Source organism: Streptomyces sp. NPDC058274 (assembly GCF_042881375.1).
Taxonomy (GTDB): domain Bacteria; phylum Actinomycetota; class Actinomycetes; order Streptomycetales; family Streptomycetaceae; genus Streptomyces.
Map to the genome: position 1 here is coordinate 1 of NZ_JBHVXW010000013.1, position 56,927 is coordinate 56,927.

Annotated in this window: 48 protein-coding genes, 2 pseudogenes and 1 riboswitch (1 of these 51 running past the window's edge); of the genes and pseudogenes, 25 read left to right on the plus strand and 25 right to left on the minus strand. The window is 71.1% G+C overall.

From position 1 onward, the window contains the following. Positions 1-50: 50 nt before the first annotated feature. Both ACFVYF_RS23875 and ACFVYF_RS23880 read right to left on the minus strand, forming a co-directional pair. Positions 51-1,491: pseudogene (locus ACFVYF_RS23875) on the minus strand (NAD-dependent succinate-semialdehyde dehydrogenase). 67 nt (positions 1,492-1,558) lie between these two features. Continuing rightward, a complete protein-coding gene (locus ACFVYF_RS23880) occupies positions 1,559-2,818 on the minus strand; it encodes an aspartate aminotransferase family protein (protein ID WP_389458357.1) in 1,260 nt (419 codons plus the stop codon). Between the two features lie 238 nt (positions 2,819-3,056). Between ACFVYF_RS23880 and ACFVYF_RS23885 the strand changes: the two genes are divergently transcribed. The 5 genes from ACFVYF_RS23885 to ACFVYF_RS23905 all read left to right on the plus strand — a co-directional run bounded on the left by ACFVYF_RS23885 (position 3,057) and on the right by ACFVYF_RS23905 (position 8,979). After that, on the plus strand, positions 3,057-4,730 hold the full coding sequence (locus tag ACFVYF_RS23885) for a PucR family transcriptional regulator (RefSeq protein ID WP_389458359.1): 1,674 nt from the start codon (positions 3,057-3,059) through the stop codon (positions 4,728-4,730). Positions 4,731-4,861: 131 nt separating this feature from the next. Next, positions 4,862-5,776, plus strand: coding sequence for an SDR family oxidoreductase (locus ACFVYF_RS23890; protein ID WP_389458361.1), 915 nt, complete (start codon positions 4,862-4,864; stop codon positions 5,774-5,776). Between the two features lie 213 nt (positions 5,777-5,989). Then, a complete protein-coding gene (locus tag ACFVYF_RS23895; RefSeq protein ID WP_389458363.1) occupies positions 5,990-7,279 on the plus strand; it encodes an MFS transporter in 1,290 nt (429 codons plus the stop codon). A 656-nt stretch (positions 7,280-7,935) separates the two neighbouring features. Continuing rightward, a complete protein-coding gene (locus tag ACFVYF_RS23900) occupies positions 7,936-8,631 on the plus strand; it encodes a L,D-transpeptidase family protein (protein WP_389458365.1) in 696 nt (231 codons plus the stop codon). Positions 8,632-8,793: 162 nt separating this feature from the next. Next, a complete protein-coding gene (locus ACFVYF_RS23905) occupies positions 8,794-8,979 on the plus strand; it encodes a hypothetical protein (protein WP_389458367.1) in 186 nt (61 codons plus the stop codon). Between the two features lie 159 nt (positions 8,980-9,138). Here the strand turns inward: ACFVYF_RS23905 and ACFVYF_RS23910 are convergent, their stop codons facing one another. The 3 genes from ACFVYF_RS23910 to ACFVYF_RS23920 form a co-directional block, all read right to left on the minus strand. Next, positions 9,139-10,503 (minus strand): S1 family peptidase, encoded by a 1,365-nt coding sequence (locus ACFVYF_RS23910; protein WP_389458369.1) that lies wholly within the window; start codon positions 10,501-10,503, stop codon positions 9,139-9,141. Between the two features lie 91 nt (positions 10,504-10,594). Then, positions 10,595-11,119 (minus strand): GNAT family N-acetyltransferase, encoded by a 525-nt coding sequence (locus ACFVYF_RS23915; protein ID WP_389458371.1) that lies wholly within the window; start codon positions 11,117-11,119, stop codon positions 10,595-10,597. Positions 11,120-11,168: 49 nt separating this feature from the next. Then, positions 11,169-11,999 (minus strand): SAM-dependent methyltransferase, encoded by an 831-nt coding sequence (locus ACFVYF_RS23920; RefSeq protein WP_389458374.1) that lies wholly within the window; start codon positions 11,997-11,999, stop codon positions 11,169-11,171. Between the two features lie 343 nt (positions 12,000-12,342). Between ACFVYF_RS23920 and ACFVYF_RS23925 the strand changes: the two genes are divergently transcribed. After that, entirely contained in the window at positions 12,343-12,969 is a 627-nt protein-coding gene (locus ACFVYF_RS23925) for an HAD family acid phosphatase (protein WP_389458376.1), read from the plus strand. Positions 12,970-13,021: 52 nt separating this feature from the next. Further along, entirely contained in the window at positions 13,022-13,408 is a 387-nt protein-coding gene (locus tag ACFVYF_RS23930; RefSeq protein WP_389458378.1) for a PPOX class F420-dependent oxidoreductase, read from the plus strand. 53 nt (positions 13,409-13,461) lie between these two features. Here ACFVYF_RS23930 and ACFVYF_RS23935 read toward each other — a convergent pair whose 3' ends face one another. Then, a complete protein-coding gene (locus ACFVYF_RS23935) occupies positions 13,462-15,507 on the minus strand; it encodes a SpoIIE family protein phosphatase (RefSeq protein WP_389458380.1) in 2,046 nt (681 codons plus the stop codon). A gap of 456 nt (positions 15,508-15,963) precedes the next feature. On the opposite strand from ACFVYF_RS23935, the gene ACFVYF_RS23940 reads away from it, so the two are divergent. Continuing rightward, positions 15,964-16,716, plus strand: coding sequence for a response regulator transcription factor (locus tag ACFVYF_RS23940; protein ID WP_389458382.1), 753 nt, complete (start codon positions 15,964-15,966; stop codon positions 16,714-16,716). Between the two features lie 22 nt (positions 16,717-16,738). On the opposite strand, the gene ACFVYF_RS23945 is transcribed toward ACFVYF_RS23940, so the two are convergent. The 10 genes from ACFVYF_RS23945 to ACFVYF_RS23990 form a co-directional block, all read right to left on the minus strand. After that, entirely contained in the window at positions 16,739-17,812 is a 1,074-nt protein-coding gene (locus ACFVYF_RS23945; RefSeq protein ID WP_389458384.1) for a prolyl oligopeptidase family serine peptidase, read from the minus strand. Between the two features lie 46 nt (positions 17,813-17,858). Next, on the minus strand, positions 17,859-18,734 hold the full coding sequence (locus ACFVYF_RS23950) for an amidohydrolase family protein (RefSeq protein WP_389458386.1): 876 nt from the start codon (positions 18,732-18,734) through the stop codon (positions 17,859-17,861). Positions 18,735-18,759: 25 nt separating this feature from the next. Beyond that, the gene (locus tag ACFVYF_RS23955) at positions 18,760-19,557 is read right to left on the minus strand and encodes an HpcH/HpaI aldolase/citrate lyase family protein (RefSeq protein WP_389458388.1); all 798 of its coding nucleotides are present in this window, start codon (positions 19,555-19,557) and stop codon (positions 18,760-18,762) included. 19 nt (positions 19,558-19,576) lie between these two features. Further along, the gene (locus ACFVYF_RS23960) at positions 19,577-20,782 is read right to left on the minus strand and encodes a DUF5624 domain-containing protein (RefSeq protein ID WP_389458390.1); all 1,206 of its coding nucleotides are present in this window, start codon (positions 20,780-20,782) and stop codon (positions 19,577-19,579) included. Positions 20,783-20,856: 74 nt separating this feature from the next. Next, entirely contained in the window at positions 20,857-21,957 is a 1,101-nt protein-coding gene (locus ACFVYF_RS23965) for a hypothetical protein (protein ID WP_389458392.1), read from the minus strand. A 15-nt stretch (positions 21,958-21,972) separates the two neighbouring features. Next, entirely contained in the window at positions 21,973-22,734 is a 762-nt protein-coding gene (locus tag ACFVYF_RS23970) for an ABC transporter ATP-binding protein (protein WP_389458394.1), read from the minus strand. After that, positions 22,731-24,611 (minus strand): ATP-binding cassette domain-containing protein, encoded by a 1,881-nt coding sequence (locus tag ACFVYF_RS23975; RefSeq protein WP_389458396.1) that lies wholly within the window; start codon positions 24,609-24,611, stop codon positions 22,731-22,733. Before ACFVYF_RS23975 ends, ACFVYF_RS23970 begins: the two co-directional genes overlap by 4 nt. Continuing rightward, positions 24,608-25,492, minus strand: coding sequence for a branched-chain amino acid ABC transporter permease (locus tag ACFVYF_RS23980; protein WP_389458398.1), 885 nt, complete (start codon positions 25,490-25,492; stop codon positions 24,608-24,610). The genes ACFVYF_RS23975 and ACFVYF_RS23980 overlap by 4 nt, the downstream gene beginning before the upstream one ends. Beyond that, positions 25,489-26,724 carry an amino acid ABC transporter substrate-binding protein gene (locus ACFVYF_RS23985; RefSeq protein WP_389458400.1) on the minus strand — a complete coding sequence of 412 codons (1,236 nt, stop codon included), beginning with the start codon at positions 26,722-26,724 and terminating at the stop codon, positions 25,489-25,491. Before ACFVYF_RS23985 ends, ACFVYF_RS23980 begins: the two co-directional genes overlap by 4 nt. Before the next feature lie 542 nt (positions 26,725-27,266). Next, positions 27,267-27,905 (minus strand): GntR family transcriptional regulator, encoded by a 639-nt coding sequence (locus tag ACFVYF_RS23990; RefSeq protein ID WP_389458402.1) that lies wholly within the window; start codon positions 27,903-27,905, stop codon positions 27,267-27,269. Between the two features lie 434 nt (positions 27,906-28,339). Here ACFVYF_RS23990 and ACFVYF_RS23995 point away from each other — a divergent pair, with 434 nt between their 5' ends. The 9 genes from ACFVYF_RS23995 (at position 28,340) to ACFVYF_RS24035 (ending at position 39,732) form a co-directional block, all read left to right on the plus strand. Then, positions 28,340-28,600 carry a hypothetical protein gene (locus tag ACFVYF_RS23995; RefSeq protein ID WP_389458404.1) on the plus strand — a complete coding sequence of 87 codons (261 nt, stop codon included), beginning with the start codon at positions 28,340-28,342 and terminating at the stop codon, positions 28,598-28,600. Between the two features lie 87 nt (positions 28,601-28,687). Further along, positions 28,688-29,245 carry a hypothetical protein gene (locus tag ACFVYF_RS24000; protein ID WP_389458406.1) on the plus strand — a complete coding sequence of 186 codons (558 nt, stop codon included), beginning with the start codon at positions 28,688-28,690 and terminating at the stop codon, positions 29,243-29,245. A 439-nt stretch (positions 29,246-29,684) separates the two neighbouring features. Continuing rightward, positions 29,685-30,776, plus strand: coding sequence for a substrate-binding domain-containing protein (locus ACFVYF_RS24005; RefSeq protein WP_389458408.1), 1,092 nt, complete (start codon positions 29,685-29,687; stop codon positions 30,774-30,776). Positions 30,777-30,891: 115 nt separating this feature from the next. Then, positions 30,892-32,199, plus strand: a complete 1,308-nt coding sequence (locus ACFVYF_RS24010) for an ABC transporter substrate-binding protein (protein WP_389458410.1) — start codon at positions 30,892-30,894, stop codon at positions 32,197-32,199. 258 nt (positions 32,200-32,457) lie between these two features. Next, positions 32,458-33,279 carry a carbohydrate ABC transporter permease gene (locus ACFVYF_RS24015; protein ID WP_389458681.1) on the plus strand — a complete coding sequence of 274 codons (822 nt, stop codon included), beginning with the start codon at positions 32,458-32,460 and terminating at the stop codon, positions 33,277-33,279. Continuing rightward, positions 33,276-34,196, plus strand: coding sequence for a carbohydrate ABC transporter permease (locus ACFVYF_RS24020; protein WP_389458411.1), 921 nt, complete (start codon positions 33,276-33,278; stop codon positions 34,194-34,196). The genes ACFVYF_RS24015 and ACFVYF_RS24020 overlap by 4 nt, the downstream gene beginning before the upstream one ends. A gap of 2 nt (positions 34,197-34,198) precedes the next feature. Beyond that, on the plus strand, positions 34,199-35,254 hold the full coding sequence (locus tag ACFVYF_RS24025) for a hydroxyacid dehydrogenase (protein WP_389458413.1): 1,056 nt from the start codon (positions 34,199-34,201) through the stop codon (positions 35,252-35,254). Positions 35,255-35,266: 12 nt separating this feature from the next. After that, the gene (locus ACFVYF_RS24030) at positions 35,267-38,173 is read left to right on the plus strand and encodes a glycoside hydrolase family 2 TIM barrel-domain containing protein (protein WP_389458414.1); all 2,907 of its coding nucleotides are present in this window, start codon (positions 35,267-35,269) and stop codon (positions 38,171-38,173) included. A gap of 23 nt (positions 38,174-38,196) precedes the next feature. Beyond that, positions 38,197-39,732: an HAD-IA family hydrolase gene (locus ACFVYF_RS24035; protein ID WP_389458416.1), complete on the plus strand. Its 1,536-nt coding sequence runs from the start codon at positions 38,197-38,199 to the stop codon at positions 39,730-39,732. Positions 39,733-39,772: 40 nt separating this feature from the next. Here the strand turns inward: ACFVYF_RS24035 and ACFVYF_RS24040 are convergent, their stop codons facing one another. Then, positions 39,773-42,220 carry a polysaccharide lyase 8 family protein gene (locus ACFVYF_RS24040; RefSeq protein WP_389458418.1) on the minus strand — a complete coding sequence of 816 codons (2,448 nt, stop codon included), beginning with the start codon at positions 42,218-42,220 and terminating at the stop codon, positions 39,773-39,775. A 182-nt stretch (positions 42,221-42,402) separates the two neighbouring features. Between ACFVYF_RS24040 and ACFVYF_RS24045 the strand changes: the two genes are divergently transcribed. Together ACFVYF_RS24045 and ACFVYF_RS24050 are read left to right on the plus strand one after the other, a co-directional pair. Next, entirely contained in the window at positions 42,403-43,221 is an 819-nt protein-coding gene (locus ACFVYF_RS24045) for a peptidoglycan-binding protein (protein WP_389458420.1), read from the plus strand. A 93-nt stretch (positions 43,222-43,314) separates the two neighbouring features. Next, entirely contained in the window at positions 43,315-44,283 is a 969-nt protein-coding gene (locus ACFVYF_RS24050) for an aldo/keto reductase (RefSeq protein WP_389458422.1), read from the plus strand. Between the two features lie 141 nt (positions 44,284-44,424). On the opposite strand, the gene ACFVYF_RS24055 is transcribed toward ACFVYF_RS24050, so the two are convergent. Continuing rightward, complete coding sequence (locus tag ACFVYF_RS24055; protein WP_389458424.1) at positions 44,425-45,099, minus strand: nucleoside/nucleotide kinase family protein; 675 nt, start codon at positions 45,097-45,099, stop codon at positions 44,425-44,427. Between the two features lie 84 nt (positions 45,100-45,183). Between ACFVYF_RS24055 and ACFVYF_RS24060 the strand changes: the two are divergent. The 4 genes and pseudogenes from ACFVYF_RS24060 to ACFVYF_RS24075 form a co-directional block, all read left to right on the plus strand. Then, positions 45,184-45,372: pseudogene (locus tag ACFVYF_RS24060) on the plus strand (YybH family protein); the annotation flags it as partial. A gap of 149 nt (positions 45,373-45,521) precedes the next feature. Further along, a complete protein-coding gene (locus ACFVYF_RS24065) occupies positions 45,522-46,259 on the plus strand; it encodes a beta-phosphoglucomutase family hydrolase (protein ID WP_389458426.1) in 738 nt (245 codons plus the stop codon). Next, positions 46,256-48,622 (plus strand): glycoside hydrolase family 65 protein, encoded by a 2,367-nt coding sequence (locus ACFVYF_RS24070; RefSeq protein WP_389458428.1) that lies wholly within the window; start codon positions 46,256-46,258, stop codon positions 48,620-48,622. Before ACFVYF_RS24065 ends, ACFVYF_RS24070 begins: the two co-directional genes overlap by 4 nt. Before the next feature lie 23 nt (positions 48,623-48,645). After that, positions 48,646-49,182 (plus strand): adenylate kinase, encoded by a 537-nt coding sequence (locus ACFVYF_RS24075; RefSeq protein WP_389458430.1) that lies wholly within the window; start codon positions 48,646-48,648, stop codon positions 49,180-49,182. A 110-nt stretch (positions 49,183-49,292) separates the two neighbouring features. Here the strand turns inward: ACFVYF_RS24075 and ACFVYF_RS24080 are convergent, their stop codons facing one another. The 7 genes from ACFVYF_RS24080 to ACFVYF_RS24110 form a co-directional block, all read right to left on the minus strand. Next, positions 49,293-50,579 carry a serine hydrolase domain-containing protein gene (locus tag ACFVYF_RS24080; protein WP_389458432.1) on the minus strand — a complete coding sequence of 429 codons (1,287 nt, stop codon included), beginning with the start codon at positions 50,577-50,579 and terminating at the stop codon, positions 49,293-49,295. Between the two features lie 203 nt (positions 50,580-50,782). Then, positions 50,783-52,204: a CAP domain-containing protein gene (locus ACFVYF_RS24085; protein WP_389458433.1), complete on the minus strand. Its 1,422-nt coding sequence runs from the start codon at positions 52,202-52,204 to the stop codon at positions 50,783-50,785. A gap of 78 nt (positions 52,205-52,282) precedes the next feature. Beyond that, positions 52,283-52,588 carry a DUF1232 domain-containing protein gene (locus tag ACFVYF_RS24090; protein WP_389458435.1) on the minus strand — a complete coding sequence of 102 codons (306 nt, stop codon included), beginning with the start codon at positions 52,586-52,588 and terminating at the stop codon, positions 52,283-52,285. A 9-nt stretch (positions 52,589-52,597) separates the two neighbouring features. Further along, positions 52,598-53,551 carry an MBL fold metallo-hydrolase gene (locus tag ACFVYF_RS24095; RefSeq protein ID WP_389458436.1) on the minus strand — a complete coding sequence of 318 codons (954 nt, stop codon included), beginning with the start codon at positions 53,549-53,551 and terminating at the stop codon, positions 52,598-52,600. A gap of 12 nt (positions 53,552-53,563) precedes the next feature. After that, positions 53,564-53,630, minus strand: a riboswitch (guanidine-III (ykkC-III) riboswitch). Between the two features lie 42 nt (positions 53,631-53,672). After that, on the minus strand, positions 53,673-54,239 hold the full coding sequence (locus tag ACFVYF_RS24100; protein WP_389458438.1) for an antibiotic biosynthesis monooxygenase: 567 nt from the start codon (positions 54,237-54,239) through the stop codon (positions 53,673-53,675). Positions 54,240-54,304: 65 nt separating this feature from the next. Next, a complete protein-coding gene (locus tag ACFVYF_RS24105; RefSeq protein WP_389458440.1) occupies positions 54,305-54,694 on the minus strand; it encodes a hypothetical protein in 390 nt (129 codons plus the stop codon). A gap of 393 nt (positions 54,695-55,087) precedes the next feature. Further along, the gene (locus ACFVYF_RS24110; RefSeq protein ID WP_389458441.1) at positions 55,088-56,011 is read right to left on the minus strand and encodes a MurR/RpiR family transcriptional regulator; all 924 of its coding nucleotides are present in this window, start codon (positions 56,009-56,011) and stop codon (positions 55,088-55,090) included. Positions 56,012-56,182: 171 nt separating this feature from the next. On the opposite strand from ACFVYF_RS24110, the gene ACFVYF_RS24115 reads away from it, so the two are divergent. Beyond that, a complete protein-coding gene (locus ACFVYF_RS24115; protein WP_389458443.1) occupies positions 56,183-56,605 on the plus strand; it encodes a hypothetical protein in 423 nt (140 codons plus the stop codon). Beyond that, positions 56,602-56,927 carry the 5' portion of a DUF1206 domain-containing protein gene (locus ACFVYF_RS24120; RefSeq protein WP_389458445.1) on the plus strand. Its footprint extends 508 nt past the window's final position, so the window shows 326 of its 834 coding nt (coding positions 1-326); it begins with the start codon at positions 56,602-56,604; the stop codon falls past the right edge of the window. Before ACFVYF_RS24115 ends, ACFVYF_RS24120 begins: the two co-directional genes overlap by 4 nt.

The following is a 56,927-nucleotide window of genomic DNA, read 5'->3' on the forward strand; positions in this document are numbered from 1 at the left end:
CCGGTCAGCAGGCCGGGCGGCCGTCGCCGCCACGAGGGCGGACGGATGCCTCAACGCACCGGCACCGCAAGGTACTTGTACTCCAGGAACTCATCGATCCCGACCCGGCCGCCCTCCCGTCCGAGCCCGGACTGCTTGACGCCGCCGAACGGCGCCGCGGGGTTGGAGACCAGCCCGGTGTTGACCCCGACCATGCCCACCTCCAGCCGCTCGCTGACGCGCAGGGCACGGTCAAGGCCCTCGGTGAAGACATAGCCGACCAGGCCCCACGGGGTGTCGTTGGCCCGGCGCACGGCCTCGTCCTCCTCGTCGAAGACCAGGATGGCGGCCACCGGGCCGAAGATCTCCGTCTCCATCAGACGGCTGCCGGGATCCACCTCCGCCAGCACCGTCGGCGGATAGAAGTGCCCCGGACCGTCCGGCGCGGTGCCGCCGACCAGGACCCGGGCGCCCCGCCCCACGGCGTCGGCCACCAGGTCCGCGACCTTGGCGCGGCCCGCGTCGTCGATCAGCGGCCCGACGTCCACGCCCTGTGCGGTTCCCGGCCCGACGACCAGGGCTCCCATCCGCTCGGCGAGCCGCCGCCCGAAGTCCTGCGCCACCGAACGGTGGACGAAGAAACGGTTGGCGGCGGTGCAGGCCTCGCCCATGTTGCGCATCTTGGCCGTCATCGCCCCCTCGACGGCCGCGTCCAGATCGGCGTCGTCGAAGACCAGGAACGGCGCGTTGCCGCCCAGCTCCATCGAGGTGCGGACGACCGTGTCGGCGCACTGCGCGAGCAGCAGCCGCCCGACCTGCGTGGAGCCGGTGAACGACAGTTTGCGGATCCGCCCGCCGCGCAGCAGCGGCTCGACGACCTCACCGGCCCGGGAGGTGCTGACGACGTTCAGCACTCCGTCCGGCAGCCCCGCCTCCCGCAGGATCCCGGCCAGCGCGAGGCTCGACAGCGGGGTCTGCGGCGCCGGTTTGAGCACCATCGTGCAGCCCGCGGCGATCGCCGGGCCGATCTTGCGGGCGCCCATCGCCAGCGGGAAGTTCCAGGGGGTGACGAGCAGACACGGTCCGACCGGACGACGCATCAGCAGCATCCGGTTGCGGCCGTCCGGCAGGATGCCGAAACCGCCGTCGATGCGGACAGCCTCCTCCGAGAACCAGCGGAAGAACTCGGCCGCGTACGCCACTTCGCCCCCCCGCCTCCGCCAGCGGCTTGCCCATCTCCGACGTCATCAGCAGGGCCAGCTCTTCGGAGCGGGACACGACGAGCTCGTAGGCGCGGCGCAGGATCTCACTGCGTGCGCGGGGTGCCGTGCGCGCCCACTCGTCCTGTGCCTCGACGGCCGCGTCCTCGGCGAGACGGGCGTCCTTGGGGCCGGCGTCCGCGACCCGGCCGATGACCGCGCCGGTCGCCGGGTCCTCCACGGCGAAGGTGCCGCCGTCGAGTGCGTCCCGCCAACTGCCGCCGATGAACAGCTGCTTTGGTACGTCGTTCAGAATGCTCACGGGATCCTCCTGGCCGGTGGTCACGGCGTCCTCCTCGCCGGTCGGGGGCGGTCGTCCGTCATCGGGTTCCGGTCCCGGCTGCCACGGCGGCGGTCCAGGCCCGCAGCCCCTCGTCCACCGACGTCTCGTCGATCACCAGCGCGGGGATCATCCGCACCACCTGGTTCCAGGCCCCGCACAGCAGCAGGAGCAACCCCTCGTCCACGGCGGCCCGTTGGACGCGCGCGGCGGTCCCGGCATCGGGGGAGCCGTCCGGCGTGACGAATTCGGAGCCGAGCATGAGGCCCAGGCCCCGTACGTCCCCGACAGCCGGTGTCGTAGCGGCGACCGTCTCCAGTCCGGCCCGCAGCCGCGCACCCATCGCCTCGGCGTTCTCCACCAGCTTCTCGTCGCGTACGACATCGAGGGTGGCGCAGGCCGCGGCGCAGGCCACCGCGTTGGCGCCGTACGTACCGCCCTGCGAGCCCGGCCAGGCCTTGCGCATCAGCTCCTCGGAGGCGGCGATCCCGGACAGCGGGAAGCCGCTGGCCAGGCCCTTGGCGGTGACGAGGACGTCCGGTACGACTCCGAAGTGGTCGTGGCCCCAGAACCGCCCGGTGCGGCCGACGCCGGTCTGCACCTCGTCCAGGATCAGCAGGAAGCCGTGCCGGTCGGCGCGCTCGCGCAGGCCCTCCAGGAAGGCGCGCGTCGCGGGCACATACCCGCCCTCACCGAGCACCGGCTCGACGACGACCGCGGCCGTGTCGTCGGGCGAGGAGATCGTCCGGAGCGTGTAGTCCAGCTCCCGGAGGGCGAACCGGGTGGCCGTCTCCTCGTCCCAGCCGTAGCGGAAGGCGGTCGGGAACGGGGTGACGACCACTCCGCTCATCAGCGGCGAGAACCCCGAACGGAAGCGGGTGCCGGAGGTGGTCATCGAGGCGGCGGCGACGGTACGGCCGTGGAAACCGCCGTGGCACACCAGCACGTTGGGCCGTCCGGTCGCCTGCCGGGCCAGCCGCAGCGCCGACTCCACCGCCTCGCTGCCCGAGTTGGAGAAGAACAGACTGTCCAGGCCGGCCGGAAGTACCTCGCCGAGCTTCTCGACCAGCTGCCGCAGCGGCCGGTGCAGGACCGTCGTGTACTGACCGTGGATGAGTGTGCCCACCTGCTCCTGCGCGGCGGCCACCACCCGGGGGTGACAGTGCCCGGTGCTGGTGACGCCGATGCCGGCGGTGAAGTCGAGATAGCGGCGGCCGTCCTCGCCGTACAGATGGACGCCCTCGCCCCGGACCGCGACCACGGGGGTGGCCTGGCGGAGGTGCGGCGACAGTGCGGTCATGGTGGTCTCCCAGAGCTAGGGGGCCTCGGTCGTGGATCGCTTCCGCGCTTCGAGCATCTCCGCCGGGCCCTGCCGCGACCCCGCCCGATGTGTCCGCCCCGCCACCGGGGTTTGGACGGAGTGTCAACCGGCGCCGGCCGGGGCAGGCGTCGGTGGCGGGCCGGGCCCCGGCCCCGGCCCCGGGGATCGTGCGCAGGTCAGCGGGCGCTGTCACAGTGTCCGGAAGGCGGGAGGCACCGTGACCGAGGACCACTCGCCCCCGCACGCGCCCGCGGCCGGGAGTGCGGGGTCAGGCCGGCCGCTCACCGTCGCCGACGTGCTCGCCCTGCCCGTGCTGGCCGCGGGCCGGCCCCAGGTCGTCGCCGGTGCGGCACGGCTGGACCGGCCGGTCCGCTGGGTCCACATCACCGAACTGACGGATCCCGCCTCCTTCCTCAAGGGCGGCGAGCTGGTCCTCACCACGGGCATGCCGCTGCCGGAGGAGCCGGGACGGGTGCGCCGGTACGTCGACGAGCTCGCCGACATCGGGGCCGCCGCCCTGGTCATCGAACTCGTTCGGCGCTACCACCGGCCGCCCGAGGCCCTGGTCCGGGCCTGCCGCACCCGGGACCTGCCGCTCGTCACGCTCGCGCGGGACGTCAACTTCCTGGAGGTCACCCAGGTCGTCCACACGCTCGTCCTCGGCAACCAGACGGAGGCGACGCGCAGGACCCAGCGGATCCACGAGGCGTTCACCGCGCTGACACTGCGCGGCGCCGGCCCGGAGGACGTCGTGCGGGCGGCGGCGGAGATGAGCGGCCACACTGTCGTACTGGAGAACCTGGTGCACCGGGTGATGTTCTGCGAACCCTCCGGCGGCACCGTCGAGGACGCCCTCACCGACTGGGAGGAACGCTCCCGCGTGACCCCGGGCGGTGAGAGTACGGCGGTGCGCGGCCCCGGGGGATGGCTGCTCGCGCCCGTCGCCTTCCGGGGCGAACGCTGGGGCCGCGTCGTGATGCTCCCCGCGCCCGGCGCACGTCCCTTCGGCCCGGAGGACGTGACCGTGCTGGAGCGGACGGCGATGAGCCTGACCATCGCCCGCCTGGTGCACGCCACCACGTGGGAGCGCGGCGCGCATCGCGGGGCCCTGCGGGACATCGCCGGGCAAAGGCACCGCTCCGCCGGTGAGGCCCGGGCCCGCGCCGCCGCACTGGGCCTGCCGACCGAGGACTGCCGCTACCTGGCCGTCGTGGTGGACACCCGGAGCGAGGCGGACGGCGAGGCGGTGGAGGCGCTGCTGGCAAAGGAGCTGACGACGGCCCAGATCCCCGCGCTCACCGGGGAACTCTCGCCGGGGCGCGTCGCCGGTCTGCTGGCCCTGCGCCCCGCCCAGGCGCCCTGGCGCACCGCCGTCGAGCGGCTCGCGCGTGCCGTGCTGCACGTCTGTCCGCACGCTGTCCTGAGCGTCGGCTGCGAGGTCGCCGAACTGCCTGAAGCGGCCCGCTCGTTCCGTGAGGCGGCCCGGGTGGCGGAGGCGGTCCTGCCCGCGCCGGCCACTGCGGCCACCGCCGGCAACCAGCGGGCCGCCCCGGAGAAGTCCTTCCACGAGCTCGCCGACATCGGTCTGCGTCAGCTGCTGTACGCCCTGCGCGGGGACACCCGGATCCAGGACTACGCGGAACGCACGCTCGGCCGCATCGCCGACCACGACAGCCGGCATCACACCGACCTGCTCACCACGCTCCGCCACTATCTGGACGCCGCCGGAAACAAGACGGTCGCCGCGCGGCGCGGCGAGCTGTCACGCCAGACGCTCTACCAGCGACTGCGCTCCGTCGAACGGCTCCTCGGCTGCGACCTCGAATCCGGCGAGCGGCGCAGCGAACTCCACGTGGCGCTCATGGCGTACGACGTGCTCCGGCTGCCCTGAGCCGCGCCGCTCGGGACAAGTCGTCCGAGAAAGGCGACAGAAGGTGTCCGGCTTTCACGACACCCTCGTCGTGACGCCGGTACGGGCGAGGCGTCCGTCAAGGTGGCAGTCACGGACATGGGAGGCCTGGCATGGCAGGGGCGCTGGAAGGCAGGATCGCGCTGGTCGCGGGGGCGACCCGGGGCGCGGGACGCGGCATCGCCGTAGAACTGGGCGCGGCCGGCGCCGTCGTCTACGTGACGGGACGCAGTACGCGCGAACGGCGGTCGGAGTACGACCGGACAGAGACCATCGAGGACACGGCGGACCTGGTGACCGCGGCCGGCGGCCGGGGGATCGCCGTACCCACCGATCATCTCGTGCCCTCCGAGGTCCGTGCGCTCGTGGACCGCATCGCGGACGAACAGGGCCGGCTCGACATCCTGGTCAACGACATCTGGGGCGGTGAACGGCTCTTCGAGTGGGACACCCCGGTCTGGGAGCACGACCTCGACAACGGTCTGCGGCTGCTGCGGCTCGGCGTCGAGACCCACGCGATCACCAGCCATCACGCGCTCCCGCTGCTGCTGCGCCACCCCGGGGGACTGGTCGTCGAGATGACGGACGGCACCGCCGAGTACAACCGGGCCAACTATCGCGTCTCCTTCTTCTACGACCTCGCCAAGTCGTCCGTCCTGCGCATGGCGTACGCCCTCGGCCGCGAACTCGGACCGCGCGGTGCCACCGCCGTCGCCCTCACACCCGGCTGGCTGCGCTCCGAGATGATGCTGGAGAACTTCGGCGTGACCGAGGACAACTGGCGTGACGCCCTGGAACGTGTCCCGCACTTCGCCATCTCCGAGACCCCGTTCTACGTGGGCCGCGCCGTGGCCGCCCTGGCCGCCGACCCCGAACGCGCCCGCTGGAACGGCGAGTCCCTCTCCAGCGGCGGCCTGGCCCGCACCTACGGTTTCACCGACCGCGACGGCAGCCGGCCCGACGCCTGGCGCTACCTGGTCGAGGTCCAGGACCCCGGCAAGCCGGCGGACACGAGCGGCTATCGCTGAGACGACGGCCGCTGCCCGCGCTGCCCGTGCTGCCCGTGCTGCCCGTGCGCACGCGGTGTTCGATCGCACGCAGGCGGCAGACCTCTGACACGGTAGTAGCCCTTAAAGGTCCCTGTAGTTCTTTTCACTTGTGCTGCGGAGTCGGTGTCGGGCACCGTTCACGGATACAGGCCGCCGCACCGGACGCGGGCGCCTCCACCGGACGAACGGGCCATGCAGACCGACTCCCCTTGGCGGACAGCCGACTTCCGCACCCTGTTCGCGGCGACCACGCTCAGCCAGCTGGGCACCAACATCAGCTATGTCGCCGTACCCCTGATCGCCGTGGCCGCGCTCGACGCGAACCCCGGACAGGTCGGCGCGCTGGCCACGTTGAGCACCCTCGCCTTCCTGCTCATCGGGCTGCCCGCCGGCGCGTGGGTCGACCGGATGCGTCACCGGCGGGTGCTGATCGTGGCGGACCTGGCCCGCGCGGTCCTGTTCGCCTCGGTGCCGATCGCCTGGTGGCTGGACGCGCTCAGCCTCGGCCAGTTGTACGCGGTGGTCCTGCTGAACGGCTGCGCCACCGTCTTCTTCGACATCGGCTCGCAGAGCGCGCTGCCCCAACTGGTCGGCCGTCAGGCCCTGGTGCGGGCGAACGCGGCTCTGGTGAGCCTGATGGCGGTGAGCAACGTGGCGGGGCGCGGCGCGGGCGGTGGCCTTGTCCAGCTGCTCACCGCACCGGTGGCCGTGCTCTGCACGGCGGTCACCTATCTGGCCTCGGCCGTGCAACTGACCTTCGTACGCGGCTCGGTCACCCCTCCGCCACGGCCTTCCGTACGTCTCGGCGTCCAGATAGCCGAGGGTCTGCGGCACGTCTTCGGCAACAGGGAGCTCCGGGCCCTGGCGCTCACGGCCGCCCTCAACAACCTGGGCTCCCAGATCATCAACACCATGCTTCCGGTGCTCTTCTACCGCGAACTCGGCCTGCCCGCAGGGGTGCTGGGCCTGTACTGGGCGGCAGGCGGCGTCGGCCTGCTGCTCGGCGCCCGCTGCGCCCGTCCCCTCGCCACGCGTTTCGGCTACGGCCGGACCCTGGGCCTCTTCGGCCTCTGCATCGCTCCGGCCGGCCTGCTGGTGCCCCTGGTCGGCAACGGCCCCTGGTTCTGGATCGCCGCCACCGGCTGGGTGCTGGCCATGTTCAAGACGGGCATGGACAACGTCCTCGGTGTGACCCTACGCCAGCGGATGACGCCCGACGCGCTCCTCGGCCGCATGAACGCCACCTTCCGCTTCGTCCTCACCGGCGCGCTCGCCCTCGGCGCCGCCATCTCCGGCCTGACCGGCCAACTCGCCGGAGTCCACGCCACCCTGTGGCTCGGCGGAGCCTTCCTCGCCACCGCCTTCCTGCCCGTGTTCCTCTCCCCGGTCCGCACGCGTCGCACCCTGCCCGAGCAACAGGCCCAGGCCCCGGCCGTGGATCCGGCGACGCGGAGCAGCCGGCTGTCACGGCGCCGGCGTTGACGGCTGACGACTACCACCTGATCTGGTCAGCACCCGCCCCTACGACGACCTGCTGCGCGACCCCCCGGCTTCGACGCCTCCACAAGTCCACGGCAACGTCGACCACGGCGACGGTGAGGAGCGAACCGTCACCTTCCAGCTCTGGCACTGGCACGACGACGGCGCGCACCACGACTTGGAGCACTTCCAGCTCCTTCCCGCAGGCGGAGAGTGGCGTGTCCGGGTCCGCCGGACCACCTCCTGGGCACTCGGCCGGGACCGGCCGGCCGACTTCACAGCCGAGGCCGGGTTTGTCGGCCCGGAGTGGCGGACGCCACAGCAGACGAGCTTTTTCCAGCAGCTGCTCGTGGCCCGCGCCGGTGTGTGACTCCACCTCTCGGCGTGGGACGGCAGGTGTCAGCCGGGGTCCCGGCGTCGTCCCCGGCCGGGTACGCCGGTCACCGCCCCCCGGAACGAGTTCCGTCCGTTTCGCCCCCTGTTACGGTGCCAGGGCAGGATCTCCCACTGGTCGCCCCCGGCCGAAGACCCCGTGGGCCCCCTCAGCGACAAGGGATGTCACCGTTTCGTCGCAGTGTGGCGGGCGCTACAACCGATGCATCCGGCGGCCGGTCTAGCAGGCAGAGATCCAAGCACCGTACAAGGGGAAGGGCCCGATCATGGGGGACATACGCAGACGGGGAGCCGTCGCACTCGGCGTCGCCGGACTGGTGGCACCGCTCACACTCGCGCTGGGCGCGGCACCGGCCCAGGCCGCGAGCTGTACGACACAGACCGGCCCGTATCAGAAGCAGGTGGAGAAGTTCCTCGGCCGCCCGGTCGACGGCCGGCAGTCCGCCGCCGACTGCAAGGCCACCAAGGCCTTCCAGACCAAGCACGGCATCACCCCGAACATCGGGTACGCGGGATCCGTCACCTGGGGCGTGATGGATCTCATGAACAAGCAGAAGGCCGTCGGGAACAACCCCAACAAGGACGGCAAGTGCCCGGTCAACAAGGGCCGTATCGCCTGCGTCAACCTCACGCTGCAGCTCAGCTGGATCCAGGACGGCAGCACGCTCGTCTACGGTCCGGTGCCGGTCCGCACCGGGCGCGACGGCTACGAGACCCGCACCGGCCTGAAGCAGATCTACTGGCGTGACATCGACCACGTCTCGAACATCTACAACGTGCCGATGCCGTACAGCCAGTTCTTCGACGGGGGCCAGGCCTTCCACTCGGTGGGCCTCAGCATGTGGAACCCGCCCGGCTCGCACGGCTGCGTCAACATGACCACCGCCACCGCGAAGAAGTACTGGTCGCTGCTGAAGAACGGCGACGACGTGTTCGTGTACGGCCGCAAGCCGGGCACCTGACCTGCGGCGCCAACCCGCCCCCTCGTTCGGTGACCCCGGTCACGTATGCGACCGGCGGGAGGATCTCAGATCCGCTCACGGGCGAACAGGCGTGATCAGCTTCACGGTCCGGATTGCCCGTAGACGCGTCATTACTCACATCGTCTTCACGCCAGGCGCCGTATGCTTCACATCATGTCCACCACTCCTGAAACCTCCTCGGCGCGCTCTGCCGCCGAGGTCAACGAGGAGATCCGGGCTCTCTGGTTCCGGACGGGCGGGACGCTGACCATGGACGAGCGGCGGGAATACCAGCGGCTCGTCCTGGAATGGGCGGCGGCCTCCCCGCGCCCCACGCAGGCCGCGTGAGGGCGTCTCCACCGAGACGGCCTGACACTCCACCATCCGCCATCGCGGCGACGACCTTTCACGGTCGCCGCCGCGGGCCCGGCCACCGCGCGGCGAACGCCCGGCCGCCCGCCCCGCGAGGCGGAGCAATCCCAACGCCGGATCAACCCCAACTCCGGATCAACCCCAACTCTGTGAATAGTGGCGCCGGTAGCGGCTGCGTTCCTGCTCCGTCCGGATGTAGCGGGTCGCGACCAGCGCGATGATGCTTCCTGCGATGACCAGCAGACCCGGGCCGACGTTCTGCGGATTCGTCAGCCGGGAGACGAGCGTGCCGGATCCGTCGGCGGTGTCGACGGGCTCGACGGCGCCAGGTTGCGCGGAGCCCGGCGCGGCGGCGCCCTGCGAGGCCGACGGGTCGGCCGCGGCCTGGCCACCCGCACTGGCCGCGGCCTGCGGCAGTCCGGCCAGCCGCACGCCCAGCTCGTTCATCGCCTTGATCACCGGCTGGAAGAACGTCGTACCGCCCGCCGCGCAGTCGCCGTTGCCGCCGGACGTCACCCCGAGAGCCACGCCGTCCGAGAACAACGGGCCACCGCTGTCACCCGGTTCGGCGCACACGGTGGTCTCGATGAGTCCGGTGACCGTGCCCTCGGGGTAGTTGACCGTCGCGTTGAGCGCGGTCACCTTGCCGTCGTGGAGCCCGCTGGTGCTGCCGCTGCGGAAGACCCGCTGACCGACGACCGCGTCGGCGGCTCCGTTGATCCGCACTCCCTTGCCGTCGCCGACCGCGACGACATTGCTGCCCGCGTCCGGCTGGCCGTTGGTGTACTGCACGAGTGAGAAGTCACTGCCCGGGAACGAATCGGTGATCGTCCGGCCCACCTGTTGGGCGCCCCCGCTGTCCGCGAACCAGACGGAGCCGGCCGGGCCGCAGTGCCCGGCCGTGAGGATGAACTGGCTCTGTCCGTTGGTCACGTTGAAGCCCGCCGAACAGCGCCCGCCGGTCGAGAAGATGGGCTGCGCGCCGTTCAGCCGTGTGGTGAACGTGCCCTCGGTCCGCTCCATGCGTACGGAGCCGCCGAGGCCGTCGGCGAGCTTCGTCATCCGGGACCAGTCGGAGGTGGAGACGGTGCTGTCGCCCCGCACCACCACCTCGTTGTGCGCGTAGTCGACGGCCCAGGAGGTGCCCGCGACCCGGGGCGCCGAACTCAGGCTCTCCGTCGCGGACTTGAGCTCCTGCATGCTGTGGTCGACGACCTTGGGACGGGCCCCCGCCTTCTCGACCTCGGCCGCCGTGTCCGCGTCCGTCACCGCGACGACCGGCCGTCCGTCCGTGCCGATCCAACTGCCCGCCGTGCGGGACGTACCGAGGCGGGTGACCAGGCCGGCGGCGGCCTGCGCGGAGGTTCCGGAGGTGGCACGCGCGGGTCCTGACGGTTCGTCGGCCATGGCCTGGGTGACCATCAGCCCTCCCCAGAGGAGTCCGCCGACGGCCGCGAGTCGCGCCCCCCGTTGGACGATCCGTCGTCGTGCGTGCCTCATCGATGGCTCCCGAAGCCGGACTGCGCGGCGTCACCGCCGCCGGGCACCGGTCGAGCGCCCTCCTCTCATACGTGCGTCCACGCCCCGGTGTTCACCACTCGGCGTCGATGTACCCGAGCGTCCGGTTCATCGCGATGGCACTCGCGTTGGCGGGATGGTGGAAGGTGCGTACCGTGCGCACCCCGCACAGCCCGGCGAAGCCCATCCCGAACGTCTTCATCGCCACGGAGACGCCCCGGCCACGGAACGAGGCCCGTACCCCCGTCATCTCGTTGAAGACGAACCCGGACGACCGGTGGTCGGAGGTGACGGCCAGCCCGATCCAGGTGCCGCCGTCCAGCGCCAGCACGACCCCGCGCGGATCGTAGGCCGGCACCTCGAACCGCAGCCGGTGGTACTCCTCGTACGGGTAGAACTCCCCGCGCTCCGGGATGTCCGCCGAGCACTCCTTGTTGAGCTCGTAGAGGGCTCGGCGGTGCTCCGGGGTGTCGCCCTCGTCGGCGAGGGTCGTGAGCCGGATCCCGGACGTGCGGCATCGGTCGACGTACGGCTGGAAGCGCTGCGCGTCGAACGCGTCCACGTCCAGCTGGAGTCTGACCCAGTCGACCGAGGTCATCGCTCTTCCTCCGATGCGGTGCCGCTCGGCCCGCTCTCCCCGGGGTGCATCAGGGCTTGCGCCCGACTCCGCCGAACATGGCCACCTCGTCCGGAGCGTCGCCGGACGTGTCCTCCGGGCGCCAGCGCGAGCAGGAGACCACGCCCGGTTCGAGGAGCTCGAGGCCGTCGAAGAAGCGGGCGACCGCCTCCGGGGTGCGCTGGGTCAGCTTCGGGGTGCCGTGCTCGTTCCAGAAGGCCACGGCGGCGTCCACGTCGGGCATCTCGGGGCTGGTGATGGTGTGCGAGAGAACCAGGTGGCTGCCGGAGGGGAGGGCCTCCAGAAGGCGGCGCACCAGGCCGTACGCCTCGTCGTCGTCACCGACGAAGATGACGACGCCGAGCAGCATCAGCCCGATCGGCTTGCTGAAGTCGAGAGTTTTGGCGGCGTGTTCGAGGATGGAGTCCACATTGCGCAGATCCTCGTCGAGGTAGTCGGTGGTGCCCTCCGGCGTGCTGGTCAGCAGCGCACGGGCGTGTGCCAGCACGAGCGGGTCGTTGTCGACGTAGACGATCCGTGCGTCCGGGGCGAGGCGCTGGGCGACCTCGTGGGTGTTGTCGGCGGTCGGCAGGCCCGTGCCGATGTCGAGGAACTGGCGGATCCCGCGGTCGGCCACCAGATGGTGCACGGCCCGCCCCAGGAACAGCCGGTCGGCCTGGGCGTAGTCACCGATTCCGGGGTGCAGCTGACGGATCTGGTCCCCGGCCGCGCGGTCCACCTCGTAGTTGTCCTTGCCGCCCAGCCAGTAGTTCCAGATCCGGGCCGTGTGCGGCTGCGTCGTGACGATGCGGCTGCGCACCGACTCGGAGGGGTGTTCCTCGGCTGCCTTGTTCTCGGTCACGGGGTCAACTCCTGGAGTTCCACGAAATTTGGTGTCAACGGGCAATCTAGACGGCGGAGTTGCCTTTTCCACCCCGGGGGCCGTATTCGGCGGGTGGAAAAGCGCCGGTACCGGCCGGTCCTCGGCAGGACGCGCCGCTGACACCGGCTGCCCGACGGCCGACTGCGGGGATCATCTCCCCGCGACCGCCCGACGGTCCACCGTGGCGTCGGTCTTCTCAAGGGACGAGAAGGCGCTACCAATCGGTAACCCGCAGGTCGCTTTCCCTCTACCCTTTGTCGTGAGCATGGCTTACGCGGCGTGGAGATCCTTCTCGCCGCACCGGGACGAGAAGGGGACAGGAATGACAGGACGCGGTGTGGGGCGCCGGATCGGCGCGGTCTCGATGGTCGTGGCGCTGGGTCTGGGCGGGACGGTCGCCGCCACGCAGACCGCGGCCGCGGCTCCGGCCGCGACGGCCGTGCAGGCTGCCGAGGTCGACTACGCAACGTGGCAGAGCGACGTGCAGACCGTCATCGACCAGGCGCTGCCCTACGTGCAGCAGCGCACCGCCGGCGCCGGCGGACAGAAGCTCGCGCTCGTCTTCGACATCGACAACACCACGCTGGAGACGGACTTCCACTCCTGGTACGAGCTGCCCACCCCCGCGGTCCAGGCCTCGCTGGCACTGGCGCGCTACGCCGATTCCCGTGGTGTCGCCGTCTTCTTCGTCACCGCCCGGCCGGGCATCATCGCGAGCGAGACCGAGTGGAACCTCAAGACCGTGGGATACCCGGTGACCGGCCTGTTCGTACGTGACCTGCCGGACCTGTTCGACGAGGTCAGCGCCTACAAGACCGGTGAGCGCGCGGCCATCGAGGCACAGGGCTACACGATCATCGCGAACGTCGGCAACAACGACTCGGACCTGGTCGGCGGTCACGCCGAGCGCACCTTCAAGCTGCCCGACTACGACGGCCAGTTGTCCTGAGCACCGGCGGCCGGCCCGTCGCCACGGCCGGTCGGCCGCCTAGACTCGAGGTATGGACGATTCCCCGCTGGACACACTCGCGGCAGGCAGATACCTGCTGATCACCAGCTACCGGAAGAACGGCAGGGGTGTCGCGACTCCGCTCTGGGTGATCCGCGACGGCGACGCGCTGGGCGTCTGGACGGGTACGGACACCGGCAAGGTGAAGCGGATCCGCAACCGCCCGGACGTCCAGGCCGGCCCCTGCGACATGCGCGGCCACCCGACCGGCGCCCAGCTCCCCGCCACGGCCGAGATCCTGGACGCGGCGGAGACCGCCCGCTACCGGAAGCTCATCGCCGGCAAGTACGGTCTCATCGGCCGGCTGACCCTTCTCGGCAGCCGGCTGCGCCGCGGCGAGAGCGGCACGGTCGGAATCCGTATCCGGCTCACCGCCTGACCCAGGGCGGGCGCCCGGCGCGGACACGCCCTGGTCCAGGCGGCACGGCGGGGTCAGTCGCGCCGGCGGACCAGCAGCAGGGCGACATCGTCGTCGGGTTCGGGGCGCAGCGCGGCGAGCAGCATGTCGCTCGTCGCCTCCAGCGGGCGTTGGGTGCCCTGGAGGAGCCGGGTGAGGGTCGCGAGTCCGGTGTCGATGGGATCGCTGCGGTTCTCCACCAGCCCGTCGGTGTACAGGGCGAGCAGCGAGCCCGGAGCCATCTCGTGCTCCATGGTCCCGAAGTCCACGCCGCCGACACCCAGCGGCACACCGCCCGGCACGTCGAGGAGTTCGGCACTGTTGTCGGGGCGGATCATGACCGGCGGCAGATGGCCGGCGCTGGACAGTTCACAGGTGCCCCGGCCCAGATCGCACACCGCGTAGACGCAGGTGGCGATCGTGTCGCCGAGGGATCCCGTGATGTCGTCGAGGTGGCGCAGCAACTCGGCGGGGGGCAGGTCGAGGCGGGCCAGTGCGCGGGTCGCCGTACTCAACTGCCCCATGACCGCGGCGGCTTGGACTCCCTTGCCCATCACGTCGCCGACGATCAGGCCGGTGCGGCCGGGACCCAGCGGGAGGACGTCGTACCAGTCCCCGCCGACCTCGCTCAGGGCCGGGAGATAGCGGGCGGCGATCTCCAGTCCCGCGTGCTCCGCGGGCGCGGCGGGCAGCAGGCTGCGCTGGAGGGTCAGGGCCGCGGTGCGCTCGCGTCCGTACAGCCGGGCGTTGTCGACACAGATGGCCGCCCGCGCGGCGAGCTCCGAGGCGAGGATGCGGTCCTGTGCGTCGAAGGGCCGGGTGTTCACGGTGCGGTACAGGCTGAGGGTGCCGAGCACTTCCCCGCGGGCGACCAGCGGAACGGCCAGATACGAGTGGACGCCTGCCGTGTGCAGCGCCTGCGCGGCGTGCGAGTCCCTGGCGATGCGCCGCATCATCGCCGGGTTCACGTGCTCCACCAGGACCGGCCGTGCCTCGCGGACGCACTGGGTGATGATCCGCGACGAACTGTAGGTGGCCAGCTCTCCCACCGGGTCCGCGGCATGGATCGCGTCGGTGAGATACCCGGCCGCCACCGCGAGCGCCCGGAACTCGGCATGCTCGTCACCCGTGACCGCGGCGGTGGTGCCATGGCTGACGACGGTCTCCAGTACGTCGACGGCCGCCAGGTCGGCCAGGTGCGGTACCGCCACGTCGGCGAGCTCCCGGGCCGTCTGCTGAAGATCCAGCGTGGTCCCGATCCGCGCGCCCGCGTCCGCGATCATGGACAGGCGTTCGCGGGCCTGGGACACCTCGGTCGCCGCCTGCTGCCGTTCGGTGACGTCGATGACGGCCATCGCCAGGCCCAGAACCCGGCCCTCGGCGTCCTCGATGCGGTGGTACGACTCGGAGTACGCCCGGTCCTGGGTGTCCGCGGCCGTCCGGCCGATGGTCTGCTGATCTAGCAGCGGTCTGCCCGTGACCAGCACGTGCCGCAGCCGCGACTCGATCGCCTCGAAGTCCAGGTTCGGCAGCACCTCCCGGACACGGCGTCCGAGTATCTCCGCTTCGGTCAGGCCGTTGATCTGCTCCAGGGCCGGGTTGACGCTGACCCATTTGAGGTCGGTGTCGAACACACCGATCCCCACCGGCGTCTGGTGGACCAGGCTGTGCGACAGGGCGAGATCCCGCTCCACGCCGCGTACCGTCGTGGCGTCCGCGGCCAGGCCCAGCAGATGTATCTGCCCCTGGCTGTCGTGCAGACGCATGGTGCGGAACTCGACCGGGACTTCCGTGCCGTCCTTGTGCAGAAGCGGGAAGACGCCCGCCCAGCCCGCGCCCGAGCGCACCTGCTCGAAGAGCTGCCGGGACTTGTGCCGCTTCTCGGGTGACACCAGGAGCGAGTCGGCCCTGCGATTGAGGGCTTCGTCGGCCACATATCCGAGCAGTTGTTCGGCTTCGGGGCTCCAGAGGACGACGAGGCCGTCACCGTCCAGCACCACGGCCGCCACCTGCAGAAGATCGAGCAGTCCGCCCGGTGCCGCAGTGGCTCCGTCGCTCATTCCGGATGCGTACCCGTGCATTCCAGCCGCTCCTTCCGGCGCGCCTCCGGCACCGCCAGGGTCCGCTCCGCCGATCTTCGATTACCTACAGCATGACCGTCCGGGCCCCATCTGCACCACGTATACCCGCAGCCGCCTCGTACTTCTGTGCTGCCGGAGCCGATGGGGCGGCAGCGGAGGCGGTGGCCCGGGCGCACGCGCGGAGCGTCGGGCGCGAGAGCGGGATGTTCCCTGCCGGGAGGAATACGTCGTGCGGGCGACGGATACGGGCGCCTGCGCTCGCTCGGGCGCTCGTTTCGATCATAACCTCGGGGCATTCGTTCACGTTCTGCCGCCTAGTGATCCCTGTCGGTTCCCCCTCGCCGACCGGGAGCGGTGCGGCGTCGCTGGGGCGCGCGACCCCCGGGTCGTCCCACCGCCCTCCGCCCGCCGGCCTTAAGGGGAATCTCAGACGGAAGCGCTAATCCTTTGGGCACGATGACTGCCCACCGCCCGGACGCCGGGACCGCCGCCGCTTCGCCCGCCCGCATCGACGGCACCGCCGTACGGGTGCTCGTGGTCGACGACGAACCCCGTCTCACCGAGGTGCTCTGCGGTGTGCTCGTCCGTGAGGGCTTCGACGCGCGGCCCGCGACCGACCGGGCCTCGGCCGTCCGCGCCGCACGGCAGTTCCGCCCGGACGCGGTGTTGCTCGACGTCATGCTGCCGGACGGCGACGGCATCAGCGTCCTGCGCGATCTGCGGGCCGAACTCCCGCTGGTACGCGTCCTGTTCCTCACGGCCCGGGACACCGCCGACGACCGGATCGCGGGTCTGCGCTCGGGCCGCGACGACTACGTCGCCAAGCCGCTCAGCCTGGAGGAGGTCAGCACCCGGCTGCACGGGCTGCTGCGCACCTCCGGCACCGACCGCCGGGACGCGAACCGCGGGCGGCTGACCGTCGGCGACCTGATACTCGACGAGGACGCGCACGCCGTCGCCCGGGACGGACAGGCGATCGACCTGTCGCCCACCGAGTACGAGCTGCTGCTCCTGCTGATGCGTCACCCCCGGCGCGTCCTCAGCAAGAGCGTGATCCTGGAGTCGGTCTGGTCCCGCGACTACGGCCGGCACGCCCAGGTCGTCGAGCTGTACATCTCGTACCTGCGCAAGAAGGTGGACGTGGGCCGCGCCCCGATGATCCACACGGTGCGCGGCTGCGGCTACGTCCTCAAACCGGCCGTCGCGTGAGCCGTGCCGGCCCGCCCGCCCCCTACGGCGTCAGGCGGGAGCGCAGGAAGTCGATCAGAACGCTCATCACCTGCTGGGACGACCACGGCAGTACCGCCTCCTGATCGCCGAGGAAGGCCATGTCGCCGTGCCCCGCGCCCTGGATGACCCAGCGCGTGCTGTCGGCCCCGGCCGCGCGCAGCGCGTTGTGCAGGGTCAGCGTCTGACTCGGCGAGACGAGACGGTCGTCGGTGCCGTGGAACAGCAGGAACGGGGGAGTGGAGGCACTGACGTACGTGGCCGGGTCGGCGCGGGTCACGGCGTCGGGATCGTCCGCGAGGGCGCTGCCGCTGTCCCGGCCGCAGACGTACCAGGCGATGCTGTTGTCCGGGCCGCGGAAGAACTCCTGGGTCTCGTCGTCGAAGTCAGCCGCGATGGCGCCGAGATCGGCGGCACCGAACATGTCGACCACGGCGACCACCTCACTGCTCCGGTCGAGGTGGTCGCCGCGGTCGAACCGGGGGAGGCCGTTGGTCACGCCCACCATCGCGGCGAGATAGCCGCCGGCCGACTCTCCCCACACCGCGATCCGGTCGGCGTCGATCCCGTACTCGTCGGCGTGGGCGCGCAGATGACGGATCGCCGACTTCACATCCGAGACGCCATCGGTCCAGACGGCCCCCTGCAGCGTGGTGCGGTACTCGACACTGGCCACCGCGAAACCCGCCTCGGCCACGTTCCGGCGCCGCTCGTCCGGACTGTCCCTCGCCGCGACCAGGAACGCCCCACCGGGAACATGGACGACCACCGGCAGGGCGGTGTCCGCGGCCTTCGGCAGCAACAGGTCCAGTTTCAGGGCGAGGACGGTTCCGTCGGCGAGCGTGCGCTCGGCGAAGGTGATGCCACGCCGTTCGCCCAGCTCGACCCGGCCGTTCTCCATCTGGGCGATCGCGTCCACGTCGATCACGATGCTCGTGCCGGTGTCGGAGGGCGCGACGGTGCTCGCCACGCGGAACGGCGCCGGGCCCGTCAGCCCCGGCGCCGAGGGCAGCGCCGGCCCCTCCTCCGCGGGAAGCCGGCCTGCCTTCGGGGTCGGCCGGTCCTCGGACGTGCTCAACTCACTCACTCTCCCCGGGCTTTGCTGGTCGGTGGTCGGCCGACGGTCAGTCGGTGTAGAAGAGCCGGGCCGGCGAGTCGACCAGGATCTGGTGGCGGTCGGCCTCGTCCGGGGCCCAGTCGGCCAGCAGGTTCAGCAGTTCGCCGGTGTCCCGCCGGCCGTCGATCAGATGCGGCCAGTCCGAGCCCCACACCAGCCGGTCGGGCCGGGCCGCCACCAGCGCCCGGCCCAGGGGCTCGACGGTGGACAGCGGCCGGTCCTTGGCGATGCGGTACGGACCGGACAGTTTGATGTAGCAGCTTCCGCCGTCGAGCACCCGCACCAGACGGTCGAAGTCGGCCTGCGTCAGCCCGTCCGACTCCTTCATGTAGCCCATGTGGTCGATGACGAAGGTGTCCTCGAGGTCGCCGAGGAAGGGCAGCAGATCTCGTACGACGGTTCCCGGCGTGTAGAACTGGAGGTGCCAGCCGCGCGGCCGGGCCCGGTCCGCCATCCTGCGGACGTAGGCGATGATGTCGGCGGTCGGCCAGGACTCCCGGGCGAACAGGTCGAGACGGATCGCCCGCACCCCCAGCTCGTGGAAGGCGTCGAGTTCCCGGTCCGGGGTGTCCTCCTCGATGCGGACGACTCCTCGGCAGCGCGGCCCGATGTTCTTCAGGACGTCGGCCAGCAGGCTGTTGTCGGTGCCGTAGTAGGTGGGCTGCACGAGGACCACGCGCTCGATGCCGAGCCATTCGGTCATCCGCAGATACTGCTGGAGGCTGCCGTCGGGAAACGAGTACAGCGGGTCGGGCACGGACGCGTAGCCCGTCTCGAAGACATGGAAGTGCGTGTCGCAGCTGTTCGGCGGGACCCGGAAGCGGGGCAGCGTGTTGCTCTCGGCGACTCGCATGGGCAGCGGCTTGGGAAGTTCTCGGGACACTGGTCTTCCTGACTCTCGGAGGGGTCTACCGGTCGTGGGGGGCGAGCGCGCGCTCGGCGTGTGCCCGGGCGCCCTCGAACAGCAGTGCCGTGTCGGTGCCGGTGATACGCAGGGCGCACACGCCGAGCGGCACGAGCGAGTCGAGGAGCGCCCGGTCGCCGATGCCGCCGAGGACCATGAGCTTGCCGTGCTTGCGGCACGCGTCCGCCAGCGTCCGGACGGCCTCGCGGACGCGCGGGTCGTCGTACTGGCCCGGCACTCCCAGCTCCGCGGTGAAGTCGTTCGCACCCAGCGCGAGCATGTCCACGCCGTCGAGGGCGGCGATCGCCTCCGCGTTGGCGATGCCGGCCGGCGTCTCCAGCAGGATCTGCACGATCGTCGCGTCGTCGAGGGCCGGGTTCAACTCCCGTGCCGGCATGGGACGCAGGCCCAGCTGGGGCACCATGTTCGTCTGGGAGCGCTGCCCGCGCGGGGCGAAACGGCAGGCGCGGGCGACGTCGCGGGCCTGCTCGACCGTTTCGATGCGGGGCGCGATGATCCCGTGGGCGCCACCGTCGAGAACCCGGCCGATCATGCCGTATTCGCGCTCGGGGACGCGGACCAGTGCGGTGACCCCGAGGCTGTCGGCTGCGGCGCACAGCTGGGCGGCGACATCGGTGGACATGGTGGAGTGCTCGAGGTCGACCATGATGCCGTGGTGTCCGGTGGAGCGGGCGATGTGGACGACGTCCATGGTGCGGCTGGTGCGCACGGTCAGCATGAGGGTGGGTTCACCGGCGTGCAGCCGCTCCAGGAACCGGCGGGAATGCGGGAGTTGAGACATGGGGGGAGTCGCTTTCGGGTCAGGCCGCCGCGGAGACGGATCCGTAGGCGGGATAGGGCTCGTCGTCCAGGCCCGGGACGGTGACGGCAAGAGGGTCGTTGCCGTGGTCGATGAGCTGCTGGGCGGCGTAGTCGGTGACCGCGCCGGACAGCAGCTGACGCGGGTCCTCCATGACCAGGCGCAGCCGGGTGACGAGGGTGAACCAGTCCTTGGGTGAACGGATGCGCGGTTGCTCGGTGATGACCTCGTCGGCCCGGCTGACGGTCCGGGCCGCCCCCAGGTGGCCGGGACGGTCGTCCCCGGGGGAGAACGCCGGATAGCCCTCGAACATCGCCCCGCCGAGCTCCACCGTCACCCTGGTGCCGGCCCACAGCTGACGCAGGACCGGTTCGAGCGCGGCGACCTCCGTCAGGTCTCCGCCGACGGGAGTGGCGAACCCGGGGGCGTGCGGGGCGATGTAGAGGCGGTCCAGCGGCAGCGTGTGCCGGGAGGCGGCCAGCACCGTGCCGGCGACACCGTTCGTGCGCCAGGTCACGCCGGCGGTGGGGCGTCCGATCTGCCCGACGACGACCACCATGGTGCGGGCCCAGTCGATGCCCTGCCGGTCGCACCACGCGATGAGCCGGTGCGCGTTGTCCATCCCGACCAGGAAGAACGTGGCGACCATGATCCGGTTGAAGGACACCGGAAGCTCCGGGTGGCCGTCCTCGAGATACTCCTCGCGCAGCGTCCGGTGGCTGAGGCAGGACGGGTCGGCCAGGGCGCGTACGAGATGGCGCTCGGTGACCGCGCACGCGTAGTCGACCATCGTCGCGATGGCCTCCTCCCGCCCCCGGTGGGCGACGGCCGCGATCCGGTCACGCCACAGGGCGGTGCTGTTGGCCGCACGCGAACGCCGGACCTGGTGCAGCAGGTGCTCGGCGTCGGCCCGCCAGACTCCGCCCGGATCGTGCTGGTAGAGCTCGACGAGCGAGGCCAGCGCCGTGCCCAGGTGCGAGACGGCGGCCAGCTCCTTGAAGCCGCGATTGCTGAGCCGGTACGGCAGCACGGTCGGCGGTCGGCCGCTCCCGGGATACAGAGCCATGTCGGCGCCCGTCACCACCAGGAGGGGATCGTGCGCGTGCGCCCGGGCCGCCGCCGCGCGCAGGTGGGCGCCGATCGACTGGGGGCCCGCGGTGTACGCGGTGAACAGGTCGATGAGTTCGGGGCTCTCGTGCTCTGACATGGAGCTCTCTCTTTCACAAGGGCAGGGGCCGGCACGGCGGCGGGTGACGTGCGGTCCGGGCGAGCCGGCGGGCGTCAGTCCGTGAACCGGTAGACGCGGCTCTCCGCGGCGAAGCGCAGGTCCGCCGCGAGGGCGTTGGTCTGCACGATCAGCGGACCCGAGGCGCTGTCCAGCACGGCGACGTCGGTACCGCCGGTCGTGGCGAACTCCTCGACCACGTCCAGCCGTTCCCCGTCCCACCGGTAAACCTGCGACATCAGCGCGGCCGTCGGATCGGCCGGAGTACCGACGATGAAGTTGACCCGGATCAGATACAGCCCGCGGTCGGTGCGTACGACGGCGAGCTCCCGCGCGCCCGCCCCGGCGAGCTTCTGGTGCTCCACGAACCGCTCGCCCGCCGGGTCCCAGCGCAGCAGCTGCGATCCGTCGTCGATACAGGCCACCGCCAGATACGTACCGCCACCGCCGGGGTCGTCGAAGGTGGCGAACGCCCGGCCGCGCGCCGACGCGAGCTCCTGGTGCGCGACGAACCGCCCTCCGTCCCAGCGGTAGAGGACGCTGGGCCCGGCATGGTCGGCGTGCGCGAGCATCGTGTGGCCGCCCACGGTGAACGCGCGCCAGTTGTAAGCCCATTGCGAGGGGATGTCCTGGAAGTGCGTGAACCGCGTGCCGTCCCAGACGTAGATGACGGAGGGCCGGTTCAGGCCGGCTGTTTCCGGCACCGCGACGCCCTGCGCCAGCGCGAGGAAGTGCCGGCCGTCGACGGTGAAGTGCCGCCACTGCTTCGCGGCGAAGGCGTCGAACGCCTGGAAGGGCACGAACCGAGCCCCGTCCCATTCGTGCACCATGGACGCGACCGTGAAGTCGTAGGGTCCGGCGCCGCTGCGGATGCTGGCCACCGCGAGGAACGCCCGGTCCCCGATGGTGAAGAACTCGGCGTCCTCGCCGCCCGGCGCGGGCAGCGCCCCCCACGGCTCGAACCGGTCGCCTGACCGGCGCAGCAACAGCAGCTCGGTCTCGCTGTCGCCGCCGTTCATATGGGCGGGCTGCCCCGGGATGTCGTACGCCAGTTGGGGAATCGCGAGCAGCTCCAGGCCGCCCACCCGGATGGGTTGCGCGGCCCGGGCGCCGGAGGCCGGGAGGGTCTGGATCGGGGTCAGATGGGTGCTGGTCATGGCGGCCTTCCGGCGTCAGCGGGGGTTCTTCTGATCGGCGTCGGCGCCGGCTTGTACGGGTTCGGGGGCGGCGCCGAAGAACAGCCGGCCCATGTCCGGGTCGGCGAGCAGGGCGTCGGCGGCGCCCGTGTGCAGGACGCGGCCGCCCTCCATGACGACGGCGTGGTCGGCGAGGGTGAGGCCGAACCGTACGTTCTGCTCGACCATCAGGACCGTCACCCCCGCCTGCCGGAGGGTGGTGACGGAGTCGGCGAGCTGCTTGCGGGCCTTGGGGTCGAGGCCGAGGGTCGGCTCGTCGAGCAGGACGGCCCGGGGGCTCAGCATCAGGGCGCGCGCGAACTCCACGATGCGCCGCTGACCGCCGGACAGGGACGCGGCCTTGTCGTCGGCCCGCTCGGCGATCAGCGGGTACAGCTCGGCGATCTCGGCGTAGCGACGTCGGTTGCGCTCGCGTTCCCGGCGGTTGACGTACGCGCCGAGCATGACGTTCTCGCGGACCGACAGGGACGGGAACAGCCCGTGGTGCTGGGGCACTTGGACCACACCGCGGCGCAGGATCTGCGCGGGAGAGCGTCCGCCGATCTCCTCGCCCCCGAGCAGCACCTGCCCTCCGCGGGGACGCAGCAGCCCGCTGCACACCTTCAGGACCGTGGACTTGCCCGCCCCGTTGGGGCCGACGATGCAGGTGATCGCGGATTCGGCGGCGGTGAAGCCGACCCCGCGCAGGATGTCGCCGGCGCGGCCGTACCCGGCCACCAGGTTGCTGAAAGTGATCATGCGGTCGCTCCCGTGGTCGCCGGGTCGTTGCCCGGGCCCGGCGCGTGGTCACCGAGGTAGGCGTCGAGTACGGCCGGGTCGTGCTCGATCACTCCGGGCGGCCCGCTCGCGATGACCCGCCCCTGAGCCAGGACGTGGATGTGGTCGCACAGTGACAGCACCAGCGGCATGTTGTGCTCGACGACCACCACGGTCGTACCGGCTTCGTTGAGCTTGCGGACGATGCCGCCGAGCCGGTCCACGAGGGTCGGGTTGATGCCGGCGGCCGGTTCGTCGAGCAGCAGGATCTCCGGCTCCAGCATCAGGGCCTGGGCCAGCTCGACGAGCTTCTGCTGGCCGTACGACAGCCCGCCCGCGCGGTGTTCCGCGTACGCGTCCATGCCGACGAAGTCGAGCCACTCGTGGGCCCGCGCCGCCTCCTTGCCGCTGATCGCCGACGCGGCCAGCCCCGGCACGGAGAACGAGCGGCTGGGCACGGCGAGGTTCTCCAGCGCGGTGAGCTGCGGGAAGACCCGGGTGGCCTGGAAGGTGCGGGCGAGGCCGGCGTGCGCCCGTTGCCAGCGCGGCCGGCGGTCGAGACGCCGCTCGCCGAGGTGGATGCTTCCGCCGTCGGCGGCGAGACTGCCGTCGAGGAGGTTGAACACCGTGGTCTTTCCCGACCCGTTGGGCCCGATGAGCCCCGTGACCGAGCCGCGCTCGACGATGAAGGAGCAGCCGTCGACCGCCCGTACGCCACCGAACGACTTGCCCAGCTCCGCCACCCGCAGCAGCGGCACCTCCGCCGTCCCGGGAACACGCTCCCGGACCAGGGCGGCCGGGGGCAGCCGGTCGGGGACGGCCGTCAGCCGGGAGCCGGCCGTCGCCTGCGGATCCGTCCGGCGTCGCCGGGCGAGCCATGACCCGGCCTCGGTGAGCACGCCCTTGGGGAAGAACAGCACGATCGCGGCGAGCAGCGCCCCGTAGATGATCAGACGCCAGGAACCGGCGTCGGGCCCGCTGAGGTTCTGGTTGGTGAACTGGTTCAGCGGTTCGAGGAGGAAGGCGCCCAGGACCGGACCCCACAGCGTGCCCACACCGCCGAGGTGCGCGGCGAGCACGATCTGCATGGCGATGACGATGTCGAACATCGACGCCGGTTCGAGGAACGCGATGTAGTACGCGTAGACGCCGCCCGCCACACCGATCGGGAAGGCGCTCGCCGCGAAGGCGAACATTTTGTAGCGGTCGGTGCGTACGCCGATGCCGTCGGCCTTGGACTCGTCGTCGCGGATCGCCATCAGCCTGATGCCGAACTTCGAGCGCCGGATCGCCCACGACCCCCACACGGTGAGCGCCAGCAGCACCAACAGGTAGTAGTAAAAAGGCCAGTTGAGGTACGCGCGGTCCCAGGTGGGCAGGGGCAGGGCCAGCCCGTGGTTGCCGTTGGTGAGCGACGACCAGTTGGACACCAGCAACGCCGTGAACTCCAGGAAGGCGAAGCTCACGATGACGAAGGCGATCCCTCGCGTGCGCCGGCCGACCAGACCCAGGACGACCGCCGCGGCCGCCGCGACGACGCCCCCGAGAGGAGCCGCCAGCAGCGGGGAGATGCCGGTGTGGAGGGACACCAGGGCGGTGGTGTAGGCGCCGACGCCGAGGAAGGCGCTCTGCCCCAGCGAGACGTATCCCGCGTAGCCCGAGATGATGTTCCAGCCGGACGCCATGACGGCCAGCAGGAACGCCATGATCGCCATGTTCTGCAGATACGCGTTGTCGTTGACGAGCGGCAGCACGGCCAGGGCGACGGCGGCGAGGCCGATCCCCCACGCGCGGAGCCGGCGGCTGTCGAACGCCCTCAGCCGGTCGAAGTCGTACGCCCGCAGGCGGTTGATGGTCATGCGCGGCTCATGTCCTCTCGCAGCCGGGCGCCGAGCAGCCCCTGCGGGCGGGCGACGAGCACCAGGATGATGGCCAGATACGGGACCGCGGCGGCCCAGTCGGGAGCGACGTAGGTGGAGGTCAGGGACTCGGCGACGGCGATGAGCAGCGCGCCGAGCACACTGCCGGGCAGACTCCCCATGCCGCCGAGCACGATGATCGAGAGCATCAGCCCGATCCAGTGGTCGGCCGAGCTCGGCATGAACGGGTACAGGACGCTCAGCAGCGTCCCGCCGGCCCCGGCCGCCGCCACCCCGAGCGCGTACGCGGCCGCCCAGGCGGAGCGGACCTCGATGCCGATGAGCCGCGCGCCCTCCGAACTGGCCGCGGTCGCCTGGATGGACCTGCCCAGCCAGGTGTGCCGCAACAGCAGGTACAGCCCCGTCAGCACCACCGCCGCGACCAGGCACGCGTACACCTGCGCCTGCGGGAAGCGCAGCCCCAGCACCGAGAAGGACCGGTTGGCGTAGCCGGGGGTGACCGACCGCGGCTCGTTGCCCCAGACCAGTGCGATGACGCCCTTGGTGACGAGGGTCAGACCGAAGGTCGTCACCAGCGCCATCGACGGATCGGTGGTCCGCGAGCGCTCGATGAAGATGTAGTACGTCGCCCAGCCCACGACGAGCAGACAGGGCGTCGTGATGAGCACCAGAAGCAATGGGTCGAGCCCGGTCGCGTCCCACAGCGTGTACGTCAGATAGGCGCTGAGGATGAGCATGCCGCCCTGGGCGAGGTTGACCACCTTCATCACGCCGAAGATCAGGTTCATGCCGGAGGCGACGAGCGCGTACACACCACCGACGAGGAGCCCGAGGATCAGCGTCTGGAGCAGTTGGCTCACGACGACCATCCGGGCTTCGGGTTGACCGCCCTGTCGACGGTCTGCTGGCTCGCCGGGGCGACGAACTCGAACTTCCCGCTCTGCCACTGCGCGAGCAGCATGTTGCCGTCCGGCACCCCGCGCTTGTCCCACTTCAGGGGGCCGACGATCGTCTGCACGGTATGCGTGTGCAGCCAGTCGGCGAGCTTGTCCTGGTCGAGGCTGCCCACCGCCTTGACCGCGGCCTCCAGCACCTGGCCCGCCGTGTACGCGTTGGCCGCGTCGTCACCCGGAGCCGAGCCGTAGGCCTTCGTGTACGCCTGCACGAACGCCGAGTTGCCCGTGTAGTCGGCCTTCGGGCTCCAGGCCGCGGTCGTGAAGATGCCCTCGGTGTTCTTGGCGCCGATCGCCTTCGGATAGGACTGGATGAGGCTCGGGGCGTTGGTCTGGAACATCATCTTGGGGCTGAACTGCTGCTTCTGCAGCGCCTTGACGAACCCCGCACCGTCGTTGGCGGCGACCGCGCCGTGAATGACCAGGTCAGGCTTCGCCCGCGCGACGGCACTGGCGATGGAGTCGAAGTTGACCGTGTCCGGCGCGTACTTCTCGCTGTAGACCGACTTCACACCGAGCTTGCCCAGCTCCTTGCGGAACTCGTTGATCGTGACGTCGGTGTTGGGGTCGTCCTGCGTCGGATAGGCGGCGGTCTTCGGCCGCTGGTCGGCCGGCAGCGACTTGATGTACTGCACGAATTGGTCCGGCAGGTCCAGCGAGGTGCTGGGCTGCGCGAAGAACAGGTAGTCGTAGCCGCGGGTGAAGATTTCCTCGGCGCCGCCCGAGGGCTCAACGTAGAGCATCTTGTTGCGCTCGGCGACCGCGGAGGCGGGCAGGTTGAGCTTGGACGAGAAGGTCCCCAGGAGCAGGTCGGAGCGTTCCTGGCTGATGAGCCGGTTGTAATTGGTGACGACGGTGTTCTGGTCGAAGCCGTCGTCCAGCACCTTCAGTTCGACCTTGCGGCCCAGCAGACCGCCGTCCTCGTTCAGCTGCTCGAGCCACACCTTGTAGCCCTCGTAGGCGGGCTTGGAGGCGTCGGCCACCGGGCCCGACAGGGGCAGCGAGGCACCTATCTTGATCGCGCCGCTGCCCGAGCCGGATCCCGACCCCGAGCCGCACGCGGTGGCGAGCAGCAGCACTGCCGCCGCCGTCGCGCTGAGCAGGGCTGGGTACCGTCCGCTTCGACCGATTCCTGGCATGACATTCACCTCGGGTTGGTGATCGTGATGGCGGTGCAGGGCGACAGCCCCTCGCTCCGCCGCAGAGCGCATGCCCGGCGGGGACGGAGGGCGGTGTCCGGAAGCGGTGACGGCTCGTCGAATGCGGCTCCGGAGCGCCGTTGGCGCTGGTCCCTGGCGCGTGGAACGTCTTCCCGGACGCCTGGCGCGCCCGGGGCTGGGTGGTGGCGGTCAGGGAGCTCACGAGCACCCTGCTCTTGATGTGCAATGTATACATTGCACATCAAGGCTCGACAAGGGAGCGGACAGCGAGTGGAGCAGAAAGTTTCTACCGGCGGGTATGGCTGTGGGGGGACTGTGCGACTGGGGGGCCTGGGTGGGCTGCCGCCGGCTCCGGAATACGGGCGGGCGCGCGAAGGCGGGCTGCCTGCCCCGGAATACGGGCAGGTGCGCGGAGGCAGGCTGCCCGCTTCCAGCCCCGCTGCCGGGCACGGGGTCGAGTCGGAGTGGGGCAGAGAGCGGGGGAGGGGGAGCGGGAGGACCGTGGGTCTGGTCAGGTCAGGTCAGCGGTGACCGTCGCCGTACATCGTCGCCGCTTCCCGTACGTGGTCGGCCGCCGCGGCCTCCGCGCGCTCCGGGTCGCCGTCGATGATGGCGCTCACGATCGCGTCGTGCTGCCGGGGTGTCAGGTCTCGGCGCCGGTTGATGTTGCTCAGGCTGACGATGGCGAAGCGGGCCCAGATCCGGTCGAGCGCGGCCTCGAGGAGCGGGTTGCCGGACAGCCGGGCCAGCATCATGTGGAAGTCGAGATTGGCCCGCCAGGCCCCCGCCGGGTCGCCGGCCTCGGCCTGCTCCTCCACGCGGTGCGAGGCGTCCTTCAGCCCGCTGAGCTGCGCGGGCGACAGCTGCCCGTCGCGCTGCGCGGTGGCGGCGAGCTTGGCGGCCAGTGCGTCCAGGGCGCCGTGCAGTTGCGTGGCGTGCTGCATCTCCTGCGGGGAGAGGGAGCTGACCACCACGCCCCGGCCCGTCGGGGTCACCAGACCGTCGCTCTGCAGCCGGCGCAGCGCCTCGCGCACAGGGGTCCGGCTCATGCCGAGGTCCTCGCAGATGCCCAGCTCGGTGAGCCGGTCGCCAGGGGTGTAGTGCCCGTCCATCAGCCGCTCGCGCAGCCGGCGGTAGGCGAGTTCGGCCTGGTTGTGCATCCCTGGACGCTCTTCGGAACGGTCGCCGGATGAAAGCATGTACAACGTATACATTGCATTCAGCGCCCAGTGCAATGCCTGCCCCGCCTCGTGTCGGGATGGTACGCCCGTGATGCGGGTCCGGGGGTTCGGGGTTGGCGCCCGGCTGGGAGCTGGGTGTACCGGCTCGGGAGCCGGCGGACTGTTCCGGCTTCGGCGGACGGCTCGGCGGACGGATCCGGCGCACCGATGCGGCCCCCGGCGGACGGCTCCGGATCTGGCGCCGGCTTCGGGGGCCCGGTCGTCTCTTCCGCTCGTAGGAGGTCCCGCCCCGACCCGAAGGCGACCAGGCGTTGCCCAACGCCCGCCGTGGCCAAGGCACTTCACCTGCTTGCCCACCGAACCGCGGGGTACCTGGGAAACCTCTGCACATGGCGACGGAGAGGAATCGGATCATGACTACACGGGGGACGGACCACGCATCAGGGCTCGGTGACCTGGAGCCCGGCACCAGGCAGCGAGCTCAACTCCGCTCCCGTCTCGGGGACATCGCCTGGACCGCGCTCTCCGTCGTCCTGCTGCTCTGGGGAGTCTGGAGCGCGGTCGGTGTGGCGAGGGGCGTGACCGCGTGGGCGTACTGCGCGGTGGCCTGGGTGCTGCTGGCCGTGGCCCTGGGACTGCGCGTCGTCGCGGCCCGGCGCCGGACGCGGATCTAAGGACGCGGATCCAGGGACGCGGATCCAGGGACGCGGATCCAGGGACGCTGACGTAGGACAAGGGATCCAGGACGAGGAGGCACTGTCGTGGAACGACTCAACACCTTCCTGGCCAAGCACCTCTGGCTTCAGGTCGTACTGTCCGTGCTCGCCGCCACCGCGGCCATTCTGCTGATCGATCCGGGCAGCTCGCCGGTGGCGGTACTGCTGCGGGTCGCCATCACGTCGATCGGCGCGGTGATCGTGCTGATCGTGTTGCGACGCAAGGAGAAGCGTGCCGCCGGGGGTTCGGCGACCGGCCTGGTCTCGCTGGACAGGAAGCTGCGCGTGGGCGAGGTGCCCACGGATCCCGCGGAGCGGGAGGCCATGCGCGAGCTGGTGGAGCAGCGGCTGCACCGCACGCGTCACCGTGTCGCCGCGACGGTCTTCCTCGTGCTTCTCCTCGGATCTGTCGTGGCGATGACGGCGGCCACCTCCGGCCTGCGTCAGACGCTCGGATTCGCCCTGTTCTCCGCGGTCTTCCTCGGCTGGTCGATCGCCAACGGCAACCTGCAGCATCGCCGCCTGCGGACCATGCGCGACGAACTGGGCGGCTCCCCCGCCCAGCCGCGGCAGGGAACCGCCTCGGCGGCCTCCCGCGACTGAGATCACTGCGGCTCCCGCGGCCCCCTCCGTGCCCACTTGCGCGCGCTCGTCCAGGAGACCCTTGCCCCGCAGGTCGTCCCAAAGCCTCGCAGATGTCGGCAATGCGGTGCGCCCGGCGCAGCAGTACGGGTGAGGCCCGTCCGCCCCCGAAGCCCAGTTCCGTCACGTCGCCCGGGTCTTCATTCGCTCCTCTTCGCGAGCTCCGGGGGCAACGCGCACGTCAAGGCGCACGCCAACGCGCACGTCATGGAGGCGTCATGGAGGCGTGACCCTGCCACTGAGCCCACCCATTTTCGGCCCGCGTGAGGGCGGTCCGGCCGCTGGAATGAGCATATTGAACGCAAACGATCGATACGATTGTGGGCGTACAGTGAGCACACGGGATCACGCTCCGCGTCCCCCGTCGTTCGTCCGTCCGGCCTTGCCCCAGGGGGAGCCCATGCGACTGCATGTCGACCAGCGTCATGAGCGGGTGCTCGAACTCGTCCGGGAGCGAGGCAGCCTCCGGGTCGCCGATCTCGCGGCCGAACTCGGCGTGTCCGCGGTGACCTTGCGACGCGACGTGGAGACCCTCGCCGCGCAGGGCCGGGTGCACCGGCTGCACGGCGCGGTGGTGTGGCCGGGGGACGCTGCCGCCGAGCCGGCGCCCCGCCGCGAGTCCGCCGAGGGCGCAGTGATCGGAATGATCGTGCCGACCACGACCAATATCTTCGCGGACATCGTCCGGGGGGCGCGCGAGACCATCGGGGCCCAGGGCGGCCGCCTGGTCCTCGGCATGACCGGTTACGTGGACTCGGAGGATCCCGTACAGGCGGAACACCTGATCGCGGGCGGCGCGGAGGGGCTCCTCGTCGCGCCGAGCTGGTTCGGCGGCGTACCCGTCGACGGGCAGGAGAAATGGCTGGTCGACTGCGAGGTGCCGACCGTTCTGGTCGAGCGCTCCGCCCCGGCCGGCAACCCCGCGGCGGTCCTGGACCGGGTCCGCACCGACCGGGCGCACGGGGTCGCGGTCGCCGTGGGCCACTTCGCGGCGCTGGGCCACCGGCGGATCACCGCCGTGCTCCAGGAAGGCCCGCATGCCACACAGATCTCGGCGGGCTATCTGGCAGCCGTGCAGTCCCTCGGCCTGGAGGTCGCCGCCGGCGCTCCCGCGACCCGTGAACACGGGGACTACGAGGCCACGATCGACTATCTCGTCGACGCCGTGCGCAAGCGCGGGGTGACCGCGGCGCTGGTGCACAGCGACGAGGACGCCATCGTGCTGGTGCCGAAACTCCAGGCCAGCGGCATCCGGGTGCCCGACGACCTCGCGCTCATCGCGTACGACGACGAGGTGGCCGGCCTCTCGGACGTGCCGCTCACCGCCGTCGCCCCGCCCACGCGCTGGGTGGGGGAGCTGGCCGCCGAGTTGCTGCTGCAGCGGCTCGCCGAGCGCAGGAGCGGTCTGCCCCCGGCGCCCCGTCAACACCTCGAACTGCTCCCCGAGTTGAGGGTGCGTTCGTCCTGCGGTGGCGCGGCCTCCGCGACATGAGCGTTGTGCGATCGTTTTGATTGTCTCGGTCGAACGCTCTTGACTCTGATCGTGTGCGCACAAAAGATGTCCTGCATCCGCCTCTTCCCGTACGAGGTCTCGTAGGAGCCGTGCAATGTCGCGCACTTCACGTTCGTTCCGCATAGCCGCCACCGCCGCCGTCGCAGCCCTGGGCATGCTCGCCACCGCATGCGGTGGCGACGACGGCTCGACCGACGCCGCCTCGGACGGCAAGCCGGTCACCATCGACTACTGGACCTGGACGCTGGGAGCCAAGTCGACCGTCGAGGCGTTCAACAGAACGCACAAGGACATCAAGGTCAAGTTCACCGAGATCCCGAGCTCGACCGAGGGCTACAGCAAGCTCACCAACGCGGTGAAGGCGGGCAACGCCCCCGACGTGGCGACCGTCGAGTACCAGATGGTCCCCGAGTTCGCGAGCCAGGGAAACCTGGTCGATCTGACCAAGTACGCCGGTGAAACGGTCAAGTCGAAGTTCCCGGAGGGCATCCAGAGCCTGGTGACCTTCGGCGGCAGGACCTGGACCGTCCCGTACGACGCCGCGCCGCAGCTCTACTACTACCGAACCGACCTGTTCAAGAAGTACGGCATCGAAGTCCCCAAGACCTGGGACGAGTTCGAGACCGCGGCCGCGAAGGTCAAGAAGCAGGACAAGAGCGTCCGCCTCGCCTCCATGCCGAAGAACGACCCGGCGCTGCTGGCCGCCCTGTCGTGGCAGGCCGGCGGCAAGTGGTTCGCCACCGAGGGCGACGCCTGGAAGCCCGGCGTCAACGACGCCGCGACCAAGAAGGTCACCGGCTACTGGGACGGCCTGATCAAGGACGGCCTGGTGCAGTCCTACACCGGCTACAGCCCGGAGGAGACCAAGGCCCGCGCCTCCGGCAAGACCCTCTCCTTCCTCGGCGCCTCCTGGTCCGCCGGCGGCATGAAGACCGCGATGCCGGACCTCAAGGGCAAGTGGGCCGCGGCCCCCATGCCGAACTGGGGCACCGCGGCCAGCGGCAACTACGGCGGCACCTCCTACGGCGTCCTCAAGGGCAGCAAGCACGCCGAGGCAGCCACCGAGTTCATCAAGTGGCTCACCACCGACAAGGCGGGTGTCGAGGCCCGGCTCGCCGACCTGGAGTCGCCCAGCAGCGCACTGCCGGCCAACCCGGAGATGCGCGACGTGGCCGCCGCCAAGTTCGACACCGCGTACCTGAAGGGCCAGGACCTCTACGGGCTCGCCTCCCAGCAGGTCGACACGATCGTCCCCGGCTGGACCTGGGGCCCCAACCAGATGGACGTCTACACGGCCGTCCAGGACGCCACGGCCAAGTCCGGCTTCACCGCCGGCGTCGACGCAGGCCAGCAGAAGGCCGAGTCGGGCATCACGGACCGCGGGCTGAAGCTCGCCAAGTGATCCGCGGGGTCCGGTCGTCGCGCCCCGGTGTCCGACCGGGACCCGGACACCGGCCGCGGCCGGACCCCGCCCGCGATCCGTCTCCCCGAAGCGTCCAGCCCGCCAAGGAGCCCACCAGTGGCAGCACCTGTCGCCCACCCCGTGAAGGCCGTGAGCCGGCCCCCGACGAACGCCCCGGCGTCCGCGCGGCTGCGCCGCAGCCAACGCCGGGCCGCGGCCCTGTTCATCACCCCGTTCTTCGTGCTGTTCGCCGCGGTCATGGTGGCGCCCATCGGCTATGCGCTGTGGATGAGCCTGTTCCAGGAGCAGTCCTCGGGGCTCGGCTTCGGCGGCACCCAGCGGGTGTTCTCCGGATTCGCCAACTACACCAAGGCGCTGTCGGACGCCGGCTTCCGTGACTCGTTCGTCCACATCGCGTTCTACTGCGCGCTGTACATCCCGGTGATGATCGGCGGCTCGCTGTTCCTCGCCCTGCTGGTCGACTCCGCGCTGGCGCGCGCCAAGCGCTTCTTCCAGCTGGCGCTGTTCCTGCCGCACGCGATCCCCGGACTGATCGCCTCGATCATCTGGATCTATCTGTACACCCCGGGCCTGAGCCCGGTGCTCGACTGGATCGGTGCCTTCGGCGGCTCCTGGAACTTCTACAGCAACGACCATGTGCTGTCGTCCATGGTCAACCTCTGCGCCTGGCAGTGGATCGGCTACAACATGGTCATCTTCTACGCCGCCCTGCAGGCCGTGCCGCGCGAAGTGATCGAAGCGGCCGTCGTCGACGGAGCGGGCGCCATCCGGACGGCACTGCGGATCAAGGTCCCGATGATCGCTTCCGCGGTGGTCATGACCGTTCTGTTCACCTGCGTCGGCGCCATCCAGATCTTCACCGAGCCGAAGCTCCTCAACCAGCGCGGAGCGCCCTCCATCGACACCGAGTGGTCGCCGACCCTGTTCATCTGGAAGGCCGGATTCGTGCAGCACGACTACGGCATGGCCGCCGCCGCGTCCCTGCTGCTCGCCCTGCTCGGCATCGTCCTCTCCTACATCGTCACCCGGCTCGGCAACCGGTGGAAGGCGGCATCATGAGCACCATCACCCGGACCTCACGTCCCGCCGAGGCACCGCCCGGGCGCACGGTCACGCCGGCCGTCCGCCGTCGCGCCTCCTCCAGTGCCCTGCTCTCCAAGGGCGTCGTCAACGGCCTGCTGATCTTCGCGGCCTGCTACACCCTGATGCCGGTCAGTTGGCTGCTGTTCGCCGCTACGAAGAACAACCGCGATCTGTTCGGCACGTCGGGCTTCGCCCTCGGCGACTTCAACCTCTTCACCAACCTGCATCACGTCTTCACCTTCAACGACGGCATCTATCTGCGCTGGTTCGGCAACAGCATCCTGTACTCGGTGATCGGCTCGGCGGCCTCCACGTTCCTGTGCATCGCCACCGGCTACGCCTTCGACAAGTACGACTTCAAGGGCAAGGAGAAGCTGTTCGGACTGGTCCTCGGCGGCGTCCTGGTCCCCACCACGGTGATCCAGCTGCCGATGTACCTCCTCGCCACCAAGGCCGGGATCGTGAACACCTACTGGGCGTTGCTGCTGCCCGCCCTGGTCAACCCGTTCGGCGTCTACCTCGCCCGGGTCTTCTCCGAGGGGTACGTGCCCGGCGAGGTCCTGGAGGCGGCCCGTGTCGACGGCGCGGGTGAGCTGCGCACCTTCGCCGGCATCTCGCTGCCGATGCTGGCGCCCGGCTTCATGACCATCTTCCTGTTCTCGTTCACCTCCAGCTGGAACAACTTCTTCGGCGCGCTCGTCATGCTCAACGACGACAAGCTCTACCCCGTCAACCTGGGTCTGTTCATGTGGAACAGCGTCACGCAGCAGCAGCCCGAGTACTACTCGCTCGTCATCACGGGCTCCCTAGTCGCCGTGGTCCCGCTGATCCTCGCCTTCGTCTGCCTCCAGCGCTTCTGGCGCTCGGGCCTGACCGCCGGGGCGGTGAAGTGACCATGCTCGTACCGGAAGGCACCCTCCTGAACGGCCCGGACCGAACGGACGCGCCCCAACTCCCGCGCGCCGCGCTCGCCATGGGGCACGACATCCACAGCTCACTGCTCGCCGAGGGAGCACTCGACCGGCTGCGCGCCGTCGCCTCGGTGGACACCGCCACGCACATCACCGACTTCGGCACCGCCGACGGCACCGAACTGGCGTATGTGGAAGTCCTCTTCACCCACTGGGGCGCCCCCCTGCTGACCGAGGACGCGCTGAACCGTATGCCCAGACTGCGCGCCGTCGTCCACGCGGCCGGCTCCATCAAGCACCACGTCACCGAGTCCGTGTGGCAGCGCGGCATCGCCGTCTCCTCGGCGGCGGCCGCCAACGCCCTGCCCGTCGCCGAATTCACCCTGGCCGCCATCCTGTTCGCGAACAAACGCGTCCTCGACATCGCCCGCGTCTACGCCGACACGCGCCAACAGCCCGCGCTGCTGCCGTACTTCGCCGGACACGGCAACTACCACCGCACCGTCGGCATCGTCGGCGCCTCCCGCATCGGACGCCGCGTCGTCGAACTGCTCCGCCCACTGGACCTCGACCTCCTCGTGCACGACCCGTACGTGGCGCCCGACGAGGCCCGGGCCCTGGGCGTGGAACCCGTCGGGCTCGACGAACTCGTCGAGCGCAGCCACGTCGTGTCCATCCACGCACCCCAACTCCCGGAGACACGCCACATGTTCGACGCGAACCGCATCTCCCTCCTGAGGGACGGCGCCACGCTCATCAACACCGCGCGCGGCTCCCTCGTCGACACCGAGGCACTCACCCCGCACCTGGTGTCCGGCCGCATCCACGCCGTGCTCGACGTGACCGAACCCGACGTACTTCCCGACTCGTCGCCCCTGTACGGGCTGCCGAACGTGCTGCTCACCCCGCACATCGCCGGCTCCCTCGGCAATGAACTCGGACGGATGACGCACTGGGCCGTCGACGAAGTCCACCGGTACGCGCAAGGCCTCCCGTTCGCCCACGGTGTCGGCCCCGACGAGCTGGCCCGCTCGGCCTGAACAGGAGCTCCCATGGCTGACCAGGACACCGGCTACGTCGAGGACCCCGCCCCGGGCCACGGCCGCCTCGCCCCGCGCGCCCGCTTCGACTCGGACGCCCCGTGCCTCGAACTCGACGGTCCCTGGCGCTTCCGCGCCGCCGCAGGAGTGCACGACCTCGCCCTCGGTTTCGAGGACCCCGCCTTCGACGACACCCACTGGGACCGGCTGCCCGTTCCGTCCTGCTGGCAACTGCACGGCATCGGCGCGCCCGCCTACACCAACGTCACCTACCCCTTCCCGGTCGACCCGCCGCGGGTACCCGACGAGAACCCGACCGGCGAGTACCGGCGCGTCTTCACCCTCCCCGGTGACTGGCCCGCAGGCCGCAGCGTGCTGCGCCTCGACGGTGTCGACTCCTGCTTCGCGGTGTGGCTCAACGGCGTCCGCCTCGGCGACGGCAAGGGCAGCCGGATGCCCACCGAGTTCGACGCCACCGACGTCCTGCGCACCGGTCCCAACGTGCTGGCCGTACGCGTCCACCAGTGGTCCGCGGGCAGCTACCTCGAGGACCAGGACATGTGGTGGCTGTCCGGCATCTTCCGCTCGGTGCGGCTGCTGTCCCGGCCCGCCGGAGGCCTCGACGACTTCTTCGTGCACGCCGGCTACGACCACACCACCGGCGCCGGCACGCTCCGCATCGACACCAGTGGCGCCGCCCGCCTGTCCCTACCGGCACTCGGCCTCCAGGACGCCGACCCGGCCGGGCCGCACACCTTCGAGGACGTCGTCCCCTGGAGCGCCGAGCAACCTCACCTGTATCTGGGCGAGTTGACGACCGGCAGTGAGCGGATCCACGTACGCATCGGGTTCCGTACCGTCACCGTCGAGGACGGGCTGCTCAAGGTCAACGGACGCCGCCTCCTGCTGCGGGGTGTCAACCGGCACGAATGGGACCCCGAGACCGGCCGCACCCTCTCGGACGCGACCATGCTGCGCGACGTCCTGCTCATGAAGCGCCACAACATCAACGCCGTACGGACCAGTCACTATCCGCCCAGCAGTGAATTCCTCGCCCTGTGCGACGAGTACGGGCTCTGGGTCGTCGACGAGTGCGACCTGGAGACGCACGGTTTCGAGCAGGTCGACTGGCGGGGCAACCCGGCCGCCGACGGGCCCTGGCGCGCAGCCTGTCTGGACCGGATGCGCCGGGTCGTCGAGCGCGACAAGAACCACCCCAGCGTCATCATGTGGTCCCTCGGCAACGAGAGCGGCACCGGTGAGAACCTCGCCGCGATGGCGGCCTGGACCCGTGACCGCGACCCCTCCCGCCCGATCCACTACGAGGGCGACCGGGACAGCGGATACGTCGACGTCTACAGCCGGATGTACGCCGACCACGCCGAAACCGAGTTGATCGGCCGGGGCGAGGAGCCGGTCACCGACGACCCGGCCCTGGACGCGCACCGGCGTCAACTGCCCTTCATCCTCTGCGAGTACGCCCACGCGATGGGCAACGGCCCGGGCGGACTGAGCGAGTACCAGCGGCTGTTCGAGACCTATCCACGGCTCCAGGGCGGCTTCGTATGGGAGTGGATCGATCACGGCATCGCCCGCCACACCCCGGACGGACGCCGGTTCTTCGCCTATGGCGGGGACTTCGGTGAGCAGGTCCATGACGCGAACTTCGTCGCCGACGGTCTCGTCCTGCCCGACCGGACGCCGTCGCCCGGTCTGGTCGAGTACAAGAAGGTCGTCGAACCCGTCCGGATCGACGTCGCCGAGGCGGACGCGCTGATCAGGATCCACAACGGTCACGACTTCCGCGACACCTCCCATCTGCGCTTCCGCTGGCGGGCCGAGGACGACGGCGAGCCGGTCGCCGAAGGCGAACTCGCCGTACCGACGCTGGCCGCCGGCGCACGCACGACACTGCCCCAGCCGGCGCTGCCGCCGGCCGAGGGGGAGCGCTCGCTGACCGTCGTGGCCGAGCTCGCCGGGGACGAACCCTGGGCCGGGGCCGGGCACGAGATCGCCTGGGGCCAGTCCGTGACCGGCACGTTCCGGGAGCCGGGCCGCCCGGCCGGAGCCCGTCGGGCGCGCCCTGGCCGGTCCCTGCGCGGACCCTCGGCCGTGGCGCGCACCACCGACCGGCTGGACATCGGACCGGCGCGCTTCGATCCCGTCACCGGTGCGCTGCGCGGCCTCGGCCGCCTCGCGCTCGACGGACCCGTCCTGGACGTCTGGCGTGCCCCCACCGACAACGACGAACTCGGCCCGCGCCTCGCCGACCGCTGGCGGGACTTCGGACTGGACCGCCTCACCACGAAGGTCCGCGACGTGGTTCCGGCCGGCGACGGCCTCACCGTCGTCACCCGGGTCGCGCCCGCGGGCAGCGACGCCGCCCTGACCGCCACGTACCACTGGCGCGCCGATGACGAGGCGCTGCGGCTGGACCTGGCCGTCGCCCCGCTGGGCGACTGGCCGCTGCCCCTGCCCCGGATCGGGGTCCGGCTCGCGCTGCCGGGCTGGATCGACACCGTGGACTGGTACGGCAGAGGGCCGGGCGAGGCCTACCGCGACTCGGCCGCCGCCGCCCGCCTCGGCCGGTTCCGCAGCACTGTCGACGCGCTGCAGACGCCGTATGTCCGCCCGCAGGAGAACGGCAACCGGCACGAGGTCCGCTGGGCTCGCCTCACCGGCGACGGCGGCGGCCTCGAAGTGAGCGGCGGATTCGACCTCACCGTGCGCCGCTGGACCAGCCACCAGCTCGACGCGGCCCGCCACTCCACCGACCTCACGCCGGGCGACCGGGTCCACGTCAACCTCGACGCGGCCCATCACGGCCTCGGCAGCGCCTCCTGCGGCCCCGGCACCCTGCCCCAGCACACCCTGCACGCCGAACCGACCATGCTCCGCCTGACCCTGCGCGGCCTGTGACCGCCGTGCCGAAAGGACCTGTCATGCCCGGTGCCGTCCAGCGCGTCCTCGTCGTCGGCATCGATGGCGTACGCCTCGATGTACTGCGCCGTCTGCCCACCCCGCACCTCGATGCCCTGGCGGCCGCGGGCTTCCTCGCGCCCGTGGAGGTGGACGAGCGCACCCCCACCATGTCGGGCCCCTGCTGGGCGACCGTCGTCACTGGTGTCACCGGCGCCAAACACGGCGTGTGGAGCAATGATTTCAGCGGCCACCGGCTGGACGTCTTCCCCGACTTCGCCACCCGCCTCGCCGAACAGGACGGCCGCCGTACGTTCGTCGCGGCGGGCTGGCGGCCCCTGATGCAGGTCCGCGACGGCGGTCCGCTCTTCCGGGCCCCGTCCAGGACCGCGTACGTGGCCCCGGCCGCCGACACCCCCGAGGCGTGGGAGGAGTGCGACGAGCGGATCACCGAGGAGGCCGTGCGCGTGCTCGCGGACGACGACATCGAGGCGTCATTCGTCTATCTCGGCGCGCCCGACGAGACCGCGCACTTCCTGGGCTGTTCGGACGCCTACGAGGCCTCCGTGCTGCGGGCGGACGAGCGGCTCGGGCGCCTGCTGGAGGCGGTGCGCGCCCGGCCGTCGTACGACAGCGAACAGTGGACCTTCCTCGTCGTCACCGACCACGGGCACGTCGACGCGGGCGGGCACGGCGGCCGCTCGCCCGAGGAACGCACCGCCTGGCTCGTCGCCGCGGGCCCCGGCATCGCCGCGGCACCCGCGGAGGTACGGCATGTCGATGTCGCCGCCCAGGTGTTCGCCTCGGTGGGATGTCTCGCCGACCGGCACTGGACGCTCGACGGCCGGCCCTTCGCGGCCGCTCCGCACGCGGTGCTCCTCGACATGGACGGCACCCTCGTCGACACCGAGTCGCTGTGGCTGCGGACGGTGAGCGAGAGCGCGGCCCGCCTGGGCCACGAGATCGGGGAGGAGGATCTGCCCCATGTCCTCGGCCGCGCGGTCGGTGACACCGCGTCATATCTGCACCGGGTGACGGGACATGATGCGGACGCCCTCGCCGGGGAACTCGACGCCGCCTTCCTGGCCGCAGTCGAGACGGAGACCGCTCCCTTGCCCGGCGCCCGCGAACTCCTCGCCCTGCTCGGCGACTTGGGGCTCCCGGCGGCCCTGGTCTCGGCCTCACCGCGGCCGGTGGTGGACGCCGTACTCAAGGTGCTGGGGGCGGACATGTTCCGTGCCACCTTCGCCGAGGGCGAGACACCCCGCACCAAGCCCGCCGCCGACCCCTATCTGGCGGCGGCCCGGGCGCTCGGTGCCGACCCCGCGGCCTGCCTCGCCGTGGAGGACAGCCCCACGGGGGTGGCCGCCGCCGAGGCGGCGGGCTGCCGGGTGCTCGCCGTGCCGTCGTACGCGCCGATCACCCCCGGAACGCGGCGCACCGTGCGCGGCGAACTGGCGGGAATCGGCGTACGCGACCTGTGGACCGCGGGTCTCCAGGTGTCGGAGGGGGCGCCTGGAGACCCGCAGAACCGGCCCTGGGCGGTCGCCGCCACCTGACCGGGGGACGCCGGGCCTGCCGGCGTCCCCTTGAGAGCCGTCAGCCAAGCCTGACGGTGATCTTCTGGGTGACGCCGGCGGTGCCGCTGAGGTCGCCGAAGGTGAGCTTCAGGGCCGATCCGGTGGTCGCGGAGGTGACGGTGGAGGGCTTGGCGGTCACCGAGGCGACCGCCCTGTTCCAGGTGAGCGTGAGGCCGGTCTGCATCCGCATCGGATCGCTGACGCAGACGACCGCGGTGCCGTCGCTCCTCTCGCTGATCATCACGGAGCACGGGTTGCTCGCGGTGAGGTCACCGACCGTGCCGCCGAACCAGAAGTTGACCCCGGTGAAGCCGAGCGAAGGGACCCTGACGCCCTGCTGGTTGTCCGTGTTGGCGAGGACCGTCAGCCAGCCGGTCGCCGCGGCGCGTGACTGGGTCCCCGCGGCCGTGGCCCCGGGCATCAGCAGATAGGCGTACGAGGCGTTGGACGGGTTCGTTCCGTGGTCGACGTACATCGTCAGGTACGTGCGGTTCAGGACCGTGGTGGAGCCGCCCTTGTTGATGTCGCTCCACCTGCCGTCGCGGGCGGTGCGCAGCGCCTTGACGGTCGCGCCGCCGGGGAAGACATAGCCGCCGTGGCCGCCGATGTGCGCCCACTTCGCGCCGGTGAGCGTCTCCGACCAGGGGCGGGAGGTGGGCTTGGTGACCCCGTCGACCTGGAAGGACGTCGTGCCGGTGGCGCCCAGATTGCGGTTCTCGACCGTCGACTCCACGGCCGTGCCGTCGGTGCACTTGATCCCGGCACCGAGACAGACGATCGCGTCGTCCAGACAGAACCACGACTTCTTCGCCAGCAGGGTGCTCTGCAGCCCCTTGAGGTACTGCCCGACGGCGGCCCGCTGCCCGTCCGTCGCCCCGCCGACCCAGTTCACGTCCGGCAGCGACGCCCCCCAGTCGCCGCCCGCCGCGTCCGCCAGCACCTTGCGCGACGCCGTCGTGCCGGGCAGCCGGTACGGGTCGACGGTGGGCCAGAAGGCGTCGCTGTACTGGCCGCCCGCGAACGTGTCGCCCCACCAGTACAGCATCCCGGCACCCGTGTGCCAGCCGCGCAGATTCTCGCCGTTGCCCGTCTCGTAATACGTGATCCGGCGGTCGGCCATGCTGATCGACGCGGCCCAGCCGGGACGGCGGTGCGTGGCCCGGGACATGCTGGTGAACAGGCGGTGCCCGGTCGGCTCGGCGATCGCGGACACGGAGGTGTCGTCCTGAACGCCCTTGAGCCGGGCGAGACTTGTCAGTCCCAGGGCGGGGTCGCTCAAGGGCGGGCTGTAGTAGTCGCGTTGCATCCAGCCCTTCACCAGGCCGCGCCAGCGAGCGTTCTGGGTGCTGCTCGCCCCCTGTCCGAGCAGCACGATCGAGGCGAGGATCGGATGCCCGCGCAGATGGTCGTCCTGCTGGATCTGCTTGGGGTCGGAGGCGGTCAGGCCCCGGCTGACCGCCCGCCCGGACACCCCGTCCATGACGAGTCCGTTGTAGAGGAACGGTGCCCAGGCGTTCTCCACCGCGTCGAAGACGATCTGCCGCTTGGCGTCGGTGACCTCCCACGTCGACCCGGCCAGCAGCGCGAAGAGCAGGCCGAGCCCGCCCAGCATGACCGAGCCGTACGACCCCGTGTAAGGGACGGTCGTGTGCTGGATGAACGAGCCGTCGGTGTAGAGGCCGTCCCCACTGGTCACGTAGGGAAAGACGGGGGAGAGCGCGTCCCGGGCCAGTGCGATCTTGGCGGGGTTCGCGCCGACGACGCCCCGCAGGGCCAGCACCCGGCACAGGTCGACGCGGTTCGCGCCGGTGCTCGTCCCGGTGTAGGAGGCGACGGCCGAGTCGGGCACGAAATGGTCGACGGCCTTCAGGTAGTCGGTGATGCGGGCGGCCGGCAGCTGGTCGTACAGGAGCACGCACACGTCCAGCAGTGCCTGCGGCGCGCCTATCTGCCAGCTGTACCAGTTGCCGTAGCGCGCCTGGCTGTCGTTGTAGACCTCGGAGTGGAGGTGGTCGAGCCCGGTGAGGATGTCGTCCTTGAGGCCCGCGTCGCCGGTCAGTCCCGTGCCCTGCCGGCAGTAGGCCTGGGCGAGCGTGCTCAGCCGGCTGTAGCTGGTGTTCATGTTGCCCGAGTAGCCGTACGACTCCTGGTCGGTGTCGGGCTCCGGGTCGGCGTAGACCAGGTCGGGCCACAGGGAACCGGTCACCGGCGCCATCGCGGACCGCAACTGGGCCGCCGTGGCGCCCAGTTCGGTGAGTCTGCTCTTGAAGGGCTCCGCGGTGGGACTGAACCCCTCACCGAGGATCAGAGCACGCCACTTGGCGCGCAGGGTCGCGAACTCGTCCGCGGCCTCGGTCGTGGCGATGGCGGACAGGGGAGCGGCGGCGGCGCTGCCACCCGCGCCGAGGGCAAATGCGGTGCCGCCGCTCGCGGCCAGAAAGCCGCGGCGTGACCAACGAGTCGTCATGAGCGCGGTTTCTAGCACGGCATTGTTCAAACGCTCAATATCTCTTGCCGAATTGAGCGTATCGATCGTTTGCTGAGAATGCGTGGGCGATGGCGCGGGCCGCCGACTGAACTCGCGGTCGCCTGTCCACGTATCACTCCGCGGGGGATGGCGGAACACCGAGCGCGCGGAAGGAGAGCAGTGTGTCGATACCGCCCCAACCCGCACGGCGGCCGGAGCGCCCGGCACTGGAACCCACCGACGTCCCACCCCGCCCCCGCCCGGACTCCCTGGCCGAACTGCTGCGACGGGTACGGGAGAAGGAGAACGGCACGGCGGAGGTCCCCGTCGACCACGACCCGGTTGATCATGACCCGGTCGACTACGACCCGGTTGACCAAGACCCGGTCGACTACGAGGCGGTCGACCACGACTCGGACGGCAACGAGGCGGTCGACCACGACTTGGTCGACTACGAGTCGGTGATGCCGAGCCCGGTGATCGTCCACCCCCTTGACGAGGATCCGATCGATCAGGTGCCGGCGGCCGCACGCCCGGCATTCCGCCGGCCGCGGTGGCGATGCCTCGCGGACCGCGCCGGTCTCCGTCGCGCCGCGATCGCCACCGCAGTGGCCGCGGCGGCCCTGCTCGGCTTCGCCGTCGCCCGGCTGCTGCCCGGAGACGACCCCGCTCGCGCGGCGCAGGCCCAGGCCCCGCTCACCCCGCCATCGCCCTCGACGTCCGCCGTTCCCGCGCCGCCCCGAACCGGCGCCGACCCCGACGGTCCCGGCACCCTCCGCGCGGGAGACAGCGGTGCCGCGGTGACGGAGCTGCAGCAACGCCTGCTGCGCGTGCCGGACGTGTACACCAACGGCGCCACGAGCGGCACCTACGACGCCGCTCTCACGGCCGCCGTCGCCCGCTTCCAGGTCTGGTACGACATCCGTGGCGACGAGACGGGCGTCTACGGCGACGACACGCGCACCAGGCTGGAGTCCCTCACCGCGTCCGTCGGCGGGTAGGTCCCGGCGAGGAGGCCTGCCCGCACCCAGCTCTCCCCGGTACCGTCAGCCTGGGGTGAGGCACGCCCCACCTCGGTGAAGGCAGGAGTGAGCATGCAGTTTGTGAAGCTCGGCGCGACGGGCCTCGACGTGTCCCGCATCTGCGTGGGATGCATGAGTTTCGGCATGCCGGACCGCGGCGTCCATGAGTGGACGCTCGACGAGGAGGCGTCCCGCCCGTTGATCCGTCAGGCACTGGAGGCCGGGATCAACTTCTTCGACACGGCGAACGTGTACTCCGACGGCACCAGCGAGGAGATCGTCGGCCAAGTGCTGGGTGACCTCGCGCGCCGCGAGGAGGTCGTCATCGCGACGAAGGTGAACGGCGCGATGCACGAGGGCCCCAACGCCCACGGCCTGTCCCGCAAGGCGATCATGACGGAGATCGACAACAGCCTGCGCCGCCTGGGCACCGACTACGTCGACCTCTACCAGATCCACCGCTGGGACGCGGCCACCCCGATCGAGGAGACGATGGAGGCGCTGCACGACGTGGTCAAGGCGGGCAAGGCCCGCTACATCGGGGCCAGTTCGATGTACGCGTGGCAGTTCTCCAAGGCCCAGTACACCGCCCGGCTGAACGGCTGGACGCGGTTCGTCTCCATGCAGAACCACTACAACCTCCTGTACCGCGAGGAGGAGCGGGAGATGCTGCCGCTCTGCCAGGACCAGGGCGTCGGCGTCCTGCCGTGGAGCCCGCTCGCCCGCGGCCGCCTCACCCGCGAGTGGGACGCCACCAGCACCCGCAGCCGCACGGACGAGTTCGGGAAGAAGCTGTACCAGGAGGGCGACCGCGTCATCGTCGACGCCGTCGGCCGGATCGCCGCCGAACGTGGCGTACCGCGGGCCCAGGTTGCCCTGGCGTGGCTGCTGCGGCAGAGCACCGTCACCGCGCCCATCGTCGGCGCCGGCAAACCGCAGCACGTGGACGACGCGGTCGCCGCGCTCTCCCTCGAACTGACCGAGAAGGAGATCGAGCAGCTGGAGCAGCCGTACACAGCGCGCTCCATCAGCGGTCACTGAGCCGCGCGGTGGCCGGGCCCCGCGCCCGGCCGCCGGCATCCGCGCGGGTCCGCCCGGCGCCCGGTGCGGAAGAAGCCGGCCTGTCCCGGCGGGACGCCGGCCGCGCACGGCGGTCCGCGGACGGTTGTCGTCCGCGCAGGCTCACCGAGGGCGGAGGTCCGCCGGACGGGCAGCGGCCGGGAACGGAGCGAGGGTCGCCGGGACGACCAGGTCCGCCCGGTCGCGGGTCGTGGCGATCAGATCCGCATTGCGCTGGTCCGTGCCGAGGACCCAGGCGCGGGCGGCCTCGTGGTCCTTGCCGAACCGCTCGTGGCGGGCGACGAGACGCCGGACGCGCTCCTCCTCGTCCAGCTCGCAGAACCAGACCTCGTCGAGCTGCGGCCGGACGCGCGCCCAGCCGCCGTCCGGTACGAGGAGGTAATTGCCCTCCGTGACGACGAGCCGCACGGTGCGCGGAACGGCGATGGACCCCGCGACGGGCTGCTCCAGGGTCCGCTCGAAACCCGGTGCGTAGACGACCTCGTCCTGTTCCTCGCGCAGACGGCGCAGCAGTGCCGCGTAGCCCGAGGCGTCGAACGTGTCGGGAGCGCCCTTGCGGTCACGGCGCCCGAGCCGGTCCAGCTCGACGTCCGCGAGATGGAAACCGTCCATCGGGACCTGCGCCACCCAGGGCTCACCGTCCCCGTTCAACGCTCTGACCAGCTGCTCGGCGAGCGTCGTCTTGCCCGCGCCCGGGCTGCCGGCGATGCCCAGCAGGGCGCGCCTGCCGGGGCGGACGAGTCCCGTCGCCCGCTTCAGGAGTTCCTCGAAGGTCATGGGCGTGTTCCCCAATCGGTCCGGCAGCGGTGAGTTCTGCTGGGGGAGGGTCCCCCGATGTCGCACCTGGGGGACCCTCCCCCGATGCCGCCCAAGGAGTATGAACGGATCACGCCCGACGACGAACAGCAGATTCGCACCCTGATCGAGCAGTGGGCCGCGGCCGTGCACGGCGGCGACCTGGACGCCGTGGTCGCGGACCACGCGGACGAGATCGTGATGTTCGACGTTCCGCCGCCCTACGAGGGCATCCGCGGGTTCCCTGCCACTCGAAGAAGGGGGGGCCAGGTCTCGCGGTACGCGGGGCCGCGCTCCGTCTGCGCCTGACCCTCGGGCTTACTCGTTCCCGCAGAGCTGAGGCACCATTCCCGGTGTGGCGCTCGCCACTCGGTGACCTGGCGCGCACGGGGAAGGCTCCAGTCATGACTGAGCTCGGTCTCCCGAAAGAAATCCAGGCCTGCCTCTTCGATCTCGACGGGGTGATCACCAAGACCGCTGTCGTGCACGCGGCCGCGTGGAAGCGAACGTTCGACGACTTCCTGCGCCGACGCGACGGCGACGGCTTCCGCCCTTTCGGTGACGCCGACTACGACGAGTACGTGGACGGACGCCCCCGCGCCGACGGCGTCCGCTCCTTCCTCGCCTCCCGCGGCATAGAACTGCCCGAGGGCAAGCCCGAGGACTCCCCGGACGACGAGACGGTCCACGGACTCGGCAACCGCAAGAACGACCTGCTCCTGGAGCTGATCCGCACCGACGGAGTCGAGGCCTACGACAGCACACTGCGCTACGTCGAGGCCGTCCGCGCGCACGGGCTGCGCACCGCGGTGGTCTCCTCCAGCGCCAACTGCGAGGACGTCCTGAAGTCGGTCGGAGCGGAGGCCCTCTTCGACGTCCGTATCGACGGCGTGGTCGCGGCCGAACGGCAGCTGCCCGGCAAACCGCGACCGGACACGTTCCTGGCCGCCGCCAAGGACCTGGGCGTCGACGCGCCGGCCGCCGCCGTCTTCGAGGACGCGCTGGCCGGTATGGACGCCGGCCGCTCGGGCCACTTCGGATACGTGGTCGGTGTCGACCGCGTCGGCCAGGGCGACGCCCTGCGCGCCCACGGCGCCGACGTCGTCGTACGGGATCTCGCCGAACTGGGGGCGCAGCGGTGATCACTCACACCTCGTACGCCGTCGAGCCCTGGGCCCTGCGCGAACACGTCCTCCATCTGGAGGTCCTGCCGCAGAGCGAGTCGGTCTTCGCGCTGTCCAACGGCCATGTCGGCTGGCGCGGCAATCTCGATGAAGGGGAACCGCACGGCCTGCCGGGCACCTATCTCAACGGTGTCCACGAGACCCACCCGCTGCCCTACGCCGAGGCGGGATACGGCTATCCCGAGTCCGGGCAGACCGTCATCAACGTCACCAACGGGAAGATTATCCGGCTGCTGGTCGACGACGAGCCGTTCGACCTGCGCTACGGACGGCTGCGGTCGCACGAGCGCGTACTCGACCTGCGCACTGGCCTGCTCACCCGCACCTGTGAGTGGACGTCGCCGGCCGGGACGACGGTCCGGGTGCGCTCGACGCGGCTGGTGTCCTTCACCCAGCGCGCGATCGCCGCCGTCGCCTACGAGGTCGAGGCCGTCGACAGCGAGGCCAGGATCGTCGTCCAGTCGGAACTCGTCGCCAACGAGCAGCTGCCGGGCCGCAACGGCGACCCGCGGGCCGCGGTGGCCCTGGACTCGCCGCTGGAGCCGGAGGAGCACTTCGCGGAGGGCCGCCGGCTGCGGCTCGTGCACCGCACCCGGCGCAGTGGCCTGCGCGTCGGCGCGGCCGCCGACCACCGCGTCACGGGCCCCGACGGGACCGCGACGGACAGCGAGAGCAGCGAGAACGTCGCCCGCCTCACCGTCACCTCGGTCCTCGCCCCCGGCGAGAAGTTGCGCGTGGAGAAGCTCGTCTCGCACGGCTGGTCGAGCTCCCGCTCGCTGCCCGCCGTGAGCGACCAGGTCGACGCGGCGCTCGCGGGCGCCACCAGCGGCGGCTGGCAGGGGCTCGTCGACGAACAGCGCGCGTACCTGGACGGTTTCTGGGCCCGGGCGGACGTCGAGGTGGACGGCGACGAGGAGATCCAGCAGGCCGTCCGTTTCGCTCTCTTCCACGTCCTGCAGGCCGGTGCCCGTGCCGAGCAGCGAGCCATCCCCGCGAAGGGCCTCACGGGCTCGGGATACGACGGACACGCCTTCTGGGACACCGAGACGTTCGTGCTGCCCCTGCTCATGTACACCTCTCCCGGCGCCGTGTCCGAGGCGCTGCGCTGGCGGCAGAACACGCTGCCCGCCGCCCGCGACCGGGCCGTCCAGCTCGGCCTCAAGGGCGCGGCCTTCCCCTGGCGGACCATCGAGGGCTCCGAGGGTTCGGCGTACTGGCCGGCCGGCACCGCCGCGTTCCATGTGAACGCCGACATCGCCGACGCCGTGGTGCGCTACACGGCCGTCACCGGCGACCACCGCTTCGAACGGGACACCGGCGTCGAACTGCTGGTGGAGACGGCCCGGCTGTGGCGCTCACTGGGCCACCACGACCATCAGGGCAAGTTCCACATCGACGGGGTGACGGGCCCGGACGAGTACAGCGCGGTCGCGGACGACAACACGTACACCAATCTCATGGCCCGTACGAACCTGCTGGCCGCCGCCGACGTCGTGGAGCGCCATCCCCGGCAGGCCGCGGCCCTCGGTGTCGACGACGAGGAGAGCGCCGCCTGGCGTGATGCCGCCGAGGCCATGCACATTCCCTACAACGACGAGCTGGGTGTGCACGAGCAGCACTCCGGATTCACCCGCTATCAGCGCTGGGACTTCTCCGCCACCGGCCCCGAGCAGTATCCGCTGATGCTGCATTTCCCCTACTTCGACATCTACCGCAAGCAGGTCGTGAAACAGGCGGACCTGGTGCTCGCGATGTACAAGTGCAGCCCTTTCTTCGACGATGAGCACAAGGCCCGCAATTTCGCCTACTACGAGCCCCTCACCGTCCGCGACTCCTCTCTGTCGGCGTGCTGCCAGGCGGTCATCGCCGTCGAGGCCGGACATCCCCATCTCGCCTACGACTATCTGGTCGAGGCGGCGCTGATGGATCTGGAGGACCTGGAGCAGAACACCCGCGACGGACTGCACATCGCCTCCCTCGCCGGCACCTGGATGGCGCTGGTCGCGGGCTTCGGCGGGCTGCGCCACCACGGCGAGACGATCGAGTTCGCGCCCCGGCTGCCGGAGCGGTTCAGCCGGCTCGCCTTCACGCTGGAGCTGCTCGGACGCCGGCTGCGGGTGGAGATCAAGGCGGGCACGGCCAGCTACATCCTGCTCGCCGGGGAGCCCCTGACGATCCACCACTACCGTGAGCCGCTCACCGTCGACGCCGACAAACCGCATCACCGCGACATCCCCGCGCCCCGGCTGCGCCCGGCTCCGGACCAGCCGCCGCACCGCCGCCCGAACAACCGGCTGCTGGGCCGGATCGACGGGGTGTGACCGGGCCGCCGTATCCTCGCCGGATGAAACGCGTTCTCGTGGTCGGTATCAGCGGTGCCGGGAAATCCACTCTGGCCCGGCGCCTGGCAGAGCAACTCGCTGTGCCGTACCACGAGATGGACTCGCTGTACTTTACCGGACCCGGCTGGGCGGTGAACGACGAATTCGTCGCTGAGATCGGGCGGATCACCGAGGGACCGGGCTGGATATTCGACTCGCTCGGCTATCCCGAGGTCCGCGATCTTTTGTGGGAGCGTGCCGACACGGTCGTGTGGCTGGACTATTCCCGGCGCGTGATCATGCCGAGGATCCTGCGGCGCTCGCTGCGCCGGACGCTGTCGCGCGAGCGGGTCTTCGGCGGCAACCGGGAGACCGTGAGCGACTGGTTCCGCCGGGACCATCCGGCGTGGTGGGCCTGGACCCAGCACGCCGCCCGGCGCGCCGAGATCGGCCGGCGCGCCGACGACCCCCGTTTCGCACCGCTGGAGGTGATCCGCTTCCACCGCCCGGCCGAAGCCGGGCGGTGGTTGCGGAACCGGACGTCCGCCGCGGCCTCCTGACCCGAGGCCGCAACCGGACATCCGCCGCCGGCTCCTGGCCCGAGACCGCTACCGGCGCAGCACCGGCAGACATCCGCCGCCGCCCCCTGGCCCGAGGCCGTCGTCGAGTGTCAGTCGCGGGCGATACCCGGCGCGATGTCCTCGTGCCGCTCCACCGGCGCCGCACTCCGGGTGGCGGCCTTGGCGGCGGCTTTGCCGCAGAAGGCCGACTCCAGCGTGCCCGCCATGGTGTTGAGGACGGTGGCGTTGTTGGACGTGTTGGCGAGTGCGGTGATGCTGCGGCTGCCGTCCTCGGAGGTGAACGCGTAGGTGTAGAAGCCCTGCACAGTCCCCGTGTGCCCGTACACGGAGACACCGCACGACAGGTCACGGCGGCGCAGCCCGAGGCCGTAGCCCTGGGTGCTGTTGACCGGTACCCACTGCCGCATCTGCGCCAGTTGCGCGGCGGAGGTGAGCCGGCCGGCCAGCAACGCCGAGAAGAAGGTGTCCAGGTCCCGGGTGCTGGAGATGACAGCGCCCGCGCTCTGCGCCCAGGAGACGGTCTGCTCGGTGGAGTCCACCAGGGCCGCCCCGGCCGCGTCCGGGGTGAGGTAGCCGTTGGCGTGCCGGCCCGCGATCGCCGTGGCGGGGTGCACATATGAGGTGTCGGTGAGATGCAGCGGCTCGATGACGCGGTTCTGGTACTCGGTGCCCACGGGGTGGCCGGTGAGCTTCTCGATGAGCATGCCCACGACCACGAAGTTGGTGTTGGAGTACGAATAGGCGGCGCCCGGCGCGTTGTTGAGCGGCTTCCGCAGCGACAGGTCCACCAACTGCTGGTACGTGTACACCTTGTTGCGCACTGCTTCGAAGCCCGGGACGGTCTGCGCGAACATGTCGTTCGTGTAGTCGTACAGGCCGCTGCGGTGGCTCAGCACATGGCGCACCGTGATCCGGTCGTCGGGCAGCAGCCCGGGCAGATAGGCGTTCACCGACGTGTCCAGGTCGACCTTGCCCTCGTCCACCAGCTGCAGCAGCACCACGGCGGAGAAGCTCTTGGTCACGCTGCCCACGCGGAAGCGGTCGTCGGTGCTGAGTGCGCGTCCGGTGGACCGGTCGGCGACACCCTCGGCCGCCGTGCGGGCGGTGCCGTTGTCGTCGATCCGCGCCATCGCGCCGGGTGCTCCCTGGGTCAGCGCGGTCCGCAGGACCGCGTCCAGACCCGCCATGTCCGGCGCCGCCAACGCGTCGGCGGCCGCGGTACCCGCGGTCGCGGAAGGCGCCTTGGCGTCCGCGGTACCCGCGGTCGCGGAAGGCGCCTTGGCGTCCGCTGGTGCGGCGGCCTGTGCGGGCACCGCCAGGAGGGACAGCAGAACCGCGCCGAGCGCCGACCCTGTGCCCACCGTTCTTGAGACCATCTGTTGCTTCTCCCCATGTCCTTCGCCGGTGCGCATGCCCGACACGAACCGCGCCGTGGATACGGCCGACGGCACCATGTCTACGCGCCGGAAGCGTCCGCGGGTTGCAGGACAGCGGGGTGATTTCGTGGAGTTGACACTCCGGGCCCCCGGCTGGGCGTCACCCGGCGGCCCGGCGAGGACTGTCCGGTCCGCACCAGGCGTCAGCCTCCGAAGAGCTGCGTCCAGTACGTGCCCGCCCTGCCGCCGCCGGCGAAGCCGATGCCCAGGTGGGTGAAGTCGGGCTTGAGGATGTTGGCGCGGTGTCCGGGGCTGTCCATCCAGCCGCGGACGACCTCGGCGGGGGAGCGCTGGCCGCACGCGATGTTCTCCCCGACGGCGCGATGGCGACAACCCGCGGCGGTCGCCCGGTGCCAGGGCTCACGGCCGTCGGGGGAGGTGTGGGAGTAGAAGTCGCGGGTCACCATGTCGGCGCTGTGTGCCTGGGCCGCGGTCGTGAGCAGGGTGTCGTCGGCCAGGGGCGGCAGACCGGCCGCGGTCCGCTCGGCGTTGGTGAGGGCGAGGACCTCGGCGGCCGTCCGCGCCAGTCCGGCGGGGGAGAAGGGGGATGCCCACAACGCGGTCCAGTACTGGTCACCGGTGCGGGGGTCGGCGGCCCGGGCCAGGCCCGTGTGGAGGAACCGTGGTTCGCACAGGATCAGCCGGGAACGGTTGGCGGAGAGGCAGTACTCGACGAACTCGGCCGGGGTGCGCGGCCCGGAGACCAGCTGCTCACCGACGGTCAGATACGCGTATCCGCTCGCGGTGACGCGCTGGTGGACGGAGACACCGTCCGGGCTCTCGCTGCCCAGACGCCCCGCGACGGCCATGGCCGAGGCATGGGCCCGCGCCGCCTCCATGAGCCGTGCGTCGAGCGACACGGGAGGGGAACCGGCCTTGATCCGGGCGGAGTTCACCCGGTCGAGGAAACCGTCCGTGCGGTCGTCGGCACGCGAACCGCCACCGGGCGTGGGCGTGGGGGCGGCGGCCCAGGGCGCTGAGCCCCTGCCTCCTGAGGCCACTCCGGCGCCGCCCCTGGCCGGCGCCGCGGTGGTCCTGCCCCTCGCCGGAGCGCGGGCGGCGCTGCCTCCGGTCGCAGCGGCCGGCTCCTCCGTCACCTCGATGCCGAAGTCCCGTGCCACGCCCGCCAGTCCGTCCGCGTACCCCTGGCCGAGGGCGCGCAGCTTCCAGCCCGGGCCGCGCCGGTAGATCTCCGCGAGCAGCAGGACCGTCTCCCGCTGCGGGCGCGCCGGCGCGAACCGGGCGAGCACGCGGCCGCCCGGCCCGGTGACCTGCAGGACGGGCGAGGGCAGGCGCCCGAACGGGGTGCCGGGATCGGCCGGGCTGATGACCACCGTGAGCCGGGCCGCTCCCGCCCGCAGGCGCGGCGGATCGACGATCAGTGCCTCGCCGCGCAGCCGCACGCCGGGAGCGCCGGGCTGGTTGTAGAAAACGAAGTCGCCGTCGCCGCGCACCTTTCCGCCGTCGTCGGTGATGAGGGCGGAGACGTCGAAGGGGCCCGGCACCCGCAGCGTCAGGGTGCCGTCCGGCAGGGGCACATTGCCCCCGGGAACCAGCTCGCTCATCGCGCCGCCCGTCGGGGAGGGGATCCGTACCGGCCCCTGCGCCACGGGCGGCCCGCTGTCGCCCGCGGCCCGGGGCCGTTACTCCGACAACGCCTTGCCGGTACCCCGCGGTTCCCTCGGCGCGACGGGGGCACGGAGCGACCTCAGGGCCAGCAGCAGCACCCCGATGTCGTCCAGATAGACCGGATCGGGCAGCAGATCGGTCGGCAGGACGAGGTAGACGACGGCGCCCCAGAAGACCCAGCGGGGTCCGGACGGCAGCCCGGCGCGGCGCAGATCACGGCGGGTGCGCACGAGCCGGACCAGCAGGACGACCGCCATGCCCAGCAGGGCCGCCGCGAGGATCGCGGCGACGAGGATCACGGTCCAGGTCGTGGAGTCCATGTCTGTGTCCTAGTCGTCGTCGGGTGCGCTGCCGTCCCGCACACCCTCGTCGAGCGTGCGGTCCTCCGGTGCCGCCGGGTGCGGTGTGTCGCGACGGCAGATGACGAAGTCGGGAAAGGCGTGCCGTCCGGGCCGGTCCCCGACCGTCCCGATCGCCGCGCGGAGGTCGCGCAGCTGGGCGGTGGTCATCTGCAGCGGCGGCTCGTCGGGCTGATAGGTGGTGCGGACCGGATAGTCCTCGCCGGGCCGCCGGGTCATCTCGATGTGACAGCCGAGGACATGGGTGACGGTACGGCGCGCGCAGAAGTCGATCAGCCGGTCGACGGTGCGGGTGAAGGCCGGCCAGTCGTCGACGTACAGGCGGCCCGGGTAGACGGTGTCACCGGTGAGCAGGAACCCGGTCCAGGGGTCGTAGTACGTCACCGACGCCTCGTGGTGGCCCGGTGTGGCCAGGCACTCCAGCACGCGGCCCCCGAGGTCGAGGCGCGCGACGGCCTCGGGGCCGTCGTGGAACCCGAAGAAGGTCCAGGCGCTGTCGAGCGCCGCGTCCACGATCCGGGTGGCCGGCCGGTCGGCGAACTGGCCGTCGCCCGCGATGTGGTCGCCGTGCGGGTGAGTGTGCAGGACGAGCAGTTCGTAACCGTCGCGCGGGTGGGCCGCCAGCCACTTGTCCATCAGCCCGTCGACCACCCGGCGCAGCGGGAAATGCTCGGGCGAGGCCGTGGCACCGGTGTCGACGAGTACGGCCCGGGCCTCACCGAACAGCAGGAACATGAACGGCGCTTCGTAGTCGACCGCCTTGTTCTGCCGCAGCACGACGGTGTGTTCGTCGTACGCGTGGGTCTGGATGTCGGGGTCCGTGTTGTGCTTGGCCGACGGCGATCCGTGGATCCACCGCACGCCGAGCGTGCGGGGTCCGCCGGATGCGGTGGTGACGATGTCCTGCGGCCTTGGCGCGTCCACGACGTCTCCTCAGGTGCGTCGTCTTGCGGACCGGGTACGGCGCACATCTCGTCCGGGGCAGGCACGGCCGCGCCGCCGCGGGGGAAATTACCACGGTTCCGCGTACCCGCCGCGGCGGCGATCAGGCGTCCGGCGTCGGGTAGAGCCAGAGCCGCAACAGCCGGCTGAGCCGGGGCATGATCACATACGTCAGCAGGGGCAGCAGGATGAGGGGGAAGACGGCGGCGCGCAGGGGCAGGGGCCAGGCGGCCGTCCGCGGCGTCACCAGCCACTGGACCAGCAAGGTGCACGGATAGGCGCCCAGGAACGTGGTGAGGACCATCTTCCAGCGCGCCGGTGACTGCACCGCGGTGCCCGGGAGGCTGAACCAGGTCTCCATCCCCGTCGTCGACTGCCGTTCGCTGCTGACCTCGCCGGCGATGTCCTCGATCCGCGCGTGCCACTCGGCGCGCTCGGGTGAGGCGAGCCACTCGGTGAGCCGCCGTGCGTCGGCGAAGCGCAGCACCGCGTGGAAGAGGTTGCCCTCCTCGGGCTGCAACCAGGAGACCCCCTCGTTTCCGGGGAACTGCCGGGCGCAGCGGGTGATCCCGCGGGTCCACTCCTCGAACTCGGTCTCATGGCCCGGGCGTACCTGCCAGGTGAGGACGGTCGTGATCGGATCGCCGTGCTGATCGTCGGTGGCGCTCATGGTCACATCGTGTGCCACGTCCGACGCGGGTCATGCACCGGCGCGCGACCGGGTTCCGTCCGCGGTCAGTGCGCGGCGCGGGTGGTGCCGTTGTCGATGAGTGCCTGGCTGACGGCCCTGATGCTGCGGGCGATGTGCTGCAGCTGCAGCACCTCGGCGGCGTACATCTTGATCGTGTGCTCGATGACGGACTCGGGGATCCCGAGTGCGGGCAGTTCGGCCCGGGCGGTCTGCAGAGCGGTGCGGGCGACCCGCATCTCGTGCTGCACCTGTATCTGCGCGTGGCGGGCGAGCAGTACGGGGTGGCGCATCAGCGCCGGGTAGCTGGCGTAGCGGGCCGGCACCAGCTCGCGCAGCCACCTGGCCGCCGATCTCTCCCAGTCGTAGCTTCCGGGGTTCTTGACCTGGCAGGGCCAGTCCGTGCTGGTCGGGGAGTAAGTCAGAGCCATGTTCATCGCTTCCGGGGTGCGTCGGCGGCTGAGGTGGGGGGATTCTGGGGCGGCCCCGACCTAGGGGATTGACCGGGGCCGCCACCACGGCACTCGCGCGAGCGAGTCCCGTCCGCACACCCGGGACCCGATGCGGGTAGGAGCGGGCGGCCCCGGGCGGACGACGGACCGCCACCCCCGGGGCATCGGGGGTCGCGATCCGCCAGAAGTATTTATATATACCGCCAGTTACGCAAGGACATGAAAAAATTCATGCGCGAAATAAAGGGGATCGTCCCGTGATGCCCTGGTCACGCAGGGTGCCGAGGAGGTCGCAGGGGGCCGGGCGAGGCCGGAACGGCAGGGGTGAGCGACGTGCGGGCGCGCCGGAGGCCGGGAATCCGGCTCAGCGGCCGGGGCTCAGTCCTTCAGGAAGAAGTGGTGCTGGTCCGCGATCTGCTCGTACTCCTCCAGGCGGGCCTGCGTCCGCTCGGGATCGGCGTCGGTCATCGCCTGGAGCAGGGCCGCGGACAGCACCGCGGGAGCCGCGTACGAGTCGAAGACCAGGCGCGAGCCGGTGCCGGTGGCGAAGGTGATGTCGGCCTCGTCCGCCAGCGGACCGAGGGCGAGATCGGTGACCAGGGCGACCCGCAGCCCGGCGCCTCGCGCGACCCGGACCGCGGTGAGCGTCTCCTGGGCGTGCCGGGGCATGGTGAAGGCCAGCACCCAGGTGCCGCCCGCCGCACGCGACTGGAGGAGGGCGTCGTACGCGACGCTGCCGCCCCGCGTCACCAGGCGCACGTCCGGGTGGATACGGCGTGCGGCGTACGCGAAGTACTCGGCCAGCGAGACGGAGATCCGCAGCCCCAGCACCGTCAGCGGGGTCGACCGGGACAGCGCGCGGCCGAGGGCGATGACCTGGTCGGGGTCGCCGAAGTCCCGCCGCAGGTTCTCCAGGTTCTCGATCTCGGCGTCGACCGCGGCCTGCAGTTCGTTGCTGCGGTTCTCCGCCGGTGTCGTGGGGGCGCTGCCCAGGGTGCTGAGGGCGATGGCCTGGAGCTTCTCCCGCAGTGCGGGGTAGCCGCTGAAGCCGACCGCCGCGGCGAAACGGGTCACCGACGGCTGGCTGACGCCCACCCGCTCGGCGAGATCGGTGATCGAGAGGAACGCGGCTTCGGTGATGTGCTCGATCAGGTACTGGGCGATGCGCCGCTGACCGGGGGAGAGGCGGGGGCCGTCGAACAGTTCCCTGAGCTGGGACGTCGGAGCCGCGCCCGCCTCAGGGGCCGTTTTCCCCGAGGTGATCGCGGATGACTGTGCGCGTGCCTGCTGCGGCGATGGCACCGAGTCGCCTCCTTCGCGTCCCACAAGGACTCAACATAGCTCACGGACCCTGCTGACCTGGGGGTGTACGCCCACAGACGACATGCGCGGCACCCCGTTTCACCGCCCCCTGCGGGGTACCCGTTGCAGCACGACAGCTTGCCTGTACGCAGGCGAGAGGGAGAGGTTTTCATGACTACGAGTCCGCTGGCCGCATCGCAGGTTCACGTGGTGCTCAGCGACTGCTCCGCGGCGGACGCCGGGAGCCTGTTCGCGGCACTGTGCAGTCGCTTCTCCTCGGACCGGTGTGCCGAGGACGCGCCCCATGAATCCAGGGAGCACCGCCCCACCATGTGGGCCGGCACCTTCGACACGTCCGGGGCCGACGACGCTTCCGCGTCCGGCGGAGCCGCGGACGCGTCGGTCCCACCGGCAGGCCTCTCGGCGCCCGTGACGGCGGATGTGCAGGGCAGCCCCCTCGCGGTGAAACGGGTCCAGGAGGTGCTGGGCGAGGTCTTCACCGTGCATGAGCTGGGCGAGGACGCGGGCGACCAGGAAGTCCAGCTCCAGCTCAGGCTGGAAGACAAGTCGTCGCACGAGATCCGGTCCGTATGAACATGGACGCTGCGATGAGGGGTGGCCGGCTGAGGGCCCGCCGGGCGGCGAAGGGCTCAGCGACGGAAGGCGCGGCGAAGGCAGGCCTGACCGCGCGAGGCGTGATCTATGTACTGGTCGGCATCCTGGCGATCCAGATCGCCTTCGGCGAGGGCCATCGCCAGGCGGACCGGGGCGGGGCGCTGGAGGAGATAGCGGCGAAGCCCTTCGGCGCCGTGCTGCTGTGGGCCCTCGGCGCCGGCGTGGTCGGTATGGCGCTGTGGCGGCTGTCCGAGGTCGTCTTCGGTGCGGCCGGCCAGGACGGGGGCGCCGCACGCAAGCG

What these genes read in the sequence shown, in the direction of transcription:
- ACFVYF_RS24025 (WP_389458413.1), top strand. Translation starts at nt 34,199, where the DNA reads ATGCTCGTACCGGAAGGCACCCTCCTGAACGGCCCGGACCGAACGGAC.
- ACFVYF_RS23975 (WP_389458396.1), bottom strand. Translation starts at nt 24,611, where the DNA reads ATGACCATCAACCGCCTGCGGGCGTACGACTTCGACCGGCTGAGGGCG.
- ACFVYF_RS24040 (WP_389458418.1), bottom strand. Translation starts at nt 42,220, where the DNA reads ATGACGACTCGTTGGTCACGCCGCGGCTTTCTGGCCGCGAGCGGCGGC.
- ACFVYF_RS23960 (WP_389458390.1), bottom strand. Translation starts at nt 20,782, where the DNA reads ATGTCAGAGCACGAGAGCCCCGAACTCATCGACCTGTTCACCGCGTAC.
- ACFVYF_RS23900 (WP_389458365.1), top strand. Translation starts at nt 7,936, where the DNA reads ATGGGGGACATACGCAGACGGGGAGCCGTCGCACTCGGCGTCGCCGGA.
- ACFVYF_RS24050 (WP_389458422.1), top strand. Translation starts at nt 43,315, where the DNA reads ATGCAGTTTGTGAAGCTCGGCGCGACGGGCCTCGACGTGTCCCGCATC.
- ACFVYF_RS23965 (WP_389458392.1), bottom strand. Translation starts at nt 21,957, where the DNA reads ATGACCAGCACCCATCTGACCCCGATCCAGACCCTCCCGGCCTCCGGC.
- ACFVYF_RS23915 (WP_389458371.1), bottom strand. Translation starts at nt 11,119, where the DNA reads ATGACCTCGGTCGACTGGGTCAGACTCCAGCTGGACGTGGACGCGTTC.
- ACFVYF_RS24080 (WP_389458432.1), bottom strand. Translation starts at nt 50,579, where the DNA reads ATGGTCTCAAGAACGGTGGGCACAGGGTCGGCGCTCGGCGCGGTTCTG.
- ACFVYF_RS23990 (WP_389458402.1), bottom strand. Translation starts at nt 27,905, where the DNA reads ATGCACAACCAGGCCGAACTCGCCTACCGCCGGCTGCGCGAGCGGCTG.
- ACFVYF_RS24085 (WP_389458433.1), bottom strand. Translation starts at nt 52,204, where the DNA reads ATGAGCGAGCTGGTTCCCGGGGGCAATGTGCCCCTGCCGGACGGCACC.
- ACFVYF_RS24005 (WP_389458408.1), top strand. Translation starts at nt 29,685, where the DNA reads ATGCGACTGCATGTCGACCAGCGTCATGAGCGGGTGCTCGAACTCGTC.
- ACFVYF_RS23995 (WP_389458404.1), top strand. Translation starts at nt 28,340, where the DNA reads ATGACTACACGGGGGACGGACCACGCATCAGGGCTCGGTGACCTGGAG.
- ACFVYF_RS24010 (WP_389458410.1), top strand. Translation starts at nt 30,892, where the DNA reads ATGTCGCGCACTTCACGTTCGTTCCGCATAGCCGCCACCGCCGCCGTC.
- ACFVYF_RS23925 (WP_389458376.1), top strand. Translation starts at nt 12,343, where the DNA reads ATGACAGGACGCGGTGTGGGGCGCCGGATCGGCGCGGTCTCGATGGTC.
- ACFVYF_RS24090 (WP_389458435.1), bottom strand. Translation starts at nt 52,588, where the DNA reads ATGGACTCCACGACCTGGACCGTGATCCTCGTCGCCGCGATCCTCGCG.
- ACFVYF_RS23890 (WP_389458361.1), top strand. Translation starts at nt 4,862, where the DNA reads ATGGCAGGGGCGCTGGAAGGCAGGATCGCGCTGGTCGCGGGGGCGACC.
- ACFVYF_RS24075 (WP_389458430.1), top strand. Translation starts at nt 48,646, where the DNA reads ATGAAACGCGTTCTCGTGGTCGGTATCAGCGGTGCCGGGAAATCCACT.
- ACFVYF_RS23970 (WP_389458394.1), bottom strand. Translation starts at nt 22,734, where the DNA reads ATGATCACTTTCAGCAACCTGGTGGCCGGGTACGGCCGCGCCGGCGAC.
- ACFVYF_RS24115 (WP_389458443.1), top strand. Translation starts at nt 56,183, where the DNA reads ATGACTACGAGTCCGCTGGCCGCATCGCAGGTTCACGTGGTGCTCAGC.
- ACFVYF_RS24020 (WP_389458411.1), top strand. Translation starts at nt 33,276, where the DNA reads ATGAGCACCATCACCCGGACCTCACGTCCCGCCGAGGCACCGCCCGGG.
- ACFVYF_RS24065 (WP_389458426.1), top strand. Translation starts at nt 45,522, where the DNA reads ATGACTGAGCTCGGTCTCCCGAAAGAAATCCAGGCCTGCCTCTTCGAT.
- ACFVYF_RS23895 (WP_389458363.1), top strand. Translation starts at nt 5,990, where the DNA reads ATGCAGACCGACTCCCCTTGGCGGACAGCCGACTTCCGCACCCTGTTC.
- ACFVYF_RS23910 (WP_389458369.1), bottom strand. Translation starts at nt 10,503, where the DNA reads ATGAGGCACGCACGACGACGGATCGTCCAACGGGGGGCGCGACTCGCG.
- ACFVYF_RS23955 (WP_389458388.1), bottom strand. Translation starts at nt 19,557, where the DNA reads ATGTCTCAACTCCCGCATTCCCGCCGGTTCCTGGAGCGGCTGCACGCC.
- ACFVYF_RS23940 (WP_389458382.1), top strand. Translation starts at nt 15,964, where the DNA reads ATGACTGCCCACCGCCCGGACGCCGGGACCGCCGCCGCTTCGCCCGCC.
- ACFVYF_RS23880 (WP_389458357.1), bottom strand. Translation starts at nt 2,818, where the DNA reads ATGACCGCACTGTCGCCGCACCTCCGCCAGGCCACCCCCGTGGTCGCG.
- ACFVYF_RS24015 (WP_389458681.1), top strand. Translation starts at nt 32,458, where the DNA reads ATGGTGGCGCCCATCGGCTATGCGCTGTGGATGAGCCTGTTCCAGGAG.
- ACFVYF_RS23905 (WP_389458367.1), top strand. Translation starts at nt 8,794, where the DNA reads ATGCTTCACATCATGTCCACCACTCCTGAAACCTCCTCGGCGCGCTCT.
- ACFVYF_RS24100 (WP_389458438.1), bottom strand. Translation starts at nt 54,239, where the DNA reads ATGAGCGCCACCGACGATCAGCACGGCGATCCGATCACGACCGTCCTC.
- ACFVYF_RS23985 (WP_389458400.1), bottom strand. Translation starts at nt 26,724, where the DNA reads ATGCCAGGAATCGGTCGAAGCGGACGGTACCCAGCCCTGCTCAGCGCG.
- ACFVYF_RS24105 (WP_389458440.1), bottom strand. Translation starts at nt 54,694, where the DNA reads ATGAACATGGCTCTGACTTACTCCCCGACCAGCACGGACTGGCCCTGC.
- ACFVYF_RS24030 (WP_389458414.1), top strand. Translation starts at nt 35,267, where the DNA reads ATGGCTGACCAGGACACCGGCTACGTCGAGGACCCCGCCCCGGGCCAC.
- ACFVYF_RS24035 (WP_389458416.1), top strand. Translation starts at nt 38,197, where the DNA reads ATGCCCGGTGCCGTCCAGCGCGTCCTCGTCGTCGGCATCGATGGCGTA.
- ACFVYF_RS23935 (WP_389458380.1), bottom strand. Translation starts at nt 15,507, where the DNA reads ATGCACGGGTACGCATCCGGAATGAGCGACGGAGCCACTGCGGCACCG.
- ACFVYF_RS24055 (WP_389458424.1), bottom strand. Translation starts at nt 45,099, where the DNA reads ATGACCTTCGAGGAACTCCTGAAGCGGGCGACGGGACTCGTCCGCCCC.
- ACFVYF_RS23930 (WP_389458378.1), top strand. Translation starts at nt 13,022, where the DNA reads ATGGACGATTCCCCGCTGGACACACTCGCGGCAGGCAGATACCTGCTG.